The 50,803-nt window shown below is 73.7% G+C and carries 43 protein-coding genes, 4 tRNA genes and 1 pseudogene; 28 read left to right on the forward strand and 20 right to left on the reverse strand.

Features of this window, described 5'->3' with window-relative positions:
• The first annotated feature begins 287 nt into the window (after positions 1-287).
• Positions 288-1,415 (forward strand): NADH:flavin oxidoreductase, encoded by a 1,128-nt coding sequence (locus ACFWA9_RS15840; RefSeq protein ID WP_380387519.1) that lies wholly within the window; start codon positions 288-290, stop codon positions 1,413-1,415.
• Positions 1,416-1,487: 72 nt separating this feature from the next.
• On the opposite strand, the gene ACFWA9_RS15845 is transcribed toward ACFWA9_RS15840, so the two are convergent.
• Both ACFWA9_RS15845 and ACFWA9_RS15850 read right to left on the reverse strand, forming a co-directional pair.
• A complete protein-coding gene (locus tag ACFWA9_RS15845) occupies positions 1,488-2,423 on the reverse strand; it encodes an AraC family transcriptional regulator (RefSeq protein WP_380387522.1) in 936 nt (311 codons plus the stop codon).
• Between the two features lie 96 nt (positions 2,424-2,519).
• Positions 2,520-3,446 carry an NADP-dependent oxidoreductase gene (locus tag ACFWA9_RS15850; RefSeq protein ID WP_380387525.1) on the reverse strand — a complete coding sequence of 309 codons (927 nt, stop codon included), beginning with the start codon at positions 3,444-3,446 and terminating at the stop codon, positions 2,520-2,522.
• 246 nt (positions 3,447-3,692) lie between these two features.
• Here ACFWA9_RS15850 and ACFWA9_RS15855 point away from each other — a divergent pair, with 246 nt between their 5' ends.
• Complete coding sequence (locus ACFWA9_RS15855; RefSeq protein ID WP_380387528.1) at positions 3,693-4,250, forward strand: carboxymuconolactone decarboxylase family protein; 558 nt, start codon at positions 3,693-3,695, stop codon at positions 4,248-4,250.
• A 113-nt stretch (positions 4,251-4,363) separates the two neighbouring features.
• Here ACFWA9_RS15855 and ACFWA9_RS15860 read toward each other — a convergent pair whose 3' ends face one another.
• On the reverse strand, positions 4,364-5,986 hold the full coding sequence (locus tag ACFWA9_RS15860; protein WP_380387531.1) for an alpha/beta fold hydrolase: 1,623 nt from the start codon (positions 5,984-5,986) through the stop codon (positions 4,364-4,366).
• Positions 5,987-6,084: 98 nt separating this feature from the next.
• On the opposite strand from ACFWA9_RS15860, the gene ACFWA9_RS15865 reads away from it, so the two are divergent.
• On the forward strand, positions 6,085-7,104 hold the full coding sequence (locus ACFWA9_RS15865) for a MerR family transcriptional regulator (protein ID WP_380387589.1): 1,020 nt from the start codon (positions 6,085-6,087) through the stop codon (positions 7,102-7,104).
• Between the two features lie 55 nt (positions 7,105-7,159).
• Here the strand turns inward: ACFWA9_RS15865 and ACFWA9_RS15870 are convergent, their stop codons facing one another.
• The 3 genes from ACFWA9_RS15870 to ACFWA9_RS15880 all read right to left on the reverse strand — a co-directional run bounded on the left by ACFWA9_RS15870 (position 7,160) and on the right by ACFWA9_RS15880 (position 11,207).
• Positions 7,160-7,666, reverse strand: a complete 507-nt coding sequence (locus tag ACFWA9_RS15870; protein WP_329488626.1) for a DinB family protein — start codon at positions 7,664-7,666, stop codon at positions 7,160-7,162.
• A complete protein-coding gene (locus ACFWA9_RS15875; RefSeq protein WP_359804090.1) occupies positions 7,666-8,463 on the reverse strand; it encodes a VOC family protein in 798 nt (265 codons plus the stop codon). Before ACFWA9_RS15875 ends, ACFWA9_RS15870 begins: the two co-directional genes overlap by 1 nt.
• A 239-nt stretch (positions 8,464-8,702) precedes the next feature.
• Positions 8,703-11,207, reverse strand: a complete 2,505-nt coding sequence (locus ACFWA9_RS15880) for a germacradienol/geosmin synthase (protein ID WP_380387536.1) — start codon at positions 11,205-11,207, stop codon at positions 8,703-8,705.
• Positions 11,208-11,665: 458 nt separating this feature from the next.
• Here ACFWA9_RS15880 and ACFWA9_RS15885 point away from each other — a divergent pair, with 458 nt between their 5' ends.
• Complete coding sequence (locus ACFWA9_RS15885; RefSeq protein WP_329488629.1) at positions 11,666-12,259, forward strand: HhH-GPD-type base excision DNA repair protein; 594 nt, start codon at positions 11,666-11,668, stop codon at positions 12,257-12,259.
• 126 nt (positions 12,260-12,385) lie between these two features.
• Entirely contained in the window at positions 12,386-12,664 is a 279-nt protein-coding gene (locus ACFWA9_RS15890) for a DUF2087 domain-containing protein (protein ID WP_359804088.1), read from the forward strand.
• A gap of 26 nt (positions 12,665-12,690) precedes the next feature.
• On the opposite strand, the gene ACFWA9_RS15895 is transcribed toward ACFWA9_RS15890, so the two are convergent.
• Both ACFWA9_RS15895 and ACFWA9_RS15900 read right to left on the reverse strand, forming a co-directional pair.
• Entirely contained in the window at positions 12,691-12,903 is a 213-nt protein-coding gene (locus tag ACFWA9_RS15895; RefSeq protein ID WP_380387540.1) for a KTSC domain-containing protein, read from the reverse strand.
• Positions 12,904-12,964: 61 nt separating this feature from the next.
• Positions 12,965-14,494, reverse strand: a complete 1,530-nt coding sequence (locus ACFWA9_RS15900) for an MFS transporter (RefSeq protein ID WP_380387543.1) — start codon at positions 14,492-14,494, stop codon at positions 12,965-12,967.
• A 93-nt stretch (positions 14,495-14,587) separates the two neighbouring features.
• On the opposite strand from ACFWA9_RS15900, the gene ACFWA9_RS15905 reads away from it, so the two are divergent.
• Positions 14,588-15,688 (forward strand): helix-turn-helix transcriptional regulator, encoded by a 1,101-nt coding sequence (locus tag ACFWA9_RS15905; RefSeq protein WP_380387546.1) that lies wholly within the window; start codon positions 14,588-14,590, stop codon positions 15,686-15,688.
• Between the two features lie 10 nt (positions 15,689-15,698).
• On the opposite strand, the gene ACFWA9_RS15910 is transcribed toward ACFWA9_RS15905, so the two are convergent.
• On the reverse strand, positions 15,699-16,580 hold the full coding sequence (locus ACFWA9_RS15910) for a hypothetical protein (RefSeq protein ID WP_380387548.1): 882 nt from the start codon (positions 16,578-16,580) through the stop codon (positions 15,699-15,701).
• 12 nt (positions 16,581-16,592) lie between these two features.
• Positions 16,593-17,111, reverse strand: a complete 519-nt coding sequence (locus ACFWA9_RS15915) for a YbhB/YbcL family Raf kinase inhibitor-like protein (RefSeq protein WP_329488635.1) — start codon at positions 17,109-17,111, stop codon at positions 16,593-16,595.
• Between the two features lie 105 nt (positions 17,112-17,216).
• On the opposite strand from ACFWA9_RS15915, the gene ACFWA9_RS15920 reads away from it, so the two are divergent.
• Both ACFWA9_RS15920 and ACFWA9_RS15925 read left to right on the forward strand, forming a co-directional pair.
• Positions 17,217-17,876 (forward strand): rhomboid family intramembrane serine protease, encoded by a 660-nt coding sequence (locus ACFWA9_RS15920; RefSeq protein ID WP_352290505.1) that lies wholly within the window; start codon positions 17,217-17,219, stop codon positions 17,874-17,876.
• A 159-nt stretch (positions 17,877-18,035) separates the two neighbouring features.
• Positions 18,036-19,202, forward strand: a complete 1,167-nt coding sequence (locus ACFWA9_RS15925; RefSeq protein WP_352290503.1) for a hypothetical protein — start codon at positions 18,036-18,038, stop codon at positions 19,200-19,202.
• A 58-nt stretch (positions 19,203-19,260) separates the two neighbouring features.
• Here the strand turns inward: ACFWA9_RS15925 and ACFWA9_RS15930 are convergent, their stop codons facing one another.
• Positions 19,261-20,913: a helicase HerA-like domain-containing protein gene (locus tag ACFWA9_RS15930; protein WP_380387553.1), complete on the reverse strand. Its 1,653-nt coding sequence runs from the start codon at positions 20,911-20,913 to the stop codon at positions 19,261-19,263.
• Positions 20,914-21,061: 148 nt separating this feature from the next.
• On the opposite strand from ACFWA9_RS15930, the gene ACFWA9_RS15935 reads away from it, so the two are divergent.
• Both ACFWA9_RS15935 and ACFWA9_RS15940 read left to right on the forward strand, forming a co-directional pair.
• Positions 21,062-21,358, forward strand: coding sequence for a type II toxin-antitoxin system VapB family antitoxin (locus ACFWA9_RS15935; RefSeq protein WP_030061387.1), 297 nt, complete (start codon positions 21,062-21,064; stop codon positions 21,356-21,358).
• A 249-nt stretch (positions 21,359-21,607) separates the two neighbouring features.
• Entirely contained in the window at positions 21,608-22,270 is a 663-nt protein-coding gene (locus tag ACFWA9_RS15940) for a LytR C-terminal domain-containing protein (RefSeq protein ID WP_329488639.1), read from the forward strand.
• A 73-nt stretch (positions 22,271-22,343) separates the two neighbouring features.
• Here ACFWA9_RS15940 and upp read toward each other — a convergent pair whose 3' ends face one another.
• On the reverse strand, positions 22,344-22,979 hold the full coding sequence (gene upp, locus ACFWA9_RS15945; protein ID WP_329488640.1) for a uracil phosphoribosyltransferase: 636 nt from the start codon (positions 22,977-22,979) through the stop codon (positions 22,344-22,346).
• Positions 22,980-23,163: 184 nt separating this feature from the next.
• Here upp and ACFWA9_RS15950 point away from each other — a divergent pair, with 184 nt between their 5' ends.
• The 8 genes from ACFWA9_RS15950 to ACFWA9_RS15985 all read left to right on the forward strand — a co-directional run bounded on the left by ACFWA9_RS15950 (position 23,164) and on the right by ACFWA9_RS15985 (position 28,390).
• A complete protein-coding gene (locus ACFWA9_RS15950) occupies positions 23,164-23,400 on the forward strand; it encodes a hypothetical protein (RefSeq protein ID WP_329488641.1) in 237 nt (78 codons plus the stop codon).
• 232 nt (positions 23,401-23,632) lie between these two features.
• Positions 23,633-24,211 carry a tRNA adenosine deaminase-associated protein gene (locus ACFWA9_RS15955; protein ID WP_329488642.1) on the forward strand — a complete coding sequence of 193 codons (579 nt, stop codon included), beginning with the start codon at positions 23,633-23,635 and terminating at the stop codon, positions 24,209-24,211.
• 40 nt (positions 24,212-24,251) lie between these two features.
• Positions 24,252-24,767 carry a tRNA adenosine(34) deaminase TadA gene (gene tadA / locus ACFWA9_RS15960; protein ID WP_352290499.1) on the forward strand — a complete coding sequence of 172 codons (516 nt, stop codon included), beginning with the start codon at positions 24,252-24,254 and terminating at the stop codon, positions 24,765-24,767.
• Positions 24,768-24,836: 69 nt separating this feature from the next.
• Positions 24,837-24,926: transfer RNA gene (locus ACFWA9_RS15965), tRNA-Ser, on the forward strand.
• A gap of 451 nt (positions 24,927-25,377) precedes the next feature.
• On the forward strand, positions 25,378-25,542 hold the full coding sequence (locus ACFWA9_RS15970) for a hypothetical protein (RefSeq protein WP_199926184.1): 165 nt from the start codon (positions 25,378-25,380) through the stop codon (positions 25,540-25,542).
• A gap of 85 nt (positions 25,543-25,627) precedes the next feature.
• Complete coding sequence (locus ACFWA9_RS15975; RefSeq protein ID WP_329488644.1) at positions 25,628-25,921, forward strand: Dabb family protein; 294 nt, start codon at positions 25,628-25,630, stop codon at positions 25,919-25,921.
• Positions 25,922-26,193: 272 nt separating this feature from the next.
• Positions 26,194-27,270 carry an RNA polymerase sigma factor SigF gene (locus ACFWA9_RS15980; protein ID WP_380387559.1) on the forward strand — a complete coding sequence of 359 codons (1,077 nt, stop codon included), beginning with the start codon at positions 26,194-26,196 and terminating at the stop codon, positions 27,268-27,270.
• Positions 27,271-27,460: 190 nt separating this feature from the next.
• Positions 27,461-28,390 (forward strand): RNA polymerase sigma factor SigF, encoded by a 930-nt coding sequence (locus tag ACFWA9_RS15985; RefSeq protein ID WP_380387562.1) that lies wholly within the window; start codon positions 27,461-27,463, stop codon positions 28,388-28,390.
• Positions 28,391-28,418: 28 nt separating this feature from the next.
• On the opposite strand, the gene ACFWA9_RS15990 is transcribed toward ACFWA9_RS15985, so the two are convergent.
• Positions 28,419-29,417, reverse strand: a complete 999-nt coding sequence (locus tag ACFWA9_RS15990; protein ID WP_380387565.1) for a tyrosine-protein phosphatase — start codon at positions 29,415-29,417, stop codon at positions 28,419-28,421.
• Between the two features lie 413 nt (positions 29,418-29,830).
• On the opposite strand from ACFWA9_RS15990, the gene ACFWA9_RS15995 reads away from it, so the two are divergent.
• The 8 genes and pseudogenes from ACFWA9_RS15995 (at position 29,831) to ACFWA9_RS16030 (ending at position 40,041) form a co-directional block, all read left to right on the forward strand.
• A complete protein-coding gene (locus ACFWA9_RS15995) occupies positions 29,831-32,188 on the forward strand; it encodes a hypothetical protein (RefSeq protein ID WP_352290493.1) in 2,358 nt (785 codons plus the stop codon).
• A gap of 106 nt (positions 32,189-32,294) precedes the next feature.
• Positions 32,295-33,812 carry a GT4 family glycosyltransferase PelF gene (gene pelF / locus ACFWA9_RS16000; RefSeq protein WP_329488648.1) on the forward strand — a complete coding sequence of 506 codons (1,518 nt, stop codon included), beginning with the start codon at positions 32,295-32,297 and terminating at the stop codon, positions 33,810-33,812.
• Positions 33,813-33,885: 73 nt separating this feature from the next.
• Positions 33,886-35,418 (forward strand): hypothetical protein, encoded by a 1,533-nt coding sequence (locus tag ACFWA9_RS16005; protein WP_352290489.1) that lies wholly within the window; start codon positions 33,886-33,888, stop codon positions 35,416-35,418.
• Between the two features lie 75 nt (positions 35,419-35,493).
• Positions 35,494-36,486: an SDR family NAD(P)-dependent oxidoreductase gene (locus ACFWA9_RS16010; RefSeq protein WP_329488650.1), complete on the forward strand. Its 993-nt coding sequence runs from the start codon at positions 35,494-35,496 to the stop codon at positions 36,484-36,486.
• A gap of 73 nt (positions 36,487-36,559) precedes the next feature.
• Positions 36,560-37,267 (forward strand): annotated as a pseudogene (locus tag ACFWA9_RS16015) (NDP-sugar synthase); the annotation flags it as partial.
• Between the two features lie 134 nt (positions 37,268-37,401).
• Complete coding sequence (locus ACFWA9_RS16020; RefSeq protein WP_380387570.1) at positions 37,402-38,307, forward strand: NAD-dependent epimerase/dehydratase family protein; 906 nt, start codon at positions 37,402-37,404, stop codon at positions 38,305-38,307.
• On the forward strand, positions 38,304-38,999 hold the full coding sequence (locus ACFWA9_RS16025; RefSeq protein ID WP_329488652.1) for a spherulation-specific family 4 protein: 696 nt from the start codon (positions 38,304-38,306) through the stop codon (positions 38,997-38,999). Before ACFWA9_RS16020 ends, ACFWA9_RS16025 begins: the two co-directional genes overlap by 4 nt.
• A gap of 22 nt (positions 39,000-39,021) precedes the next feature.
• Positions 39,022-40,041: an endo alpha-1,4 polygalactosaminidase gene (locus ACFWA9_RS16030; RefSeq protein ID WP_380387573.1), complete on the forward strand. Its 1,020-nt coding sequence runs from the start codon at positions 39,022-39,024 to the stop codon at positions 40,039-40,041.
• A 54-nt stretch (positions 40,042-40,095) separates the two neighbouring features.
• On the opposite strand, the gene ACFWA9_RS16035 is transcribed toward ACFWA9_RS16030, so the two are convergent.
• Positions 40,096-40,296 (reverse strand): hypothetical protein, encoded by a 201-nt coding sequence (locus ACFWA9_RS16035; protein ID WP_329488653.1) that lies wholly within the window; start codon positions 40,294-40,296, stop codon positions 40,096-40,098.
• Between the two features lie 173 nt (positions 40,297-40,469).
• Between ACFWA9_RS16035 and ACFWA9_RS16040 the strand changes: the two genes are divergently transcribed.
• On the forward strand, positions 40,470-41,435 hold the full coding sequence (locus ACFWA9_RS16040; RefSeq protein WP_352290485.1) for an aldo/keto reductase: 966 nt from the start codon (positions 40,470-40,472) through the stop codon (positions 41,433-41,435).
• 64 nt (positions 41,436-41,499) lie between these two features.
• On the opposite strand, the gene ACFWA9_RS16045 is transcribed toward ACFWA9_RS16040, so the two are convergent.
• The 6 genes from ACFWA9_RS16045 to ACFWA9_RS16070 all read right to left on the reverse strand — a co-directional run bounded on the left by ACFWA9_RS16045 (position 41,500) and on the right by ACFWA9_RS16070 (position 48,356).
• Positions 41,500-42,552 carry a C40 family peptidase gene (locus ACFWA9_RS16045; RefSeq protein ID WP_380387578.1) on the reverse strand — a complete coding sequence of 351 codons (1,053 nt, stop codon included), beginning with the start codon at positions 42,550-42,552 and terminating at the stop codon, positions 41,500-41,502.
• Positions 42,549-43,814, reverse strand: a complete 1,266-nt coding sequence (locus tag ACFWA9_RS16050; protein ID WP_380387580.1) for an SPFH domain-containing protein — start codon at positions 43,812-43,814, stop codon at positions 42,549-42,551. The genes ACFWA9_RS16045 and ACFWA9_RS16050 overlap by 4 nt, the downstream gene beginning before the upstream one ends.
• A gap of 184 nt (positions 43,815-43,998) precedes the next feature.
• Positions 43,999-47,268 (reverse strand): Ig-like domain-containing protein, encoded by a 3,270-nt coding sequence (locus ACFWA9_RS16055; protein ID WP_380387583.1) that lies wholly within the window; start codon positions 47,266-47,268, stop codon positions 43,999-44,001.
• Between the two features lie 592 nt (positions 47,269-47,860).
• A tRNA-Arg gene (locus tag ACFWA9_RS16060) sits at positions 47,861-47,936 on the reverse strand.
• Between the two features lie 33 nt (positions 47,937-47,969).
• Positions 47,970-48,045 (reverse strand) — tRNA-Arg (locus ACFWA9_RS16065).
• Positions 48,046-48,262: 217 nt separating this feature from the next.
• Positions 48,263-48,356 (reverse strand) — tRNA-Ser (locus tag ACFWA9_RS16070).
• A gap of 176 nt (positions 48,357-48,532) precedes the next feature.
• On the opposite strand from ACFWA9_RS16070, the gene ACFWA9_RS16075 reads away from it, so the two are divergent.
• A complete protein-coding gene (locus tag ACFWA9_RS16075) occupies positions 48,533-50,758 on the forward strand; it encodes a PAS domain-containing protein (RefSeq protein ID WP_380387586.1) in 2,226 nt (741 codons plus the stop codon).
• Positions 50,759-50,803: the final 45 nt, after the last annotated feature.

Below are 50,803 nucleotides of genomic sequence, written 5' to 3' on the forward strand. Positions count from 1 at the left end.
ACGCCCCAAACCCGTAGTGGTGGGGGTTTGTGGGTATGGTTTATTTTTAAATCACCCCCCTTCTGCGCCCCCCCCGGTTCCGCCGCGGGGGGGTGCCGCCCTCCCGGGGCGGCACCGCGCGTTTCAGCCCTCCGGCCCGGCACGCCGGACGGGCCGGGGCACCGGTCGCACCGGGCAACGCAGTGGCCCGGATCACAGGAGCGCTTGCCGGGTGGGCGAAATGGAGGGACCCGCGCAGTGGTTGACACCTGAACATCGCACCCGCCGTCCGACCCCGAGGGAACCCCATGACCAGCACCGCGTCCTCCGCCTCCCGTGCGGCCGAGCTGCTCGCGCGGCCCGTCGAGCTGAACGGGCTGACCGTCCCCAACCGCATCGTGATGGCGCCGATGACGCGCCAGTTCTCGCCCGGCGGCGTGCCCGGCGAGGACGTCCGGGCGTACTACGCCCGGCGGGCCGCCGCCGGAGTGGGGCTGATCCTCACCGAGGGGACGTACATCGGCCACGAGTCGGCCGGGCAGAGCGACCGGGTGCCGCGGTTCCACGGGGAGGAGCAGCTGGCGGGGTGGGCCGAGGTCGCCGCGGCCGTGCACGCGGCGGGCGGCACGATCATGCCGCAGCTGTGGCACATCGGCATGGTGCGCAAGCAGGGCGACCCGCCGTTCGCCGACGCCCCCGCCATCGGCCCCTCCGGCCTGCGGATCGACGGTACCGAGGGCTCCGGCAGGGCGATGACCAGGAGCGACCTGGACGACGTCATCGGCGCTTTCGCCGAGGCCGCCGCGGCCGCCGAGCGGATCGGCTTCGACGGCATCGAGCTGCACGGCGCCCACGGCTACCTGCTCGACCAGTTCCTCTGGGCGGGGACGAACCGGCGGACGGACGCCTACGGCGGCGACCCGGTCGCCCGGACGAAGTTCGCGGCCGAGATCGTGGCCGCCGTCCGGGAAGTGGTGTCGCCAGAGTTCCCGGTGGTCTTCCGCTACTCGCAGTGGAAGCAGGAGGCCTACGAGGCCAGGCTCGCGGAGAGCCCGGAGGAGCTGGCGGACATCCTGACCCCGCTCGCCGAGGCCGGCGTCGACGTCTTCCACGCCTCCACCCGCCGCTACTGGCTGCCGGAGTTCGAGGGCTCGGACCTGAACCTGGCGGGCTGGACCAGGAAGCTCACCGGGCGGCCCGCGATCACCGTCGGCTCGGTCGGCCTCGACGGCGACGTCATTCGCAGCTTCGCGGGTGAGGGTGCCACCGTGCAGGGCATCGACAACCTCCTCGACCGGCTGGAGCGCGACGAGTTCGACCTGGTCGCCGTCGGCCGGGCGCTGCTACAGGACCCGCAGTGGGCGGCGAAGGTCCTCGCCGGCCGCTTCGACGAGCTGAAGCCGTACGACGTGTCGGCCCTGGCGACGCTGAGCTGACGCTCAGTCATGTCGCTTGCCCGCCGCCCGCGTCACAGCGGGTGGCGGGCACGGCCGTGGCGGCCGCCAGCCTCACGCGGCGCGGGCGGTGCGGCGGTAACTGCCGGGCGGCTGCCCGTACTCGCGCTTGAAGGCCTTGGCGAAGGCGTACTCGGAGCCGTAGCCGGTCCGGGCGGCGACGGTGGTCAGCGGGGCCTCGGACTCGCGCAGCAGGGTCGCCGCGGTGGTCAGGCGCCAGCGGGTCAGATAGGCCATCGGCGGTTCGCCGACGAGCGTGCTGAAGCGGCGGGCGAAGGCCGCGCGGGAGAGTCCGGCCCGGCCGGCCAGCGACTCGACGGTCCACGGCGCCGCGGGGGCCTCGTGGATGGCGGTCAGCGCCGGGGCGACGGCGGAGTCGCCGAGCGCGGCGGCCCAGCCGGCGGCCGCCGCGGGGGGCTGGTCCTCGAACCAGGCGCGCAGGATGTAGAGGAGCAGCGAGTCGATCAGGGCGGGGACGATCCCGGCCGAACCGATCCGCGGCTTCTCCAGCTCGGTGCCGAGGAGTTGGACCGCCGCGCTGAGCTCGGGGTGGCGGCCGTGCCGGGTGGGCAGGTGGATGACCGCCGGCAGTTGGCGGACCAGCGGGTGCGGACGCCCCTGGTCGAGGTGGTAGTTGCCGCACAGCAGGCTGGTGCGGGGGCCGTCGCCGCCCAGGGTGACCATGCCGATCGGTGAACCCGGCCGGTACTGGTCGGGCCGCTCGGTCTCGGCCGGGGTGGCGGGGTGGTCGGCGAGGATGTGGCCGCGGCCGTCGCGCAGGAAGACCACGTCGCCGGGGCTGAGCGCGATCGGCTCCGCGCCGGGCGCGTCCTCCAGCGGGACCAGCCAGCACGTCCCGTACAGCACCACGTGGAACCCGGCCCCGGCGACCGGGGGGAGGCGCAGGCCCCAGGGGGCGCGGCCCTCGGTGCGTACGGACGTGGGCTGTCCCGTCCGCATCGAGCTCAGCGCCTCGGTCAGGATGTCCAACGCCTTCCCCCCGCTTCCCCGTTCGTCCGACGTGTCCGGCGCATCCGGCCCATCCCGAATATCCGGCACGTCCGGCCCTCCACTGTAGGACCGCGCTCAGGCGACGGTGAGGACGACCTTGCCCTGCACCCGGCCGGACCCGACCAGCTCGTGGGCCTTGGCGGCCTCGTCGAGCGGAAAGGTCTCGCTGACGTGCGGGCGGACGCGGCCCGCGTCGACGAGTGCGGCGATGGCCTCCAGCGAGGCGTAGTCGGGCTCGACCGAGATGCCCGCGAAGTGCCGGCCGGCGGCCTCGATCCGGGCGGCGAGCTCCTGGTTCCAGTGCTCCATGATGCTGACCAGGGTGCCGCCGGGGCGCAGGACGGCCAGGGCGCGGTCGCCCTCGGAGGAGGAGTCGAAGACGACGTCGACGTCGCGGACCGCCTCGGTGTAGTCGGTGGTCCGGTAGTCGATCACCTCGTCGGCGCCCAGGCCGCGAACGAACGCGTGCTTGGCCTCGCTCGCCAGGGCGATCACATGGGCTCCCCGGGCCTTGGCGATCTGCACGGCGAAGTGGCCGACGCCGCCGGCCGCGCGGTGGATCAGGACCCGCTGGCCCTCGGTCACCCCGGCCGCGTCGACCAGGCCCTGCCAGGCGGTCAGGGCGGCGAGCGGGAGGGCGGCGGCGTGCACGTGGTCGATCGTGGCGGGCTTGCGGGCCACCTGACGCGAGGGAACGGCGATGTACTCGGCGTACCCGGTGGCGGCGCGGGGGAAGAACGGCATGCCGTACACCTCGTCGCCCGCCTTGAACCGGGCGCCCGGGCCGGCCTCCTCGACGACGCCCGAGATGTCCCAGCCGACGCCGAACGGCGGCTCGCCCAGCAGCGGGTAGGCCCCCGACCGGACGGCCACGTCGACCGGGTTGACCCCGCTCGCGTGGACCCGGACGAGGACCTCGCCGCCGAGCGGGGTGGGGCGGTCGATCTCGACGGTCTCCAGGACCTCGGGGCCGCCGAAGGACTGCTGGGTGACTGCGCGCATGGGAGGACTGCCTTCCTGGCTCGCCCGGCCCTCGTGCGGACCGGTTCTCGTTGTCCCCAACCCTAGGAAGGTCCGACGAGCCGATGAATATCCTTCAGTCTTCGGAAGATGTCCCAGCGTCTCGTGCGGCGGGCGCTCCGCTCCACGGCGACCGGACCAGCCCGCGACTGGTGAAACCAGAGCAATTGACCCGCCATCATGCTGCTGGAATGCACTGCTCCACCGGTCTTCCGAATCGCTAGATTCATGGTCATGACGAACGCCGCCGCAGCCGCGCCGACCACCACGCCCACCGCCGCCCCCGGCACCCCCCACACCCCCGGCACCCCCGGCACCCCCGCCGCCCGGCCTCCCCGGATCAACTTCGCCAAGGCCGCCCCGGCCGCCTTCAAGGCCCTGATCGGCTTCGACGCCGCCGCCCGCGAGGGCCTCGACCCGGCGCTCGTCGAGCTGGTCCAGATCCGCGCCTCGCAGCTCAACGGCTGCGCGTACTGCCTGCACCTGCACACCTCGGACGCCCGCAAGGCCGGCGAGAGCGAGGAGCGGCTGCACCTGGTCGCCGTCTGGCGGGACGCCGCGCACTTCTTCACCGCGCAGGAGCAGGCCGCCCTCGCGCTGACCGAGGCCGTCACGCTGATCGGCCAGGCCGGCCTGCCCGACGACGTCTACGCCCGGGCCGCCGCGCAGTTCACCGAGGAGGAGCTGGCCCGGCTGCTGGCCCTGGTCCTCACCATCAACACCTGGAACCGGATCGCGCTCAGCACCGCCAAGGTCCCCGGTACCGACGAGCGGGCGGCGCACTGACCGCCCCGTCGCGGCGAGCCGTCGTCGACCCGAGGGCCCGGCCCCACCCCCGTCGGGGCCGGGCCCTCGGCCGCACCCGGTCCGGTGACCGGGCGGAACGGGCGGCACCTGGCTCAGAGGTGCCCGAGGACGGAGCGGACGGCCTGCTCGACGGCCGCGCGCGACTCGTCCGTCCGGTCGACGGTGTCGAACCCGTGGTGGCCGTGCGGGACGTCGATCACCTGGAGGTCCGTGTCCCGTGCCTCGGCGGCGGCCACGAACTCCTCGACCGTCGCGGCGATCTCCGTGACCTCCAGGCCCACCCGGGTCAGGACGACGGGCAGCCGCCCGGCCCCGGCCAGCGCGTCCACCGGGCGGAACCGGCTGTCCACGCCCTGCCAGCCGGGCAGCGGCGCGAGGATCGGGTAGGTCACGGCGAGGCAGCGCAGCCAGGACGGGGGCGCGGAGAGCCAGTCCGCCGAGAGCGGGCCGCCGCCGGAGAAGAACCAGAGGGCGATGCGGTCGCCGTCGACGCGCGGGTCGGCGCGGAGCAGTTCGACGGCCTCGGCGACGTCCGCCGCGGCGAGCGGGTAGTCGGCGAGCGAGTGCAGGCGGTGGTCCAGGGTCGCGCCGATCACGCCCTGGCTCGCCGCGTACCGGCCGTAGCCGACGTAGGTCGTCCAGTCCCGTGGGGTGGGCCGCACGGTCTCGGGGACGGGGCCGCCGTGGACGAACAGCACCGCCGGACGCGGCGCGGCGGACGCGTCGCTCGCACCGGTCGCACCGGCCGCGTCGGTCGCACCGGCCGCACCGGCCGCACCGGCCGCACCGGCCGCACCGGCCAGGTTGGCGCCGGCCGCACCGGCGCCGTCCGGGTCCGCCGGCAGGTAGAGGTCGACCCGGCCGATCCGCTCACGGGTCTGCTCGGGCACGTCCAGCACGAACGGGCGCAGGTAGCCCGGCAGTTCCTGGGCGGGCGCCGCCGCCAGCCGGTGCCCCTCGCCGGCCGCGGCGCCGAGCAGGAGCTCGGCCAGCTCGTCCGGACGGGAGAGCATCGGCCAGTGGCCGGTGTCCAGGTCGAAGAAGCTCACCCGGGGGTCGGCGAGGGCCTTGAACTGCGGCATGCCCAGCGTCATCAGGCCCTCCAGCTTGGCGATGCTCATCCCGCTCTCCGTGCAGAAGATGCCGGAGGTCGGCACGGTGGCGAGGGCCCCCGAGAGCCTGAGCGGCTGGGTGAAGGTGGCACTCGGCTGCGGCGCGGCGAGACCGGTCAGCCGGGCCAGCGCCTCCTCCGAGAGCCCGGCGGTGCTGCCCCAGCGCTGCCACCCGTCGGCGGCCGGCGGGTCGATCCACCCGGTCCCGCCGTCCCGGTCCGCCGGGTCGAGCAGCCGCCGGCGGACCTCCTCGTCCGGGACCAGCTGAACGGCGGCGTCACCGTCCTGGGGCAGGCCGGCGTCCAGGTAGACGATCCGGGCGATCCGCTCCGGGCGCCGGTCGGCCGCGCCCAGCACGGGGTGGATGCCGTAGTCGTGGCCGACGATCACCAGCTCCGTCGCCTCCACCCCGTCGATCAGCCGCACCACGTCCTCGATGTGCGTCTCCAGCCCGGTGTCCGGACCGGCCTCCTCGCGGCGCTCCCCCAGCCCGGTGAGCGTCGCCGGGTACACCTCGGCCCCGGACTCCTCCAGCCTGGCGGCCACCTCCCGCCACACCTCTCCACCGGTGAAGGGCCCTGACACCAGCACGAACGCCGTCATGATCGTCTCCTTGCGCGGATCGTCCCCGCAGGCGGCCCGCCGGCCGCCCGCGTACACCGGTACGGTAGGAACTCCCCCTGAGGGAGGTTCAAGCCTTGCTGTCGTCAGACGTCATGTGGAGCATCGGCGAACTCGCGGAGCAAGCGAGCGTCACGGTGAAGACCGTCCGGTACTACTCGGACCGCGGCCTGCTGCCCGAAGCCGGCCGCAGCTCCGGCGGCCACCGCCGGTACGGCCCGGAGGCGCTCGACCGGCTCCGGCTGATCCGCTCCCTGCGCGCGCTCGACCTGCCCGTCCCGGAGGTTGGCCGGGCCCTGGAGGACGAGTCGGCACTGGAGGGCGCCGTCGCCCGGCAGTTGCGCGAGCTCGGGTCCCAGCTGGCCGCCCTGCGCTGGCGCGAGGCCGCCCTCCAGCTGCTCCAGGACTGCACCCCCGCCGAGCGCGCCGACCGGCTGCGTCTGATCGGCGCGGTGACCAGCCCGCCCGACACCACCGTGCTGGCCCGCTTCTGGCGCCGGGTGCTGCCCCCGCGGCTGCCCGCCCCGCTGCTCACGGCGGTCATCGACGGGGCCGTCCCGCAGCTCCCCGACGATCCGACCCCGGCCCAGGTGCTGACCTTCGCCCGGCTGCACGCGCTCACCGCCCCCGGGCGACTCAGCATCGACGTCTGCCGGCCCGACCTCCGCGAGCCCGACGAGGACTACCGGCCGGCGGTGCTCTACCAGGGCCTCGGCACGGCGTACGAGCTGGCGGCGGCGGAGATGGCGGGCGGGGCGGGGCGGCCCGGCGAGGCGCTGGACTGCTTCGTCGCCGCGCACGCCGACTCGCGCGGGCTGCGCGACACCCCGGAGTTCCGCCGTCGGCTCGGATACGTCCTCGACCAGACCGCCGACCCGGTGATCGGCCGCTACTGGCAGCTCGCCGCGGAGCTCGCCACCCCGGCCGGCGGCCCGCCCGCCGTCACGGCCGGCTCCGCCCACGAATGGCTCCGCGCCGGGCTGGGCGCCACCGCCCTGGGCACCACCGCGCCGGGCGCCTCCATCCCGGGCAGCACCGCGCCGGGCGCCTCCCCGCTGCGCACCACCGCCCCGGACGTCCGACGCCCCGAAGCCGCCTGAGCGCCCGCCGCCCTCGCGGCCCCCGCTTCCGGCGCAGCCCTCAGGGCGGAGACCCTCAGCCCATCGTCTTCGCCCCGTCCAGCGACTCCCGGATGATGTCCGCGTGCCCGGCGTGCTGCGCGGTCTCCGCGATGATGTGCAGCAGCACCCGGCGCACCGACCAGCCGGCGCCCGGCTCGAACCACGGCGCCTCCGGCAGCGGGTGGACGAGGTCGAGATCGGGCAGCGTCGAGACCAGCTCGTCCGTCTCGCGCGCCACCCGCTCGTACGCGGCGAGCAGGCCCGCCAGCGTCTCGCCGTCCGTCATCCGGAACTGGCCCTCCCAGTCGATCGAGCCCCGTTCCATCGCCTCCGCACCGCCGACCGCGAACCGCGACCAGCGCTCCTCGACGCCCATGACGTGCTTGATCAGACCGCCCAGGCACAGCTCGCTCGCCGTGGTGCGCCGGGCGGCCTGCTCGTCGTCGAGGTCACGCACGGTGTACCGGAGGAAGCCGCGGTGCTTGTCCAGCGTCTGGAGCAGGTCGGCACGCTCGCCGCCCGCCGGTGCGCCGGCAGCCATCAGGCGTCCGCCATGGTCGGCATGGGCCCGGAGGTCGTGCCCAGGTCGATGACGCCGAAGGCCGCGCCCTGCGGGTCACCGACGGCGGCGAACCGGCCGAACGGGCTGTCCATCGGCCCGAAGAACAGCTGTCCGCCGTGCTCGGTCACCTTGGCGATGGCGGCGTCGCAGTCGTCCACCGAGAAGTAGACGCTCACGTACGAGGGCGCCTCGGGCGGCATGTCGTCCGGTCCGACCTTCATCCGGCCGAGCGCGGGCCGGTCGGCGACCTGGAAGATCTTGTAGTCGACCTGGTCGGTGTCCATCCGCTTGGTGCTGTAGGGGAAGACCGCGGGGAAGAAGGCGTCGGCCTTGCCCGGCTCACGCGTGAGCACCTCGGCCCAGGTGTACGAACCCGGCTCGTTCTGCTTCTCGAAGCCCTCGTGGCTGCCGGCCTGCCAGACGCCGAAGGTGACGCCGCCCGGGTCCTTGGCGATCGCCATCGAACCGAAGTCGCCGACCTGCATCGGCCCCATCAGCACCTCGCCGCCCGCGGCGCGGATCTTCTCGACGGTCGCGGCGGTGTCCGGCGAGGCGAGGTACAGGCACCAGGCCGACGGCACGTCGTCCCCGGGCATCGGCGGGACGACGGCGGCCACCGCCTTGCCGTCCGAGTACGCCGTCGTGTAGTTGCCGAACTCCGACGCGCTCTCGCCGAAGGTCCAGCCCAGCACCGCCCCGTAGAAGGCCTTGGCGCCGTCCAGATCCTTGAACATGGCGTCGGCCCAACAGGGTGTGCCCTCAGGTAGCACGGTCATGATCCTGCCCTCCATGTAACGGTTTGCCCCGATTCGTCACAGTAGCCAGTCCCCCGTCGGACCGCGCCCCGAGTACCCGCACCGCCCCGCCCGTGCCCTCCGCACCCGCCCTCCCCGGCCCCTGCCCTTCGCGGCCTTCCTGCCCTTCCCGGCATCCCTGCCCTTCCCGGCATCCCCGGCCGGACACGGCGACGGCCCGCCGGAGCACCCCGGCGGGCCGTCACGAGAACCGGTCACCGCTACACGTCGGCCGCACCCGCCGGGAGGGTCACCGGAAGGGCCGCCGCGCAGGCGAACCGCGCCGCCGCCGTCCCCAGTCCGGGCGCGCCGAACGGGAGCGCGCCCCCGGCACCGACCGGAACGCCCTCCGGTACGGCCGTGGCCGGGGCGACCACGCCGTCGGCCGGCACCTCCGCCGCCGCCACCCCGTCCGCCCTCGGCACCTCATCGGCCGCCGGCCCGGCCGGGAGCTCGGCCGCCCTGCCATCCGCCCCCGACCCGCGCCCGAAGTGCCGCCGAAGGTCCGCCTCGCCGTACCGGTGGCAGTCCCGGTGCCAGACGTGGATGCCCGCGAGCCAGTTCTCCAGCTCCTTGACGTACCCGTCCAGCAGCTCCCGGGCCTCCGGCTCCAGCCCGAAGTCGTCGTACAGCACCGGGAACTCGTTCCGCGCCACGTGCTCGAACTGCCGCAACCGCGAGTGCATCAGGTCGTCGACGATGCCGACGGCCGAGGAGTAGTCGCAGTCGAAGAAGTTCTGCACCACCAGGACGGCGTTGTGCACCTCGCCCTCGTACTCGACCTCCTTCTGGTACGAGAAGAGGTCGTTCATCATGCACGCGTAGTCGGCGGCCGCGCTCTCCAGCGAGCGCATCGGCCCGCTCTCGTAGATCTCCGGCGGGACGGCCTGGCCGTGGGCCAGCCGGCACAGGCTCATGGTGAGGTCGGAGCCGAAGGTCTTCCGGCGCATCTCGATGTAGTCCACCGGGTCGGGGATCCGGTGCTGCGCCTGGTTGTTGAGCTCCCAGACCCAGCTCAGGGTCATGTCCTCGATCGCGGCGCGGAACTTCCGCCGGGCGTCCGGCGTCATCGGGGCGCTGGTCCGCTCCCAGAGGTCGGCCAGGCCCCGCTCCAGGGCGTTGACCGGCACCGGCGCCGGGGTGTCGTCGACGGGCATGAACGTCGAGAAGCGCTCGGTGAGCAACTTGGCGCCGACCAGGTCGCGGGTCCGCCCGTAGACCACCGGGTAGTAGTCGTCGCCGTAGGTCCCCCACGCCAACCAGGCCGAGGTGAGGTCGAGTTGCTCGGGGGTGGCGTCCGGGTGGATGCCGGCCGAGCAGAGCGGGAGGTCGTAGTCGGCGAGCTTCTCGGCCGTCCAGATGCCCGAGCCCGGTACGCCCGGCTGCGCCTCCAGCATGCCCATCCGGGCGGCCCACGCCACGGTGTTGAGCCGAGAGGCGTCCAAGTGCGGGCTGAGTTCGACGGTGTACGGGAGCCTGAACTCCGGCAGCCTGGAGGCCCCGACCCGCTGGAACGGCACATGGCCGTGCGAGCGCGCCCGCCGCACCGCCGGGTCGACGCCACCGGGCGAGCCGGGCGTCCCGTCCAGCGTGTTCACCCCGCTCAGCGAGCCCAACTCACCCATGCCGCCAGGCAGTCCGCGCCCCGGGCCGGCCCGCAGCACGTCCAGCGCCGACGTCCCGACCCCGCCGATCGCGTACTGGTCCCACCAACGGGCCGGCGCGGCGGCCGCGCCGCCGCCGTTCATGTACCGGCTGGACCGCATGTGCCACTCGTGGCCGCCCGACTGCCAGTCCTGCAGGCCCTTGACGTACGCCATCACCCGCGCGACGCCCGCCGGGTCCAGCCCGGTCTCGGTGAACAGCCAGGGCAGCTCGGTGAACACGGTGTTCTCGAACTGCTGGAGCCGCGAGGTGAGCAGGTCGTTGACGGCGTCCGCGGCTTCCTGCGTCGTGCAGCCCAGGAAGGTCTCCAGCACGAGGATGCCGTTGCTCAGCTCGCCCTCGTCCTCGACCTCCCGCTGGTAGGAGAAGATGTCGTTGCGCAGGTGGACGCCGTCCGAGAAGGCGTCCATCAGCACCCGCAGCGGCCGCGAACCCGAAACCTCCTTCGGCACCTCGGCGTTGGCGGCGTACTCGATCAGACCGGCCGACCAGGGCGCGCCGCCGACCTTGCGGCGCATCTCGATGTACTCGACCGGGTTGGCGATCCGGCCGGCGTTGATGTTGGCGAGTTCCCAGAGCGACTCGTTGAGCAGGTTCCGGGTGCTCTCGGCGAACCGGATCCGCCAGTCCTCCCCCATCGAGGGCACCGTGCGCCGCCACAGATCGGCCAGGCCCGCCTCGACCGGGTTGGTGGGCTCGGGCACCGGGGTCGACGGGTCGGCCGGCATGAACAGCGGCAGCCGGTCCAGATAGGCCTTGCCGCCCTCGCGGTCGTTGCTGCGCTTGAAGATCTCCAGGAAGTGGTCGTCGAAGAAGAAGACCCACACGTACCAGTCGGTGACCAGCGACAACGCCTCGTCGGAGGCGTCCGGGTGGGTGTACGCGCAGAGCAGGCCGTAGTCGTGCGCCTCCAGATCGGCCTGGTCCCAGATGCCCGACCCCTCCAGCATCCCCATCTCCCGGGCCCACGCGGTGGAGTGGGCCCGGGCGCCGTCGAGATGGGGGTTCAGGCGCGCCGGGTGCGGCACGTAGAAGGAGGGCAGTTCGAACGGCTGAGTCACCGGGCGAGCCTTTCTGGACGCGTCGAGGAGGCCGACCGGCCCGGCGGAGCGGAGCCGGTCGGTCCGCTGCCCCACGACCCGGTCGGCTCAGCATTACCCCTCGCCGACGATCTCCACCGGACAACCGCAACAGTCGTATGAGATAACCCACTTCCCCCGAACACCCGCCCGATAGAACGCACGCCTCTCGGTCACCTGTACGGACGGAACAACCCGGCATCCACCCTCGGGGGCGATCCATCCTGCGGGAAAGAAGAGTTGGCGATGGGTCACCGATCCGGACGGATTACCCGGCCCATTCCGACCGCGCGACGATACGCCAACGAACTACCCAGGCGGGCCAAGGGCGGCCAACTCAAGCAATCCGTTCCGACGGGCGTGTTGACCCGCTCCCCTCATCCCCCGTCCACCAGACTGGGCGACGATCCGAGTCTCCACGATCCGAGGAGGGCCTGCCCATGAACGTCACCGTCCGGCTCGCGCAGCAGCCCGAGGCCGACGACCTGCTCGGGCGCAGCGCGCTCGCCGCGCTCGTCGGGATGCTTCTCGACCAGCAGGTGCCCATGGAGTGGGCGTTCACCGGCCCGCTCACCATCGCGCAGCGTCTGGGCCGGGACGACCTGGACGCGCACGAGATCGCCGTCCACAACCCCGAGGCGTTCGTCGCCCTGCTCTCCGAGAAGCCGGCCGTGCACCGCTACCCGGCCGCGATGGCCAAGCGGGTGCAGCAGCTCTGCCAGTTCGTGGTGGCGCAGTACGACGGCGACGCGGCGGCGCTCTGGCGCGACGTCGCGACCGGCCGGGAGCTGCTCAGCCGCCTCAACGCCCTTCCCGGCTTCGGGAAGCAGAAGTCGCAGATCTTCCTCGCGCTGCTCGGCAAGCAGTACGGCGTGCGGCCCGAGGGCTGGCGCGAGGCGGCGGGCCTGTACGGCGAGGAGGGAGCGTACCGGTCGGTCGCGGACATCACCGGCCCGGAGTCGCTGGAGAAGGTGCGCGCCCACAAGCAGGAGGTGAAGCGCGCCGCCAAGGAGGCCAAGACCGCCAAGGTCTGATGACCGATAACTCCTGCTGCCCGGCACTCCCGAGGAGTGCCGGGCAGCGGCGCGCGGCGCCCGCCCCGGCGCCCGCCCCGAAAAAACGGGTTGCCCGCCCACGCCCCGCCGGGTGAGGCTCGACGGATGACCGACACCGACAGCCAGGACAGTCCCGGCGTGCGTTCCCTCTTCTCCGGCGACGGCCGGCTGACCACGATCCCCCGCAAGGCGGCCCGCCGCGAGCAGCTGCTCGCCCACCTCGCCGGCACCCTCTTCGAACCGGGCCGCTCCTACAGCGAGCGCGAGGTCAACGAGACGCTGCGGGCGGTGCACGACGACTACCCGGCCCTGCGCCGCTTCCTGGTCGAGGCCGGCCACCTGGCGCGTCCCCAGGACGGCAGCAGCTACCGCCGCGCCGCCTGAACCCCGCCCCCGGGGTGGCGAGGGCCTCAGCGCACCCGCCGGTAGGCGTACCGCCCGCGGATCCTCCGGGCGAAGTACCGTCCGTGACTGTCCGCCGCCATCAGCTCCCGGTGCACCCGCCCGGGGACCGCGTCGTACCGGTAGACGCTCCCGCCGGTGAACTCCAGCTCCAGTACCCGCCGCGCCGCGTCGTACCCGACCGAGCGCAGCGCCGAGGAGTCCACCGCCAGCCGCTCCATGCTCCCAGTGTGCGCGCGAGGGCCCCGGCCGCGCATCGCGGCCGGGGCCCTCCACCCACCGTCAGACGAGCACGGGCTCCTGCTCCCGCTCGGCCTCGTCGGAAGAGGACGCGGAGGAGGTACCGGCGACGACCGCGGCCTTCCGCCTCGGCAGCGCGAACATCAGCAGGAACACCGCCGCCAGCACCGCGACGACCCACCACATCGCGTGGACGAAGGCCCCGCCGAACGCCGTCCCGACCGCCTCGGGGGCGACCACGTCGTCCATCGCCCCGAAGAACGCCACCGACACCAGCCCGAGCCCCAGCGCCGTCCCGAGCTGGTTCACCGTGTTGATCAGGCCCGACGCCGAACCGGCGTGCTCACGCGGCACCTCGGCCAGCACCGCGTCGGTGATCGGCGCCACGATCAGGCCCATCCCCAGGCCCATCACCACCAGCGGCAGCGCCATCTGCCAGGACGTGATCGCCGTGCCGTACCGGTCGGCCTCCCAGATGTAGGTCAGCGCGCCGACCGCCATCACCAGCGCGCCGGCCTGGAGCACCTTGCGTCCGAAGCGCGGCACCAGCTGCTGGACCGAGAGTCCGGCTGCCACCGAGACCGCGATCGAGAACGGGATGCCCGTGGTCCCGGCCTTGAGCGGGCTCCAGCCGAGCCCGATCTGCATGTAGAGCGTCCAGACCAGGAAGAAGATCCCGGTGACCACGCCGAAGGTCAGCTGGACGCCGATGCCGGCCGCGAAGCTCTTCACCCGGAACAGCGACAGCTCGACCAGCGGCGAACCGTCCCGCCGCGTCTTCACCTTCTCGTACGCGACGAACAGGGCGAACACCGGCAGGCTGCCGGCCATCGAGAGGTGGCCCCAGAGCGGCCAGCCGGCCTCCCGGCCGTGGGTGAGCGGGTAGAGCAGCATCAGCAGGCCGACGCTGGCCAGCAGCACGCCCACGAGGTCCAGCTTGAGCGCCTTCTCCGCCCGCGACTCGCCGATGAACGCCCGGCCGAGCAGCAGCCCGGCGATGCCGACCGGCAGGTTGATCAGGAAGATCGGCCGCCAGGCCAGCCCGAAGAGGTCCCACTCCGTCAGCAGCGCTCCGATCAGCGGTCCGGAGACGGCGCCCAGACCGACCACCGCGCCGAACAGGCCGAACACCTTGCCGCGCTCCTCCGCCGGGAAGGAGGCGTGGATGATCGACAGCACCTGCGGCACCATCAGCGCCGCCGTCCCGCCCTGGAGGATCCGGGTCGCGACCAGCATCTCGGCGCCGGTCGCCAGACCGCAGAGCGCCGAGGCGACGGTGAAGCCGCCGATTCCGATCAGGAACAGTCGCTTCCGGCCGTAGATGTCGCCCAGTCGACCGCCGGTGATCAGCCCGATCGCGAAGGCCAGGGCGTAGCCGCCGGTCACCCACTGGACGGCACTGAACGAGGCGCCGGTGTCCTCCTGGATGCTGGGGATGGCGATGTTCACGATGGTGACGTCCACCAGGTCCATGAACGAGGCCGTCATCACGATCGCCAGCGCGATCCACCTCCGCCGGTCGGACACCACACCGGAGCCCGCTCCGGAGCCCTCCCCGGAATCCGCTGTCATCGTCTTCTCCTCTACCTCGCTCTTCGGCACGTCTGCGACAGTAGAGGGGATGTAGGTCAGCTCCTGTCCTCGTTGTCCGGCATCCTGGATGCCATGACGGACACTCCGGCGCGGCTGCTGAACCTGCTCTCCCTCCTCCAGACCCCGCGCGAGTGGCCGGGCAGCGAACTGGCCGAACGCCTCCAGGTCAGCTCCCGGACGATCCGCCGCGACATCGACCGGCTGCGCGCCCTGGGGTACCCGGTCGAGGCGACGATGGGCGCGATCGGCGGCTACCGGCTGGTGGCCGGGACGGCGATGCCGCCACTGCTGCTGGACGACGAGGAGGCGGTGGCCATCGCGGTCGGCCTGCGGGCGGCCGCCGGGCACGCCGTGGTCGGCATCGAGGAGGCGTCCGTCCGGGCGCTCGGCAAACTGCTCCAGGTGCTGCCGGGGCGCCTGCGCCACCGGGTCGGCGCGCTGAACACGGCCACCGTGCCGCTGCTCACCGGCGACGGACCGACCGTCGACCCCGAGGACCTCACCGTGCTCGCGGGCGCCGTCACCAACCGGGAGCGGCTGCGCTTCCACTACCGGGCGGGCGACGGCGCCGAGACCCGGCGCCAGGTCGAGCCCAACCGCCTGGTCTCGACCGGTCGGCGCTGGTACCTGGTCGGCTACGACCTCGACCGCGACGACTGGCGGCTCTTCCGGGTGGACCGGATCAGCGAGCCCTTCCCGACCGGCGCCCGCTTCACCCCGCGCGAGCTCCCCGCCGAGGACGCGGCCGCGTACGTGGCGAGCAAGCTCCGCCGGCCGGCGGCCACCCACACCCTGGTGGCGACCCTGCACATGCCCGCCTCCGAGGTGGAGAGCTGGATCAGCCGCGCCGCCGACACCACGGTCGAGCCGGTCGACGAGCGGAGCTGCCGGCTCCGCTCGCGGTCCGACTCGCTGGGGTACCTGGCGATGCGGCTCCTCATGCTGGGCTGCGAGTTCGAGGTCCACGAGCCCCCGGAGATGAACGCCCACCTGCGCGCCCTCGCCGCCCGCGCCGGCCGGGCCGCCGACAGCGGGGGTCCGGTCCACCCCGCCGCCGACAGCGGGGGTCCGGTCCACCCCGCCGCCGACAGCGGGGGACCGGTCCACCCCGCCGCCGACAGCGGGGGACCGGTCCACCCCGCCGCCGCCAGCGGGGGTCCGGTCCGACCCTGAGCCGCCCGCGCTACGCCGCCACCCGGTACCAGGCGTCCCCCGAGCGGAACCGGAGCACGCCGTCCCGCCCGTAGGCCCGCTCCCGGTCCAGCTCCCCGGGCAGCCGGAGCCGGCGCCGCCCGGTCTCCTTCCACTCCTTGCCGACCAGCAGGCACCGGACCAGCTCACCCGCGTGCGTCAGGAAGATCCCCTGCCGGCCGCCGACGGCGAAGCCGAGCGGCAGCCGGACCGGGGACCGCCGACTCACGGACCCTCCGGCCGGGTCGATCCGGGTCAGGTAGCTCGCGGTACTGCCCGGGTACCAGGCCAGCCAGACGGCGCGGCCCTCGGTCGCCCCGGCCAGGCCCTCCAGCGGGTAGCCGGGCAGTTCGTCCGGCCCCGGTCGCCAGACCATCCGCCCGGCCGGGTCCGCCCCGACCAGACCGGGGTGGGCCATCGGGTGGTCCCCGTAGATGCCCTCGTCCCCGAAGGCCATCCAGATCCGGCCGTCCCGGTCGGCGACCAGCGTCCGGATGTCGTCGCCGAGCACCAGCTCGTGGGCGGGCTCGCCGTCGGGCCCGAACACGACCGCGTTGGGCGCCCATCCGCCCGGCTCCTCGTCGGCCCGGTAGCTCGCCACCAGCAGCCGGCCGCCGGGCAGCAGCGCCAGGTGGTCCGGGTCGACGGCGAGCCCGCGCAGCGCCGTCCGCCGCTCCCCCTCCGGTGTCACCGTCACCAGCTCGGCGTCCGGGGGCGGGTCGGGGCACGTCCGGCCGCAGGCGCCGGACGGCTTCTCCCCGGGCACCAGCAGCACGACCAGTTCGCCGTCCGGTCCGACCGTCCAGCCGCAGGCCCGGCGGCCCGCGCCGGCATCGTGCTCGGGCAGCCGCCAGACCTCCACCGGTTCGTTCATCCGACGAGGATGTCAGACCCCGTACTCGGCGGTGATCACCGCACGGGCCAGCGTGTGGAAGGTGATGTGGAAGCCGATCTGGGCCGCCGGCGTCTCCGGGGTGACGTCCAGCGCGTCCACGTCCAGGGCGTGCACGGCGAAGGCGTACCGGTGCGGGGCGCCGGGCGGCGGGGCCGCGCCGTCGTACTTGTTGCCGGGGAAGTCGTTGCGGCCGTGGAACGAGGCCGCCCCGGGCAGGTCCGCGTCGGACGAACCCGCGCCGCGCGCCAGGCCGGCGGTGTCACCGGGCAGGTTGAGGGCGAGCCAGTGCCACCAGCCGGAGCCGGTCGGGGCGTCCGGGTCGTAGCAGGTGACGGCGACGGACCGGGTGCCCTCCGGCAGGCCCGACCAGGCCAGCTGCGGCGACAGGTTGCCGCCCGCGTGGACGAACTCCTCGGCCAGCTTGCCGCCTTCGGCGAGGTCATCACTGGTCAGCTCGAAGGACGGCACCTGCGGCAGGAACTCGTAGGGCAGCGGCGGACGAACGCTCATGAAACGGTCACCTCTCAACAAGCCAGGACAGCCCGGACCAGGCTGAATGACGCGATTCACTGTAGTGGGGTGCCACCGTTCACGGGCCCCCTCTACAGTCGGGTCATGGCTTCCACACCCGCCCGCCTGCTGGCCGACTCCCGACGAGCCCTCCTCACCATGGTCGGCCTGCTCGCCGTCATCTGGCTGGTGCAGCTGGTGAACTGGATGGACGACTACGGCCTCACCTACGAACACGGCCTGATGCCGCGCCGGCTCGACGAGCTGCCGGACGTGTTCGCCATGCCGCTGCTGCACTTCAGTTGGGAGCACATCGAGGCCAACTCCTGGCCGCTGTTCGCCTTCGGCTTCCTCTCCGCCTACCGGGGCATGAAGAGGTTCCTCTGGGCGACCCTGATGATCGTCGTGGTCGGCGGCCTCACCGTCTGGCTGTGCGAGCGCCCCGAGACGGTCACCGCCGGGGCCAGCGGCCTGGTCTACGGCTACTTCGGCTACCTGGTGCTGCGCGGGGTGCTCGACCGCAACCTGCTGGACGCGGTGATCGCCGTCGTCGTCGCGGCGGTGTACTCCTACCTCCTGATCGGCGTCCTGCCGGTGACCCAGGGGGTCAGCTGGCTGGGCCACCTCGGCGGTCTGATCGGCGGGCTCGCCGCCGCCTGGCTGCTCCGCAACCGCGGACCGAAGACGGCCGCCGCCCCGGCGTCCGAGCCCGCCGCCGGCCCCCGGTCCGCCCTGCACAAGGAGCTGGACGACCTCGGCCTCTGAGCGCCGGAGCAGCGCGCCAGGAGCGCGGCGAGGGGCCCCGCGAGCGCGCCGCCGGCCAGGTATAGACCAATCCCGGACCTGCGACTAGCGTGGGAGAGCCCTGCCTTCTGCCCTCTGCCTTCTGCCCTCTCCCCCTGTCCCCTGCTCCGGAGCCGCACCGTGGAGTCGTCCGTCCTCGCCTTCGCCACCGACCTGCTGGACGAGGGCACCGACACCTTCTTCGGCAACCTCGCCGACCGGGCCGGGGTCGGCGGCGTCACCCTCGCCTCGGTCTACCACGAGGCCCGGGACGTCTTCCCGCACAACCCGCGCCGGGTGATCCGCTACCTGGAGCCGGGCGCCGCCTACTTCCGCCCCGACCCGGCGCGCTGGGCCGGGCGACGGCTGCGGCCCACCCCCTCCACCGCGATCGGTGACCGCGACCCCTTCGCCGAGGCCGCCGCCGAGGCGCGGCGCCGCGGGATGAAGCTGCACGCCTGGACGGTGTTCTGCCACAACGACCGGCTCGGCTTCGAACACCCCGACTGCGCCCCCGCCAACGCCTTCGGCGACCGCCACCTCACCGAACTCTGCCCCGCCGCCCCGGAGGTCCGCGAGTACGCGGTGACGCTGGTCGCCGAGCTGGCCCGGTACGGCGTGGACGCGATCCGCGCCGAGTCGCTGCACTTCCACGGGCTGCGCCACGGCTACCACCACGAGCGCTACTTCGAGGAGCTGGGCCCGGTCGCCGAGGCGCTGCTCGGAATCTGCTTCTGCGACCACTGCCGCGCCGCCGCCGTCCGGGCGGGCGTCCCGGCCGACGAGGTGGCGGCGACCGTCCGCGCCGAGCTGCGCCGCCGGCTGGCCGACGACACGGCCGCCGCCGAGCCCGCCGCCCTCGACGAGCTGGCCGGCGGCGCCCTGGCGGCCTACGTCGACGCCTCCGCCGCGACCGTGACCTCACTCGCCGCCGAGGTGGCCGAGGAGGCGCGACGGCACGGCATGCGGCTGAGCTTCATGGACGGCGGCGGCCCGGGCCGGGGCTGGCTCGCCGGCATCGACCTGCCCGCGCTCGCCGGGGTCGCCGACCAGATCGAGACGCTCGGCTACGCGCGGACCCCGGAGGCCGTCCGGGAGAAGATCGCCGCGTTCGCCCTGCACGGGGTCCGCCCGCGCGACATGGCGGTGATCCTGCGCCCGATGGCCTCGGACTGCGACGGCCCGGCCAACCTCGCCGCCAAGATCGCCGCACTCCGTGAGCTCGGCGTGCCGGAGGTCGAGTTCTACCACTACGGCCTGATGCGGCTCTCCTCGCTGGACCGGATCGGCACCGCGCTCGCCGGCTGAGCGGAGCCGGGCCGAGCCCACCGCTCGGCCCCGCCGCACCTCGGCACCACGGCCCGGCTCAGCGCCGCCGCCGGGACGTCCCGAACAGGCTGCGCGAGATCTCCCGCCCGAGCTGCGTCCCGGCCGAGCGGGCGAAGGACTTGAGCGTCGGGTTGCTCAGCAGCGACCCGAGCAGCCCACCACCGTCCCCGGCCCCCTCCCCCGACCCCGCCTCGGACCTCCGACGCGGTTCGGGCGCCGGCCGCGGCGCGGCGGGCTCCCCGGCCGGCACCGACTCCGGGACCGGCTCGGGCACCGGTGCCGGCTCCGGCCGCGCCGCCCGGGCGGCCAGCTTCTCGTAGGCCGACTCCCGGTCGATCGCGTCCCGGTAGCGGGCCGCCAGCGGCGACGCGTCCACCGCCGCCCGCAGCGCGGCCGGTTCGACCGGACCCATCAGCGACCGCGGCGCCCGCAGCCTGGTCGCCGCCACCGGCGTCGGCGCGCCCCGCTCGGAGAGCACCGTGACCACCGCCTCGCCGGTGCCGAGCGAGGTCAGCACCTCGCTCAGGTCGTACGAGGACCGGGGGAAGGTCGAGACCGTCGCCTTGAGCGCCTTGGCGTCGTCCGGGGTGAAGGCGCGCAGCGCGTGCTGCACCCGGTTGCCCAGCTGGGCGAGCACCTCGGCCGGGACGTCCTTCGGCGTCTGGGTGACGAAGAAGATCCCGACGCCCTTGGAGCGGATCAGCCGGACGGTCTGGGTGATCGCCTCCCGGAACGCCTTGGAGGCGCCGCTGAAGAGCAGGTGCGCCTCGTCGAAGAAGAACACCAGCTTGGGCTTGTCGAGGTCCCCCACCTCGGGCAGCTCCTGGTAGAGGTCGGCCAGCAGCCACATCAGGAAGGTGGAGAAGAGCCGCGGCCGGTCCTGCACCGCGGGCAGTTCCAGCGCCGAGACGAGGCCCCGCCCGTCCGGGGCGGTCCGCAGCAGCTCGGCGGTGTCGAACTCCGGCTCTCCGAAGAACGCCCCGGCGCCCTCGTTCTCCAGCATGGTGAGCGAGCGCAGGATCACTCCTGCGGTGGCCGCCGAGAGCCCGCCGATGCCCTTCAGCTCCTCCTTGCCCTCGGGCGAGGTGAGGAAGGTGATGACGGCGGTGAGGTCCTTGAGGTCGTACAGCTCCAGGCCGTTGCGGTCGGCGTAGTGGAAGACCAGCCCGAGCGAGGACTCCTGGGTCTCGTTCAGGTCGAGCACCTTGGCGAGCAGCAGCGGGCCGAAGCTGGTGACGGTGGCTCGGATCGGGATGCCCGTGCCCAGGCCGCCCAGGGCGTAGAACTCGGTCGGGCAGCCCTGCGCCGACCAGTCCTGGCCGACCTCGGCGGCCCGGGCGGCGGTCCGCTCGCCCGGCGCGCCGGGCGCGGAGATCCCGGAGACGTCGCCCTTGATGTCGGCCAGGAACACCGGCACCCCCTGGGCGGAGAGCTGTTCGGCGATCAGCTGGAGGGTCTTGGTCTTGCCGGTGCCGGTGGCGCCCGCGACCAGCCCGTGCCGGTTGAGCACCCCGAGCGGGATGCGCACCTGGGCGTCCCGGTAGGCGGTGCCGTCCAGCAGCACCGCCCCGAGGTCGAGGGCGGGCCCGGCGAAGGCGTACCCCTCGGCGATCTCCCGCACCGCGGGCGGGACGACTTCCGGGACGACCTCGGTGCCGGAGCGGGCGGACGGCGGCTCGGCGGTGGACATCGGTGCACACTCCAGGGCACGACTGAGGGGCGACGTTCACGACATTTCTCATGAAACAGCCGCAATCGTCCGCCCGCAGCTCGCGCCGGTGCGCGTGGCGCGGTCGCGGCTGCTGCGCCATCCGCCGCCCAAACGGTAGGCTTTCCGTGTGATCTTCAAGCGCATCGGCAATGGGCGGCCGTACCCGGATCACGGCCGGACCAGCACCCGCCAGTGGGCGGACGTCGCCCCGCGTCCGGTGCGGCTGGACCAGCTGGTGACCACCAAGGGCCAACTCGACCTGGAGACCCTCCTCGCGGAGGACTCCACCTTCTACGGCGATCTCTTCGCCCACGTCGTGAAGTGGCACGGCGACCTCTACCTGGAGGACGGGCTGCACCGCGCCGTACGCGCCGCGCTCCAGCAGCGCCAGGTGCTGCACGCCCGCGTCCTCGAAATGGAGTGACGGGCTCGTCCCGCACCCCGCGACCCGTGTGGACACCGCCCTCCGGCCACCTCCGGAGGGCGGTCCGCGCATGCACCGGTACCCCCGTTCGGGTGCCGGCGTACTCCAGATGATGATCATTTAGTACCTTCGCAGCCGTCCGGCACTAATCTGCTGACTACGGCCGCAGTCCGTGGCGTACGCCGCCCACCCAGGCCGTTTCCGTCACCCGATCCCCGCCCTGGCACGAGGGGGAGACAAACCGTGAGCATGTTGACTCCCCAAGGCCTGAAGGGGAAGCAGTACCGCGTCACCGGCAACAGCTATCCACGGCTGGGCCGGCCGCCGAAGAAGAGCCGCAAGGTCCTCGCCCTGATCGGCTCACTGCTCGCCCTGGCCCTGATCGGCCTCGGCGGCGTGCAGCTCTGGGACATCTTCACCGGCAAGGGCAAGAACGCCTCCGCCCAGGCCTGCGCGTCGCCCTCGGGCAAACCGCTGGCCGCCCCCACCCCGGACGGCTCGGCCCCGCCCTCCGGCGCCCCCACCGATCCGAACGCCATCCCGCAGCCGGCCTCGATCACGGTGAACGTCTACAACGCCACCGCCAAGTCCGGGCTGGCCGCGCGGACCGCCGAGGAGCTGAAGAAGCGCGGCTTCACCATCGGCAAGGTCGGCAACGCGCCCGCCGAGCTGGACAAGAAGGTGCCCGGCACCGCCCAGGTGGTCGCCGGCCCGGCCGGCGCCGGGGCGTCCACCCTGCTCGGCTCCCAGATCGCCGGGGCCCTCACCACGGCGGACGCCCGGACCGACACCACCGTCGACTTCGTGATCGGCGACAGCTACAACGCCCTGCTGGACGAGACCCAGGCCGCCGCCGCGCTGGCCCTGGCGACCAAACCCACCCCGACCCCGAGCACCACCGGCAGCTGCTGAGCCGGCCCCCGGGCACAACGGAGCCCCCCGGCACCGCCGGGGGGCTCCGTTCGTCCGTTCGTGGCGCGCGGGCTCAGCCCGCGGTGCCGTACAGGCGGTCGCCCGCGTCGCCGAGGCCCGGGACGATGTAGCCGTTCTCGTTCAGCCGCTCGTCGACGGCGGCGGTCACCACGGTGACGGGCAGCCCGGCCAGTTCCTTCTCCATCACCGCGACGCCCTCGGGCGCGGCCAGCAGCACCACGGCGGTGACGTCGGTGGCGCCCCGCTCGATCAGCATCCTGATCGCGGCGACCAGCGTGCCGCCGGTGGCCAGCATCGGGTCGAGCACGTAGACCTGGCGGCCGGAGAGGTCGTCCGGCATCCGGGTGGCGTAGGTGGAGGCCTCCAGGGTCTCCTCGTTGCGCACCATGCCGAGGAAGCCCACCTCGGCGGTCGGCAGCAGCCGGGTCATCCCGTCCAGCATGCCCAGGCCGGCCCGCAGGATCGGGACGACCAGCGGCCGGGGGTAGCTCAGCCGGGTGCCGGTGGTGACCGCCACGGGGGTGGTGATCTCCACCTCCTCGGTGCGGACGTCCCTCGTCGCCTCGTACGCGAGGAGGGTCACCAGCTCGTCGGTCAGGCGACGGAAGGTCGGCGAGTCGGTGCGCTCGTCGCGCAGGGTGGAGAGCTTGTGGGCGACCAGGGGGTGGTCGACGACGTGGATCCGCATACGTCGAGGTTAGCCCGGCCCCGGACGCCCGTACGCCACCCGGTGGCCCACGGGGCCGGCGCCGCGTCCCGGCGCGGCGCCGACCGGGGTCACCCAGCGGTGACGCGCCGTGACGCACCGCGAATGTCGGGGCGGAACGTCCTCCTGTGGTATCAATCCGGCCGATCTGGGAAAGTCAGGTCCTATGACGAGCAACCCGAAGAACGGGGACGGCTCGGCGGACGGGTCCACGGGCCCGTCGGGCGGGCGCTCGGGCCTGCCCCCGGACCACCCGGAGACCGAGGCGGAGCGCCGCAAACGGCGGACGGTGTTCCTGCGCGAACTCGCCGAGGCGCGCGAACTGCGGGAGCGGGTCCAGCCCCGGCGCACCAAGGAGCGCCGGATGCGCGAAGCGATGCGGATGCGAACCTTCCGGTTCTGACGGGCCCGCGGCGCGCCCACGGGGATCCGACGGCGCGCACCCGGCGCACCCGGCGCCCGTTCACCGGCTCCGGGCCGGCCCTTCCGACACGACCTGCAAAGACGCGCTGCCGAACACTCCCCGCAAAGCCGGGCTTTCTGTCACGATTCCGAGGGGACGGTCCGAACAGCGGGCCGCCTCTGGCGCGGGGGCGGCCAGATTCCGCGTTGCCCGGAGCGCCGAGCCGAGACCGATGATCTTGGGAGTGTCCCTGGTGGCGTACTTCGCTGCAGTGCTTGCTCGCACCGAGGACGGGTGGGATGTGAGCGAGACGGAACTCGACGACGTCGAAACCCTGGCGGACCTGGCCGATCTGGCCCGCGAAGCCGCCCAGGACGACGACAGCGTCCTGGTCTTCATCGAACAGGAGGACGTCTGGTTCGCCATCGTCCGGGTCGACGGTGAGGAGGACCCGCGGATCTTCGTGTCGGACGGCGCCGCCGCCGCCCGCAGCAGCTACGGCTCCGTCCTCACCGACGAGCTGGTCGACCAGGCCGGCGAGAGCGAGTTCGGCGACCTCGACAACCTGGTCGCCGAGCTGGAGGACGAGGAGGCGCAGGCCTCGGCCGGGCAGGAGGACGAGGACGGCGACGCGGACGCCCGCGGCGGCGTCCCGGTCGGCCCGCTCGGCGACGCCCACCTGCTCACCGAGTTCGGCCTGCCGTCCGAGGAGCTGCTCGCCCTCAGCGGCGAGGGTGCGGTGCCGGGCGACGCCCTGGAGGAGATCGCCGAGGCCCTCGGCTGCGGCGAGGTCCTGGAGGCCGTCCGGTAACGGGCCGGTGCCCCTCGCCGGATGCCGGACACTGGATGCCATGCAGTCCGCGTCCACCCGCCAGATAGCCCCGCTCCCCGCCCCCGTCCGCCCCGACCCGGTCCGCGACCGCTGGGCGGCGCCGATGCGCCTCGCCATCGCCGAGGCCGCCCTGGCGCCGGCCACCGGGGACGTCCCGGTCGGGGCGCTCGTCCTGGGCCCGGACGGCGAGGTGATCGGACGCGGCCACAACGCGCGCGAGGCGGTCGGCGACCCGACCGCCCACGCCGAGGTGGTCGCCGTCCGGGAGGCCGCCGCCGCGCTCGGGGAGTGGCGGCTCGTCGGCTGCACCCTCGTCGTCACCCTGGAGCCCTGCACCATGTGCGCGGGCGCCCTCGTGCTCTCCCGGATCGACCGGGTGGTCTACGGCGCCCTCGACGAGAAGGCCGGCGCCGCCGGCTCGCTCTTCGACGTGATGCGCGACCGCCGGCTCAACCACCGCCCCGAGGTGATCCCAGGCGTCCTCGCCGACGAGTGCGGCGAGCAGCTCCGCGCGTTCTTCGAGAACCACCGCTGAACGCGGCCGCCGGCCGCCGTCCCGATACGGATTTCGTGACCTCGCCACCCGTCCGGTAGAGTTCCCCTCGGTAGCGTGTCCGAGCGGCCAAAGGAGCACGCCTCGAAAGCGTGTGTGGGGGCAACTTCACCGTGGGTTCGAATCCCACCGCTACCGCCAGCAGCACGAGGGCCCCGACCGGAGACGGTCGGGGCCCTCGTCGTTCCCGCGCACCCTCGGGCGCGGAAGGGCTCCGCACCCGGGGCCGATGACCACCAACGCCCGGCGAGTACGGAGCCTGGAGGGGGAGCGGCTCGGGGGACCAACCGCTCCCCCGGCGGAGTCCCACAACCGGCGCCGCGTCGGGGGGAAGTCGCGGCGACCGGTCCCACAGCGGGGAGCTCCGGATCCACGTGCCGGGGGATTCCTGCCAGATCCGCGGCACACCACCCATCCTGCGCGACGGGCCGCGCCCGGGCACCCGGAGAAAGGCCCCACTCCCGGGGACCTTCGTCCCGCCGGGTGAACGCGTCGCACACTTGATGGGCCGTCCGGTGGATAAGCTGCGCTCTGCAGAGGGCCGCTCGGGGACCGAATGGCGGCGGCCCACAGCAGGGAGGAAGGTCACCGGATGGCGCAGGCGAAGAAGATCGGCATGGTCCTCCTGCTCATCTTCGTGCTCTACACGATCATCACCTCGCCCGCCCGCGCGGCCGAGCTGGTCCAGCTGGGGTTCGAGGGCATCTCGAACGCCGCCAAAGCGGTCGGCACCTTCATGACCGGGCTGGTGAAGTAGCGGACCAGGGGGCGGTCCTCCGGCCCCGGCGGCTCCGGCTACGGTGTGCGGGACCCTCAGTCCCCCGTCCGCGAGGAGCGGCATCGTGATCCGGCACCTGGTCCTGTTCAAGCTCAACGAAGGCGTCAGCAAGGACGACGAGCGGGCGCTCGCCGGCGCCGAGGCCTTCGAGGCGCTCGGCCCGGTCATCCCCGAGCTGCGCGAGTGGGAGTGCGGCTGGAATACCACCGAGCGCGACATCGCCCACGACTACGCGATCAACAGCCTGGTCGAGGACCGTGCGGCGCTGCAGGCCTACCTCACCCACCCGGCCCACCAGGCCGCGGCCGGTCAGTGGCGGGAGTTCGCCACCTGGGTGATCGCCGACATCGAGGTCTGACCCCGGACCGTCCCCCGGACGGCCGCAGGCGCCCCGCCCGGGTCCCGGGCGGGGCGCCTTGCGCTGTCCGGAAACCGCCCCCGGCGCCGCGCCACCCCGGGGGGCCGGGTGGCGCACCGGCGCAGCACCAACACACCTCCCCTCGGTACTTGCCCGACCTGCGCCCGGCTTGTGATGCTATGACCGGTTTTGCCGGACACGGCGAGGTGGTGAATCGAGCCGCGACACCCGATCCGCAAGTCCCACCGTTTGTCGACTTTGGGAGGGGTGACGTGTCCGTGCGGACACCAGGGAGTGCGCCGGACACCGGCACCGGCCAAGCCGCCGGGCAGATCACCGCGGAGACCGTCGTCCAGGCCGTCGTCCAGACCGCCGGACCGACCACCGCCCAGGCGCAGGCTCCGGCCCAGGCCCCGGCGCAGGCTCCGGCCCAGGCCCAGGCTCCGACCCCGGCCCAGGCCCCGGCGCAGGCCGCCGCACCGGACGCCGGTCGCCCGGCGCCCCCGCCCGGGGACGAGGTCCTGGCCACCGTCATCGGCCCGGCCGGCGAGCTCCGCCCGGACGGCCTGCGCGGCCCCGGCGGCCGCCCGGTGGTGGACGTCCGGACGCTCACCCGGGTGCTGTTCGAGCGGCTCGCCGAACTGCCCCCGGACGCCCCCGAGCGGGAGCGGGTCCGGGCGGCGCTGATCGAGGTCAACATCCCGCTGGTGCGCTACGCGGCCACCCGCTTCCGCAGCCGCAGCGAGCCGATGGAGGACGTCGTCCAGGTCGGCACGATCGGCCTGATCAACGCGATCGACCGGTTCGACCCGAACCGCGGCGTGCAGTTCCCGACCTACGCGCTGCCGACCATCCTGGGCGAGATCAAGCGCTACTTCCGCGACAACGTCCGCACCATGCACGTCCCGCGCCGGCTCCAGGAGCTCTGGGTCCAGGTCAGCGGCGCGATGGAGGAGCTGACGGTGGTGCACGGACGGGCCCCCAAGGTGCCCGAGATCGCCGCCAGCCTGCGCATCCCGGAGGAGGACGTCCGGGCCTGCCTGGACGCCGGCCGGGCCTACAACGCGGCCTCCCTGGAGGCGGCCCAGGAACACGAGGGCGGGCTCGCCCTGCTGGACCGGCTCGGCTACGAGGACTCGGCACTGGCCGAGGTCGAGCACCGGGACATGGTCCGCCACCTGCTGGTCCAGCTGCCCGAGCGGGAGCGGCGGATCGTCATGCTGCGGTTCTTCGCCAACCTGACGCAGTCCCAGATCAGCACCGAGCTGGGGATGTCGCAGATGCACGTCTCGCGCCTGCTCTCGCGGATCCTGACCAGGCTTCGGACCGGCAATTCCTGGGAAGACTGACCGTCACAATCCCGGACAGAACACCGCGAACCACTGGGCCCACCCGGGATTGCTGCGCGTTACCACCGCGTGACGTCTTGCGACCTTCGGGTTTGCCGGGGACTGTGTTCCGGTATGCAGGGGGAGGGCGTCCTCGGGAACCACCGCGCGACGGAATCCGTTCAACTGTCAGTCACAAGGGGGTGGGTGCATGTCCGGAGACCTGGGCACTGCGGAGATCCACGCTGGTCAGGCCCATGGCACCGCGGTCGCCGTCGACCGGATCCCGCTCCAGCGGGGCCCGGACGCACCGTCCGTCGCCGAGATCGACCCCGCGGCGGCGGCCGCCGCCGCCGCGCCGCAGGCGCCGCCGGGCCCCGGGCTGGACACCCGGACGCTCTCGCGCTCGCTCTTCCAGCGGCTCGCCGCCCTGGAGGCCGACAGCGCGGAGCACACCTACGTCCGTGACACCCTGATCGAGCTCAACCTGCCGCTGGTCCGGTACGCCTCCGCGCGCTTCCGCAGCCGCAACGAGCCGATGGAGGACATCGTCCAGGTCGGCACGATCGGCCTGATCAAGGCGATCGACCGGTTCGACCCGAACCGCGGGGTGGAGTTCCCCACCTTCGCGATGCCGACCGTGGTCGGCGAGATCAAGCGCTTCTTCCGGGACACCAGCTGGTCGGTCCGGGTGCCCCGGCGACTGCAGGAGCTGCGGCTGGCGCTCACCAAGGCCGGTGACGACCTGGCCCAGAAGCTGGACCGCTCCCCCACCGTCGCCGAGCTGGCCGTCTGCCTCGGCGTCAGCGAGGAGGACGTGGTCGAGGGGCTCGCGGTGGGCAACGCCTACACCGCCAGCTCCCTGGACTCCAGCCCCGGCGAGGAGGACGGCGACGGCCCGCTGGCCGAGCGGCTCGGCTACGAGGACCTCGCGCTGGAGGGCGTGGAGTACCGCGAGTCGCTGAAGCCGCTGCTGGCCAAGCTCCCGCCGCGCGAGCGCCGGATCATCATGCTGCGGTTCTTCGGCAACCTCACCCAGTCGCAGATCGGCGAGGAGATCGGCATCTCCCAGATGCACGTCTCCCGGCTGCTGACCAGGACCCTCACACAGCTGCGCGAGGGCCTGATCAGCGAGGGGTGAGCCGGGGCCCGGACCGGGCCGGGGCGGCTCAGGGTACGAGCAGGTTGGCCCGCAGGCCCGCCAGCACGGCGTCGTCCAGGCCCAGGCCGTCCCGCCAGAACGACGCGAAGTCGGGCCAGCCGGCCTCGACCTCCTCGAAGGCCGCCTCCAGGTAGTCGCGCTCCGCCCGGAACACCGGGAGCAGCAGCTCCGGCTCCTGCATCAGGCCGCGGGTGCCGAAGCTGTCCACGATGGTCTCGACGATCGCGGCGGAACGCTCGTTGGTGAGCAGGTAGTCGGCGAAGACCGTCTCGCGGTCCACCCCGAGGGCGGTGAGCAGGACGGCCGCCGTCCACCCGGTGCGGTCCTTGCCGGCCGAACAGTGGAATAGCAGCGGCGCGCCGTCCGGCGCGGCCAGCAGGCGCAGCACGGTGGCGAACCGCTCGCGGGCCACCGGGTCGGTCACGAACCACCGGTAGAGGCCGGTCATCATCGCGGCGGCCCGGCCGTCACCGAGCAGGGCGCGCTGCTTCTCCGGGCTGCGGTCGGCCAGGGCGTCGCGCAGCGCGACGTAGATGTCGAAATCCGCGGCGAAGACCGGCAGGTGGTGCAGGGTCACGCCGTCCGGGGCGGTGCGCTCGACGGTGATGGGCGCGGCGGACAGCTCGGCGGCCGCGATCACGGCCACCGGCAGGCCGCGGACCCGGTCGGGGCCGGCCTCGCGGACCTCGTCGAGGCTGCGCAGGTCGACGACCTGGCGCAGGCCGAGCGCCGCGAGCAGGTCGAGGTCCTCGTCGGTGAGGCGGTTGAGGCCGTCGCTGCGCAGCACGGCGCCGTGCTTCAGCACCCGTCCGTCGGCCGTCCGGTAGCCACCGAGATCGCGGGCGTTGACGGCGCCCCGCAGGCCGAGGCTCCGGGCCTGCTGGGCGGCTTCCGGAGCGGACTCCAGGACCTCTTCCCGGGCACCGTCCCGGTCGCCCTCCACCGACGTCCCCACGGCATTCCGCAGGGCCTCGATTGCGGCGGTCTCGGTCTGCTGCTCGGTCACGCGGCGGCCTCCATTGGATATTCGAGCGGTGCCGTGGCACAACCCGACGCGATATTGCATGAACCTGCCCGACGGAACAGGGGGATGTGCAAGAGTGTCATGCGCAACGCCGCCAGTGTAGGGCGCGGCATACATGTCATCACCGCACGGTCGGTGACCAGCGGTAACGCTCCGGCGCCGTTTTTAATTCTCAATTCATTATTTGCGCAACAGGCGCTCTTCCGGTCACAATCAGCGCCTTCATGGCATCGCCATGAACGTTGGTAACAGATTCGCTGCACTCCTGCCCATTTGGTCCCAATCGGTGCGGAGTCTCCACCAGGATGGGCGCCGGGCAGCCTGCTGCCCGCGAACAGCGACCGGGCAGGCGAGCGTCGAGCAGCGAAAGCGCCCTGCCCAGGGGAGGAACACACATGGGTCGAGCGACCCGAAGAGTTGCCGCCTGCGCGGCAGCAGTCCTGCTGGCCGGCGGCCTGCAGTCATCCCTCGCACACGGTGCCACCGCAGCACCCAGGATCGACCTCACGGTCCTGGTGATCAGCGACGGCGGCCCCGCCTCGGCAGCCATCGCGGCCGAGCTGAAGAGCCAGGGCACCCCGTACAAGTTGGTCGACCTCAACGACGCCGGACGCCCGGTGATCAATGCGGCCTTCCTCAGCGACAGCCTCAACGGCCAGCCGCGCGGCAAGTTCCAGGGCATCGTGCTGCCCAACGACAACCCGTTCGCGGCCGGCTCCGCCGAGATGGCCGCGATCGCCGCCTACGAGGCGGCGTTCGGCGTGCGCCAGGTCGACGCGTACACCTACGCCAGGCCGGAGGTCGGCCTGAACTACGCCGCCGACCCGGGTTACATGGGCAGCCTCGACGGCTTCCAGGGCCAGGTCTCCACGGCCGGTCTCGCGGGTCCGTTCGGCTACCTCAAGGGCAGCGTCCCGTTCGAGGACAACGACCCGGCGGTCGGCGAGAGCTACGGCTTCCTCGCCACCCCGCTGACCACCCTGCCGGCCGGTGCGAGCTTCACCCCGCTGGTCGAGACGACCATCCCGGGCACCACCACCAAGGGCTCGCTGGTCGGCGAGTACAGCCACGACGGCCGCAAGGAGCTGGTCGTCACCTTCGTCTACAACCAGTACCAGCAGCAGTACCGCCTGCTGGCGCGCGGCATAGTCGACTGGATAACCCAGGGCGTCCACCTCGGCTACGACCGCAACTACTTCGCGGCCCACGTGGACGACGTCTTCCTGGCGGACGACCGCTGGGACACCGTGCTGAAGTGCACCCCCGGTGACGTCACCTGCCCGCCCGGCACCCCGGAGACGGCCGACCCGATCCGGATGACGGTCGCCGACGCGCAGTACGCCAAGCAGTGGCAGAGCGCCAACAACTTCACCATGGACATGGTGTTCAACGGCGGCGGCAGCGAGGACTGGAAGGCCGACCACTCCGTCACCACCGACCCGGTGGTGGACCAGATGGTCGCCGACCAGACCAGCTACCGGTGGGTCAACCACACCTACACCCACCCGTACCTGGGCTGCCTCCAGGACGTCTCGGTGGTGCCGTGGAAGTGCACCAAGGACACCGCCGGCAATACCGTCTGGGTCGACCAGGCCACCATCACGTCCCAGATCAAGAACAACATCGACTGGGCCGCGGCGCGCAACCTGCACATCGACAAGACCGAGCTGGTCACCGGTGAGCACTCGGGCCTGCTGACCGCTCCGCAGGAGACCAGCGACAACCCGTACCTGGCCCCCTCGCTGGTCGCCAACGGCGTGAAGTGGACGGCCAGCGACGCCTCCCGCGAGACCGGCCAGCGGGCCGTCGGCTCGTCGGTGCTGACCGTGCCGCGGTACCCGATGAACGTCTTCTACAACGCCGCCACGGCGAAGGAGGAGACGGACGAGTACAACTGGATCTACACCAGCGTGGCCAACGGCGGCAGCGGGGTCTGCGAGAACAACGCCAACTCCACCTGCCTGCCGACGCCGCTGGACGTGAACACCGGCTACCAGTCGTACATCGTGCCGCTGGAGGCCCGGATCGACCTCGGCCACGTGCTGAGCAACGACCCGCGACCGCACTTCATCCACCAGTCGAACCTGTCCGAGGACCGGATCGTCTACCCGGTGCTGGAGAAGGTCCTCTCCACCTACCGCGCGCTGCACGCCGACAACGCGCCGATCGTGAACCTGGCGCAGAAGGACCTCGGCGCCGAGTTCCAGCGCCGCGCGGCCTGGAACGCGGCGCTCACCGCCGGCCAGGTCACCGCCTACCGGGTCGGCGACACCGTCACGGTGAGCGCTCCGGCCGGCGTCCAGGTGCAGGCCACCATGCCGACCGGCACCACCCAGAAGCTCGCGATCGGCTCGGGTGCGTTCGGCACCGCCTACGCCGGTACGCTGTCCGGCTGGGTGAAGCCCGGAGCGCTCCAGAGCAGCGTCCAGCTCAAGCTGGCCGCGGCGGTCACCCCGGCGGCTCCGGCCGCCGCGCCGAACACCGCCAAGACGCTGACCGCTCCGGCGCCGGCCGACAAGAAGGTCGTGCCCCAGGGCACCGCCGACGCCGTCCCGGCCGGCCCGGGCGACACCGCCCGGACCGACGCCCCGACGCTGGTCCCCGGTAGCGGGGTCCCGGTGCCGGGCAAGGGCGTCACGGCCGGCAAGAGCAGCACCAAGGGCAACGCCAAGGGCGGCGCCCAGACCGGCAAGGCCTCCGGGGGGAAGGCCGACCCGACCAAGAAGACCGCCGGCCAGTCCGGCACCCGCTAACAGGTGACACCGGTGGTGGGACGGGCGACGGCCCGCCCCACCACCGGCCACCGGGCCCGGCCGTCCAGGCCGGCCGCTTGACGCAAGGACAGGAGGGGGGACAGGAATGCGCGTCACCCTGCTCACCGAGGGGACGTACCCGCACCAGCACGGCGGCGTGAGCGTCTGGTGCGACCAGCTCGTCCAGGGCATGCCGGACGTCGACTTCGACGTCATCGCCGTCACCGGGACCGGCCACGAACCGCTGGCCTGGGAGCTGCCCGCCAACGTGCGGTCCGTCACGACCGCACCGCTCTGGGGCCCTGCCGCCGACGGCAGAGCACCCCGCGGCCGCGAGATGCGCCGCTTCCTCAACGCGTACGAGCGCTTCCTGCACTCCATCCTGGACCCCGTCTACACCACCCACTTCGGCACCGAGCTGTACGGCTTCGCCGACCTCGCCCGGCGCGGGCTGCTCAGCCCGGCGCTGCGCAGCGAGCGCGCCCTGCGCACCCTCCAGCACGTCTGGACCCGCGACTACCTCTCCACCGGCGTCTCCCGGCCCACCCTGCACGACGCGCTCAACGCCACCGACCTGCTGGAGCACGCGCTGCGGCCGCTGTCGGTCGAGCCGCCCCAGGACGGCGTCGCGCACGCGGCGAGCGGCGGCCTCGCCACCCTGCCCGGGCTGATCGCCTCGCAGCAGTACGGCGTACCGTTTCTCCTCACCGAGCACGGCATCTACCTGCGCGAGCGCTACCTCGGCTACCGCACCGGCCCCTACCGCTGGCCGGTCAAGGCGCTGCTGCTGGGCTTCTACCGGATGCTCGCCGAGGAGAGCTACCGGCGGGCCGCGCTGGTCACCCCCGGCAACCGGTACAACCGGCGCTGGGAGGAGCGCGGCGGCACGCCGTCCGCGCACATCCGGACCGTCTACAACGGCGTGGACCCGGCGGCCTTCCCGCCCGCCGGGCCGGAGCCCGAGACGCCCACCCTCAGCTGGGCCGGCCGGGTCGACCCGATCAAGGACCTGGAGACGCTGATCCGCGCCTTCGCCATCGTCCGCGACGAGATACCCGACGCGCGGCTGCGGCTGTTCGGCGGCACGCCCAAGGGCGGCGAGGCCTACCGCGACCGCTGCATAGCCCTGGCCGCCGAGCTCGGCGTCGCCGACTCGGTGGCCTTCGAAGGCCGCGTCGCGGACATCACCGACGCGTACGCGGCGGGGAACGTGGTGATGCTCTCCAGCATCAGCGAGGGCTTCCCGTTCACCCTGATCGAAGCGATGTCCTGCGGCCGCTCCACGGTCTCGACCGACGTGGGCGGCGTGCGCGAGGCCGTCGGCGACACCGGTCTGGTCGTCCCGCCGCGCGAACCCGAACCGATGGCGGCCGCCGCCGTCGAGCTGCTGCGCGACCCGGAGCGCCGGGCCCGGCTCGGCGAGCAGGCCCGGCTGCGGGTGATCGAGCAGTTCACGCTCCGCCAGAACATCGACGGCTTCCGCGGCATCTACACCGAGCTGCTGGGCACCTCCCGCTGGCTCCCGAACGGCGTCGTCGCCGTCACCGACGGCGCGTCCGACGCGGACTGGGACGACCCGGTGCCCCTCGAAGCGGCTGCCGAGCGAAGCGAGGTGGGCGCGTGAACGACCGCAGGGAGCGAACCATCACAAGCCGCGCGTCCCGCGAAGCGGCCGCCGAGCGAAGCGAGGGGGGCGCATGAGCGGCCCGCTCCGCCTGGTGCCCGACGAGGCCGGCCCCGACTGGGCCGAGCAGACCGTACAGCTGCGCACCCTCCCGAGGGGGCGCCGCCGGCCCGTGCTGCCCGCGCAGCGACCCGTCCCCGAGCCCGAGGAGCAGCTGGAGCTCTCCCCGGACCCGCTGGACGAGCTCGCCGAGCGGCTCGCCGACGTCTGCGCCGACGCCGTCCACCCCTACGAGATCGCGGCCTTCCTGGAGTCCGACGGCCTCTCCGACGAGCAGGCCGGGCTGCTGTACGGCCGCCCCGACGCGTTCACCGTCGCCGAGGAGCTGTTCGAGAAGGTCGAGCGCCGCTACCCGGGCCCGAGCTCCGAGTTCGCCAACCCCTGGCGGGCCGACCCCTGGCGGTGCGTCGTGCGCGGCCTGGTGTTCGCCCTGCCCGGCCTCGGCTACCTGCTCGGCGCCAACCTGTTCGCGGCCACCCGGATGCGCTTCGGCCTCCCCTCGGGGATGCTCGCGCTCTCCGTCGCCACCCTGGTCAGCTGGTCGTGGAACCAGGCGCTGGCGCACCGCTCGTACGCCTGGCTGGGCCGCGGCCGGCGGCGTGCGGCCGGCGTCTGCCTGGCGGTCGGCGCACCGCTGGGCGCACTGGTCGCCGCCGTCGCCGGGTACGTGATCGGCGGTCCGCTCGGTGCGCTCTGCTTCGCCGCCGGGCAGTCCGGCTACCTGGCGGCGGCCACCGTCCTGCTGGTGCTCGGGCGGGAGAAGTTCCTGCTGGTGGCACTGGCGCCGTCGGCGATCGGGGCCGGCGTGGTGCTGGCCGTGGACGTGCCGCAACTCGTCCGGACGGTCGTGCTGCTGGCCTCGCTCGCGCTCGCGGTGGGCCTGGCCGGCCGGGAGATCGTCCGCTGTCTGCGCAGCGAGCAGGACACCACGGTGCTCCGGCTCCCGCTCCGCAAGGAGGTGCCGCACCTGCTGTTCGGCCTGGCCGTCGGCACCCTCACCATGATCGCCGGCCTCGGCACGACCGTCCACCAGGCGGTCCGCACCGGGGCCGCGGAAGGCGCGTCCGCCAGCCCGACGGGGCCGGCCATGATCGCGCTGACGCTCAGCCTCGGGCTCGCCGAGTGGCTGCTGTTCCGCTACCGGGCGATGGCCGTGGCCGGGCTGCGGACCAGCCACACCCCGGCCGCGTTCGCCCGCCGCACCGCCGGCGTGCTGCTCGGCTGCCTGTTCATCTACCTCACCACCGTGGCCGCGCTGGACGCCGCCGCCACCGTGCTCTGGCCCGGCGCCCCGGCGCTCGGGGTCCCGGAGCTCGGTGCGCTGCTGCTGCTCGGCGGCTCCCTCTGGCTGGCGCTGCTGCTGAACGCCTTCGGGTTCAGCTGGAGCACCGCCCTGATCTGTCTGGCAGCCGCGGGCGCCGAGTGCGCCGGACTGCTGACCGGTGTCGACCCGACCGTCCTGCAGCTGATCGGCTGCGGGGCCGCGGCCGCGGTCCTCACCGCCATCGCCGGGCCCGTGCTCGGCCGCACCACCAGGCACCGCTGAACCACCAGTGCTGGGTCACCACCGTTCCGCGCCCAGCCGTCCCCACCCGTACCAGAGCAGAAAGCGATCTACCGGATGAGCAACGTCGCCGTTACCGGAGCCGAGGGCTTCATCGGCTCCCACCTCGTCGAGACCCTGGTCGCGGACGGCCATCAGGTCCGCGCCATGGTGCAGTACAACTCCTTCTCCTCCTTCGGATGGCTGGAGACCCTCCCCAAGGAGGTGCTGGACTCCGTCGAGATCGTCCTCGGCGACGTCCGGGACCCGGGCTCCGTCACCGGCCTGGTCAAGGGCACCGAGGCGGTCTACCACCTGGCCGCCCTGATCGCGATCCCGTACTCCTACCGGGCTCCGCACTCCTACGTCGACACCAACGTCACCGGCACCCTCAACGTGCTGGAGGCGGTGCGCCACCTCGACGTGCCGCGCCTGGTGCACACCTCCACCAGCGAGACCTACGGGACCGCGCAGACCGTGCCGATCACCGAGGACCACCCGATCAACACCCAGTCCCCGTACGCCGCCTCCAAGGCCGGCGGGGACCGGCTCGCCGACAGCTACTACGCGAGCTTCGAGACCCCGGTCGTCACGCTGCGCCCGTTCAACACCTTCGGCCCGCGCCAGTCGATGCGCGCCGTCATCCCCACCGTGATCGCCCAGGTGGCCGCCGGCGAGCGCGAGATCACCCTGGGCGACCTGCGCCCGACCCGTGACTTCACCTTCGTGAAGGACACCGCCAACGCCTTCCGCACGGTCGGCACCGCCCCGGCCGAGACCGTGGTCGGCAGGACCTTCAACGCCGGCACCGGCGGCGAGATCTCGGTCGGCGACCTGGTCGTCCTGATCGGCAAGCTGATGGGCGCCGACCTCACGGTGAAGGAGGACGAGCAGCGCATCCGTCCGGCCAACTCCGAGGTGATGCGCCTGGTCGCGGACGCGACCCGGCTGCGCACGGCCACCGGCTGGGCCCCGGAGTTCTCCCTGGAGCAGGGCCTTGAGCAGACCATCGAGTTCTTCCGCGACCCCGCCAACCTGGCGCGCTACAAGACCGACATCTACAACGTCTGACCTGCCGCACCTCACTGGCAGCACCGGCAACCACAAGGCTCCTGTCGCACCATACTTCCGTGGGGGAAACACCATGCACGCAGTGATCCTGGCCGGTGGCAAGGGCGTTCGCCTTCGTCCCTACACCACCGCCCTCCCCAAGCCGCTCGTCCCGATCGGCGACCAGCACGCGATCCTGGAGATCGTGATGCGCCAGCTCGCCGCGGCGGGCTTCACCTCCGTCACCCTGGCCATCGGCCACCTCGGCCACATCATCCGCGCCTACGTCGGCAACGGCTCCCAGTGGGGGCTCCGGGTCGGCTACGCCGTCGAGGACAGCCCGCTCGGCACCATGGGCCCGCTGCTCACCATGCAGGACCGGCTGCCCGAGCACTTCCTGGTGATGAACGGCGACATCCTCACCGACCTGGACTTCGCCGGGGTGCTCAAGCACCACGAGTCCTCCGGGGCGCCGCTCACCATCGCCACCTACGCCCGCCAGGTCAAGATCGACTTCGGTGTGCTGACCACCGAGTCCGGCTCGATCACCGGCTTCCAGGAGAAGCCGACCATCGACTACCGGGTCTCGATGGGTGTCTACGGCGTGTCGCGCTCGGCGCTCGCCGCCTACACCCCGGGCCTGCCGCTGGGCTTCGACGAGCTGGTCCTCGACCTGCTCGCCGCGCAGACCCCGCCGGCCGCCTACGAGTTCGGCGGCTACTGGCTCGACATCGGCCGCCCGGACGACTACGACCGGGCCAACGCCGAGTTCGCGCTCAACCGCTCGGTGCTGCTCCCCGGCGAGCCCGAGGGCCTGTACGCCGTGCCGAACAGCCTGGGAGCGGCGGTCCCGGCCGCCCGCACCGCGGCGGACGCCGCCGACGGGCAGCCGACGGCCTCCGCCGCGACGGGCCCCGAGAACGACGGACGGGCCGCGTGAGAATCCTGCTGCTCGGCGTGGACGGCTTCCTCGGCCGGCACGCCGCCACCGTCCTGCGGTCACTTTCCGGAGCCACCGTGCTGACCGCCGGGCGGCGGCCCGACCACGACCTGCGCCTGGACCTCGCCACCGCGCAGGCCGGTCCGCTCGGCGAGGAGCTGGCCGCGCTCACCCCGGACGCGGTGGTGAACTTCGCCGGCGCGGTGTCCGGCAGCGCGGTCACGCTCGCCGAGGTCAACGCGCGCGGCCCGGCCGTGCTCTGCGAGGCCCTGGCCCAGGGCGCGCCGAAGGCCCGGCTGGTGCACATCGGCTCGGCCGGCGAGTACGGCGTCTGCGAGCCCGGCAGCTCCCTCGCCGAGGACGCCGACGCCCGCCCGGTCGGCGTCTACGGCGCGACCAAGCTGGCCGGCTCCCTCGCGGTGGCCGGCTCGCCGCTGGACGCCGTGGTGCTGCGGGTGTTCAACCCGGTCGGACCGGGCGCACCGGCCGGCTCGCTGCCCGGCCGGCTCGCCGCCGAGCTGCGCCGGGCCGCGCCGCAGGGCGCCGACGGCGTGGTGGAGGTCGGGGACCTCTCGGCCCACCGCGACTTCGTCGACGCCCGGGACGTCGCCCGCGCGGTCGGCCTGGCCGTCGCCGCCGAGCACCCGCTGCCCCGGGTGCTCAACCTCGCCTCCGGGCGGGCGAAGCCGGTCCGGGCGATCGCGGACGGCCTGGCCGCCGCGGCCGGGTTCACCGGCCGGATCGACGAGAGCGGTGCCGGCTCCGAGCGCTCGGCCGCCGTCTCCTGGCAGCAGGCCGAGGTCTCGGCCGCCGCCCGGGAACTCGGCTGGCACCCGGAGACGGACCTCGCCGACACCCTGCGCGACCTCTGGCTCAGCACCGATCCCCTGGTCACCGGATGACCGGCGCGAGCCCTGTCGACGGCCGCCTGCTGGTGCCGCTGTACGTCCACCCCGCGGTGGACCCGGCGGCCTGGCAGGCGGTCGCCGCCGCCGACCCGGGCCGGATCGCCGCCGTCGTGCTGAACCTGGCCGACGGCCCCGGCGCCGTCCCCGACAACGTCTTCGCCGAGGCCGCCGACGAGCTGCGCAAGGCGGGCCTCCCGCTGCTCGGCTACGCCGACACCGACTACGGCCGACGACCCCACGCCGCCGTGGTCGACGACATCCTGACGTACCGTCAGCGACACGGCATCACCGGCGTCTACCTCGACCAGGTCGCCACCCACCCGGGTGCGCTGGCGCACTACCGGCGGCTCGCCACCGCGGCCCGCGCCGCCGGTTGCGCGACCGTGGTGTTCGGCCACGGCGACCACCCCGATCCCGGCTACGCCGAGGTCGGGCTCGCCGACCTGCTCGTCACCTTCGAGGGGGACTGGGAGGCGTACCGCGCGATGACCCTGCCGGTCTGGACCGGCCGGCACGCCGCCGCCCGGTTCTGCCACCTGGTGTACGACGTCCCCGCCGAGGAGGCCGGGGAGGCCGCCGCGCTGATCACCGCCCGCCGGGCCGGCGTCGGCTGCGCGGTCCCGGGCGCCGGGGAGAACCCCTGGAGCACCCTGCCGCACGCCCTGGCCGTCACCGAACCGACCTGACCCCACCCGGAGTTCGAGTACCGTGACCCGTCCCACCCGGCCCCTGCTGGCCGCCCTCGCCCTGACCACCGCCCTGGTGCTGACCTCGTGCAGCAGCTCGGGCCAGGAGGACGAGGACGACACCTCGGCCGACGCCACCGGCTCCCAGCCGCCCGCGGCCACCGCCGCACCCGTCCCGGGCACCCCGTCCGCACCCGCGACGACCGACCCCGGGACACCGAGCGCCCCCGGCACCCCGGCGCCCGCGACCACCCCGGGCACGCCGAGCGACCCGGGAACACCGGGCACGCCGCCGGCCCCGGGCACCCCCTCGGTGCCCGGCACCCCGGCGCAGCCCGCCGGCGCCCGCTGGCAGCCCACCCCCGGCCTCGCCTGGCAGTGGCAACTCGGCGGCGGGGTCGACCAGTCGGTGGACGTGCCGGTCTACGACGTGGACGGCTTCGAGACCGACGCCGCCGTGGTCGCCGCCCTGCACGCCAAGGGCCGGAAGGTGATCTGCTACATCAACGCCGGCTCCTGGGAGGACTTCCGCCCCGACGCCGCCGCCTTCACCAAGGCCCTCCAGGGCTCCGGCAACGGCTGGAAGGGCGAGAAGTGGTTCGACATCCGCAAGCTGGACCAGCTGAAGCCGCTGATGGCGGCCCGATTCGACATGTGCCGGAGCAAGGGCTTCGACGCCGTCGAACCGGACACCATCGAGGCCTACAACCAGAACAGCGGCTTCCCGCTGACCGCCGAGGACCAGCTGCGGTACAACCGCATGCTGGCCTCGCTCGCCCATGAGCGCGGCATGGCGATCGGCCTGAAGAACGACCTGGACCAGATCCCCGCCCTGCTGCCCGACTTCGACTTCGCCGTGAACGAGGAGTGCGCGCAGTTCGACGAGTGCGCCCGGCTCTCGCCCTTCATCCAGGCGGGGAAAGCGGTCTTCCACGTCGAGTACAAGCTCGGCACGGAGAAGTTCTGTGCCCGGACCAAGTCGCTGGGCCTCAGCTCCATGCAGAAGAAGTTGGAGCTGGACGCCTGGCGGAAGCCCTGCTGAGGCCCCGTCGGGGCAGCAGGGCGGACCGGCCCGCCAGGCACTCCGTCGGACGGATTACTTGACAGCCAGCCAGATGACGGCGCCCACCACGACCAGCGCGACGACGGCGATCACGGCGATCAGGCCGGTCCGGTTGCCGCCGCTGCTGCTGCCATAGGTGGAGACGGAGCCCGGAGCCTGGGGTGCCGGGGTCTCGTCGACGAACGCCCGGAACATCTGGGTGTTGCCGGCGGGGTCGTAGTCGTTGTCAGCCATGGCACGGACTCTAACGAATCCGCCGACCCCGCCGACACCCCGGACCCTCCTCCGGCGCCCCGCCCCACCCGCCGGCCCGGGCGGGGCGGGGCGGGGCGGGGCGAGTACGACAGGCACGTGAACTCTGCCGCGACCACGGAATGCCGGTCCGGGCGATCCGGTTGACTCGGGTCATGACCGGAATCCACAGTGACGCCCCCGGCCGGGTCCGGCTCGGCACCTCCGACCTCGCCGTCCACCCCCTCTCCCTGGGCGGCAACGTCTTCGGCTGGACGGCCGACGAACAGCAGTCGTTCGCCGTCCTGGACGCCTACACCGCCGCCGGCGGCAACTTCGTCGACACCGCCGACACCTACTCCTCCTGGGTGCCCGGCAACACCGGCGGCGAGTCCGAGAGCATCATCGGCGACTGGCTGCGCAGCCGCGGCAACCGCGACGACCTGGTGATCGCCACCAAGGTCGGCCTCCACCCCGAGGCGCGCGGCCTGGGCGCGGCCACCATCAAGTCCTCGGTCGAGGGCTCACTGCGCCGGCTCGGCATCGAGCACATCGACCTCTACTACACCCACCAGGACGACGACACCCCGGTGGAGGAGTTCATCACCGCGCTGGACGACCTGGTGAAGGAGGGCAAGGTCCGCGAGATCGCCGCCTCCAACATCGGCGCCGAGCGGCTCGCCGAGGCGCTGGCCTTCTCCGAGCGCGAGGGCCTGGCCGCGTACGTCGCCGTCCAGCCGCACTACAACCTGGTCTCCCGCGCCACCTTCGAGGGCCCGCTCGCCGACGTGGTCGCCGCGCACGGCCTGGCCACGGTGCCCTACTACGCCCTCGCCTCCGGCTTCCTGACCGGCAAGTACCGGCTCGGCGGCGGCGAGGTGGCCAGCGCCCGCTCCGAGGGCGCCTCCCGCTACCTGGCCGACCCGCGCGGCCCCAAGGTGCTGGAGGCGCTGGACACCGTCGCCGCCGAGCACGAGGCGGAAATCGCCACGGTGGCCCTGGCCTGGCTGACCACCCGCCCGACGGTCGCCGCGCCGATCGCCAGCGCCCGCCGGGTCGAGCAGCTGCCGCCGCTGCTGGCCGCCGCCTCGCTGCGCCTCACCCCGGAGCAGCTCGCCCTGCTGGACGCCGCCTCCGCCTGACCCCGGCGCGCGGCGGCCCCCGGCGGAATCGATCCGCTCGGGGGCCGCCGCGCCGGACCCGCCGTTACGGCCGCCCGAAATGGGTCGGGTAGAAGCCGCTGCTGAGGGTGGAGACCCGCACCGTCTTCCCCGGGCGGGGTGCCTCGACGAACTTTCCGCCGCCGAGGTAGATCCCCACGTGGTGGATCCCGGAGGCCCGGCCGCTGTCCGACCAGAACAGCAGGTCACCGCGGTGCAGCTGTCCGGCGGTGATCGGGGTGGTGGCCGCGTACTGGTCGTCCGCCACCCGCGGCAGGCTGATGCCGCTGCGCCGGTAGGCCTGCTGGACCAGCCCCGAGCAGTCGAAGCCCGACGGGCCGTCACCGCCCCAGACGTAGGGCTTGCCGAGCTGGGCGAGCGCGTAGTCGATCGCCGACTGCGTGCCGCGGGAGGACGGCCCGCTGCCGGCGGCCGGCCGGTCGGGCGCCGGGTCCGACCCGCCGCCGGTCCCGCCGGTGCGGCTGAGGTAGATGTCGTAGTGGCTGGTGTACCGCCACTCGCCGCTGCCGTTCTTGAACCAGTACTTCGAGCCGTCCCAGCCCTGCCGCAGACCTGAGGACGACCCGCTCGACGACCCGCTCGACGAGGTGGGCGCCGGCGTGGACGCGGCGCCGTTGGAAACGGCCGCCTTGCCGGACGCGCCGGTCGCGCCGGTCGCGCCGGTACGGGCGGCGTAGACGTCGTAGTGGCCGGTCCAGCGCCAGGTGCCGTTCGCGGCCTTGAACCAGTACTTCGAGCCGTCCCAGCCCTGCTTGCCGGGCGCGGCGTGCGCGGACCCGGCACCGGCCGTCAGACCGACCACGCCGGCTCCCGCCAGCACGGTGGTGGCCAGGCAGGTGGTCCGCACGACGCGGTGTATTCGCGCGCCACCGGACGTCCCGGCCGCCGGGCGGGCGGTGCGCGGCCGGGCCGCGCAGTTCGGGCAGCCGCAGCCCGCCACGGCGGGGATGCTGCCGAGGGTCTCCTCGAAACCGATCAGCGCGGCGCCGGCACCGGCGAACTCCGCCTCGAAGTCGGCTTCGAACTCGGCCTCGACGTCGGTCTCGAAACCGGTCTCCGTGCCGATGGCTATCCTCATGCCGGTCGTCCTTCCTTCCGCCCGGCCCGAGCGGCCGGGGACGGTACCGAAGCGGCCACTCCGGCCGGGGCGACGAAGGCGACCAGCAACTGCTCCATCAGAGCGCTGCGGGCGGCCTCGTCGAGCTCGTGCGCGGTCGCGCGCTCCAGCCGGCGGACGGCGAGCGCCGCCGCCTCGACCGCGTCGTCCACCAGCACCGTGCGCAGGCCCGCGTCCAGGTCGGCCAGCCGGCGCCGGCGCATCGACTCGGCGACCTCGGGCGCGTAGTCCAGCCCGAGCGGCTGCGCCGAGTAGACCTCCAGCCCGGCCGGGGCGACCTCGGCAGCCAGCGCCCTGGTCAGCTCGTCGGCGAACCACTGGCCGTCGCGCAGCGCCGGGCCGGGGGCCGCGTTGCTGTCGCACGGCAGCATGGACGCCGTCCGGGTCAGCACCGCCTGCACCTGCTCGCGCAGGTAGTGCTCGTGGTCCTCGATCGCCAGCAGCGCCCGGGCGGTGTCCTTGACCCGCCAGACGATCAGCAGCCGCACGACGATCGGCGTACCGGTCCGGTCGACCACCTTGACCGGCTCGCTGCGCCAGTGCCGCAGCCGCACGTCCACCCGGCGCCGGCGCAGCAGCGGGTTGACCCAGACCAGACCGGTGCGCCGGACGGTGCCGCGGTAGCGGCCCCAGCGGCTGAGCACCCGGGTCTCACCGCCCGCGTTGGCCAGCAGCCCGGCCAGCGCGAGGACGATCAGCAGACCGGCCGCGCTGACCGCGACGCCGGACCGCACCGTCACCTCCGCCCCGCCGCTGGCCCGGGCGGCGGCACCGCGCAGATCGGGCAGCGCCTCCCAGGACGGGATGACGCCGTCGTTCAGCAGGACGAGCACGACGGCGGTCACCCCCGCCAGCAGCGCCAGCAGCGCGATCCAGCCGGGCAGCACCGCGGCTCCGTGCTCGCGCAGCGCCTGGTCGGCGCGCGGGGGCCGGCGGGAGGTGGTCGCGGTGACCGCGTCGGCCGGGGCGGCCGGGGCGGCCTCCGGCAGCTCCACCGCCTCCAGGACCGCCGTCTCCAGCGGGTCGCGCAGGTCGACCGGCGTGACCGCCGGACCGGGGACGACCGCCAGCGGCGTGGTCGCCGGCCCGTTGTCGACGGGTTTGCCCGTCTTGGGCGCCCTCGCCATCGGGCTGGAGCCGGAGGCGGAACGTTCCCGCAGGGTCGGCGGCAACGCCTTGGGCAGATTGTCGGGTCGCTGCGAAGAATCGCGGGTGACGTCCATGCACGGATCCTCGGGTTCGGTGTGTCGCGCAACGGGCGGCCCGGATCTGACGGGCAGTGCCAGAGTCAGGCTAAGTTCATACGTCATCAAATGCGACATTTGCGATAGAGCGTGTCGACATTTACTGACGAATCATCCGTAGCCGATCTGACGCGCAGGCACATGAGCGGATGGTCGGAGCGGTTCAGCGTCGTCGGGCGCCGGGGCCTCGGGCGAAGACCCGGCGGGTGATCAGGCCGACCCCGGTGAGCAGCAGCAAGAGACCTGCGAGCCCAGCGCGCCAGCCCTCCGACCGGGAGTGGTCGGACGCGGGCTGCGCCTGCGTCGCCCCGCTCTCCGGGGAGGGCTCCGCGGACTGCTCGGCCGGGGGTGCGGCCAGGGCCCGGGAGGTCTCGGGCGAGACCTGCCCGGCGGGCACCGCCGGCGCGGCCCCGGCGGTCGGGGTGGCGGTGGCGGCGGCTGTGGGGACGGCCGCGGTGGGGGCGGTTGACGGGGCGGCCGAAGTGGCTGGAGTTGTCGAAGCGGCCGGTGAGGTCGGCGCCGCCGGGGCCGCCGGGGTGGCCGTGCCGGTCGCACCGGAGGCGGACGCCCCGGCACTCGGGCTCGGGGCCGGTCCGGCGCTCGGGCTCGCACTCGCACTCGCACCGGCCGGGGGCACCGTCCCGGTGGCGGGCGGGACGACGATCGGCAGCAGCCCGGGCAGGACAGCCTCCAGGACGGGCTCGGCGCCGGGGGGAGTCGGAGCGGCGGGGGCGGTGGGGGCAGTGGGGACGGACGGGCTCGGCGGGGCGGGCACCGACGGCGAGACCGTCGGCACGGGCACGGCGGGGGCCGTCGCCGTAGGCCGGTCGGCCGACGGCGAGACGGCCGACCCGGGCGGCGTGGGAGCCGCCGGAGCCAGAGCCGCCGCAGACGCGGACGGCACCACCACGGCGGGCGCGGAGGGCGGCACCGCGACCGCCGGCCCCGACGCCAAGGGAACGGCCGGCGCGGGAACAGATGGCGCGGGAACAGACGGTGCCGGAACGGACGGTGAGGGAGCGGACGGTGACGGCGCGCCGGGCACCGGAACCGCCGGGACGGTCGACGCCGCCGCAGGAGTGGACGCCGGTGCCGAGGGCGACGGCGAGGCCACCGAAGGGGACGGCGCAGGGGACGGCGTCCCCGGCGCGGGCGGGACGGCCGCCGCGACCCGGACGGTGACCGCGTCCGCCGCCGTCCCGTTGCCCGCCAGGTCGGTCGCCGTGACGACCAGCCACTGCTCGCCGTCCGTCAGGTCACGGTTGGCCGCGCAGGTCCAGCTGCCGTCGACGGCGGCGGTGGCACCGCAGGCCACGATCCGCTCCGCCGAGGCCGAGCTGCCGGCCCGGGCGGTGACGATCACGCGGGCCCCTGGCTCGGCCCGGCCGCCCAGCTTCGGGCGCGCCACCCGGACCGTCTCGCCCGCCGCCGGCGTGGTCAGCACCGGCCGGTCCGGCGGCACCGTGTCGACGACCAGCGTGAAGACCTGGCCCGGCGTCCGGTTCCCGGCGGCATCGACGGCGTTCGGCGTCAGCTGGTGGCGCCCGTCCGGCAGGTTCTCCACCGGCAGGCAGGACCACCCGCCGTCGGACCGCACCGCCGTGCTGCACAGCTCGCCGCCCGCACCACCGCCGGCGCCGCCTCGTGCCCCGGCCGGCCGGTCGGTGACCGAGACGGTGCTGCCCGGCTCCCCCGTGCCGGTCAGCTGGAGGCCGGGGTCGTTGGTGTATTCGGGGAGGGTGAGCACGGGAGCCGTGGGCGGGGCGGTCTTCACGGTGACCCGGACCGGATCGCCGCGCAGCACCAGCCCGCCACTGGTGGTCTCGACCGGGGTGAGGGTGTGCGCGCCCGCGGTCAGCGGCCCGCTCGGCCGGCAGGACCAGTCACCGCCCTTCTCGACCCGGGTCTTGCAGACCACCGCGTCCCCGTCGCGCACCTCGACCGTCGCTCCGGCCACCGCCCCCTCACCGCGCACCTGCGGGCGGGCGTCGGCGACGACGGTGCCGTCGACCGGGGTGGCGATCTCCGGCCGGGCGGCACCGACCGTCAACCTGATCCGCTGGTCCGAGACCTGCCCGGAGTCGGCGAAGCCGCCGGCCGACACCAACTGGGCCGCGTCGCGGCCGATCCGCAGCCGGGCCCAGGTCTCCCCCGACGACGCGTTGGCGGGGACGGTCCACTCCAGGGTCGCGCTGTCCGCCGTGGCCGGGACCTCGGTCTGCACCCGCTCGGCGGGGTCGAACCGGCCGTTGCGGTCGAAGTCGACCCAGCCGGCCAGGGTGGCGGGGGCGCCGCCCACCGCGACCGGGACGGTGACCCGGTAGTACCGGCCGATCGCGGCCTCGGCCGGGTAGCCGACGGCCGGATCGCCGCCCTGGTACTCGCCGCGCCCGGGCTGGAGCCGAGGCGGTGCCGGGCTGGAGAAGACGCTGCGCCGGCCGGCGCCGTGGTCGAGCTGGACCAGCGGCTCGCCGGCCGCGTCCGTACCCCCGGCCGGGGTGGCGGGCGGCACCAGCGGGGTCGTGCCGGTGGTGGCGGCCCGCCGGCCGAGCCGGGCGGCGCCGCCGGCGTCCGCTCCGAGGAAGAGGTCGGAGAGCAGGTGGGAGGCGTTGTCGTAGCCCTGCGGGGCGGTGCCGACGCCCTCGTCCAGGGTGACGGTGTAGGCCTGGAGGAGCGGCGCCGGCGCGGGCGCGGCGGTGGAGCCGGCCCGGGCGGTGGAGCGCTGCTCGACCCGGAAGACGGCCGTGCGGAAGGTCCCGGCCAGCTCCAGGCTGCCCTCGGCGGCGGATCCGGCGTCGGCGGCGGCGCCCGCTCCGGCCGGGGCCAGGCTGTTGCCGTCGACCGTCCAGCCCGGCCAGTCGGTCCGGTTGACCAGGGCGGGTGCGCCCGGTGAGCCGCCGGTGAGCGACAGACGCGAGACGGTGCTGGTGGCCCCGCCCTTTCCGGTGGCGACGGCGGAGAGTCCACTGACATGCAGGCGGGGATTGCGGACCGGCCGGGAAAAGGCGATGCCGAGTGTTCCGACCGTGCGCCAGGAACCGTCCGTCTGCGGATGGTTGTCGGTGATCCGGAAGGTCTGCGCGGGATCTCCGGGCCGCAGTCCGTCCGTATAGAGGGCGGCCGCCCGACCGCCGCCGAACCGCTCGGCCAATTCCCCCGGCTCGGCCGCGACGTCGAATCCCGGGGCGGCGGAGAAATCGATGTGGACGGTGAGGCCGGAGGGAAGGACGGCACTCCGGTCCCCCGACCAGGTGTCGGGGGACTGCTGGGCGGCGGAGGTGGGCGGGTTCCAGCCGATCAGCAGCGCGGCCGCCAGAGCCGCCGAGGCACCGGCCGCCACCAGACGCGGCCGCCGCATTCCTCCCGCCCGGTGCGCGGGCCGGGCCGGGGCCGGGGCGGACAGGGCGGCATCGCGGGGGAACTGTCGGCTCATCCGGCTCTCCTTCGGTATCGGCTGCCGGGGTGGCCGGGCAGTCTGGGCACAAGATCTGACAAAACGGAATCACGATCCTGGGCCGGTCATACTGCGACACCTGCGCTATCGGCCGGGTCCCACCCGTTCGGCGGTCATCCGACCGGCAGGAAAGGATGTACCCGAAGGGAATGGATTTCATCCATTAGCGGCGTATCGCGGGGAATCCGGGGGATTCCGATCGGGCCCCGCGGACCGGTACCTGACCGTGCGTCGAGCGCTCCGTTGCGCACGACCGTTGCGCACCACCGGTGCGGACGACCGGTGCGAACGATCGGTGCGCTCGGCGGAGCCGGCGCCCGCACCTATCCACGCCGGGAGCGACTTCGCGACCGTTCGCCCACAGGGCCGGCTTCGCCGAGGGGCTCCACCGGCAGCCGTCCGAGCCCGGCCGCGGCGCCCGCGGCCCGGCCGCCCGGAGCCCTCAGTCCGGCCGCGGCGGACGGCCGGGCGGTCCGGAGCTGGGCCGAGCGCCCGGGCCGAGCGGGGGCCGACGGCCGACACGCGCCCGGAAAACGGAGAAGCCCCCGGCCGGTGGCCGGGGGCTTCTCGCTGGTGCGCTCAGCAGGATTCGAACCTGCAACCTCTTGATCCGTAGTCAAGTGCTCTATCCGTTGAGCTATGAGCGCAAGTGCCGGGCGGAACCCGGCCTTGCGAAGGTTTGGTGCGCTCAGCAGGATTCGAACCTGCAACCTCTTGATCCGTAGTCAAGTGCTCTATCCGTTGAGCTATGAGCGCTCGCCCTGGTGAACGTGCCAGCGGGGCGTTGCGGGGACAACATTACATGACCTGCGACGCGGGGCGAAATCGATTGATCCGGGCCCCGGAACGACCGGGCGGCGGCCCGATCCCCCGGCCCTCCGCGACCGGGCGCGCTCGGCGTCCGGCCCGGCCCCGACCGGGCCCCGGACATGCGAGAAGCCCCGCCGACGTGATCGTCGACGGGGCTCCCGGCTGGCGGAGGCTGAGGGATTTGAACCCTCGATGGGCTTTAAGACCCAAACCGCATTAGCAGTGCGGCGCCATAGACCGGACTAGGCGAAGCCTCCCCACATGGATCGCGCCCGCGTGGCGGACTCGCTCCGTGTGCCAGTGATGATGCCACAACCCGAGGGCCCGGCACCAACCACCGCCAACGTTACTAGGCGGGTCGTCCCCGCCGCAAAGAAGAATGAGATACTGCCTTCTCCGGAGGAGCTGCCCTGAGCCGAGGAGACCTGTCGACGTGAGCAGCAGGCCGATCCGAGGCGCTGCTCGCCTCGCCGCCATACTCGACGCCCTGCCCGACGCGTTGTTGCTGGTGAACAGCAACGGCACGGTCGTCGATGCCAACAGCGCAGCGGTCCAGGCGCTCCAGACACCCGGCACCTCACTGGTCGGCATGGGCGTACTGGACCTGCTGCCGGAGTTCGACCCGAGCCGGATCCCCGGCTCGATGCGGCCGAAACCGCGCGAGGACGACGCCCTCGACCGCCCGGTCCGGATGACCGCCCGCCGTACCGACGGCAGCACGTTCCCGGTCGAGGTCTCGGGCAACGACTTCGCCGACGACGGCGCGAGCGAGGGGCGGGGCTACGCGCTCTCCCCGCTCGTCCCCTACGACCCGTACCGCGAGGGCTCCCGGCCCTCCGGCAGCGACCTGCTCCTGCTGCTGGTCCGCGACCTCTCCAGCCGGCTCGGCGTCGAGGCGGAGCTGCGCCGTCAGCACAAGCAGACCGAGATGATCCTGCGGGCCGCCGCCGAGGGCGTGCTGGGCGTGGACCTCGAAGGCCGCTGCGTGCTGGTCAACCCGGCCGCCGCGCACATCCTGGAGTACCGGGCGAGCGAGCTGGGCGGGCGTGAGCTGCACCCGCTGATCCAGCACTCCCGGGCCGACGGCACCCCGCTGGCGCTGGAGGAGTCCGCGCTGCTGGACACCCTGACCTCCGGGCGCAAGCACCGGGTGCGCGGCACCGTGCTCTGGCGCAAGGACGGCCGTCCGGTCACCGTCGACCTCACCACCGCCCCGGTGCGCGACGGCGACCAGCTCGTCGGCGCGGTGATGACCTTCACCGACCGCAGCCGCGAGCTGGCCCTCGTCGCCCGCAACGAACACCTCACCGCCGTCCTGGAGAGCGAGCTGGGCGGCGCCCTGACCGCGCTGCACCGGCGGATCGACGCGCTCGCCGCCGACCCGGCCGGCCAGCTCTGGCCGGAGGCCAACTGGACGCTGCGACGGCTGGCCGACGAGTGCCGGCGGTTCGGCAAGCTGATCGACGGCGTCCTGGCCCACCAGCGCTCCGAGGCCGAGAACGCGGCCGGCGGCCCGGCCGACGACAAGGACGGCGCGAAGCCCGCCGCCGACCGGGTGCCGGTCGGCCTGGACAAGGTGATCCGCAAGGCCGTCGAGCACGCGGGCGAGCTGGTCGGCGCGGGTCGGGTGCGGTTCTCCGTGCACGCCGCCGCCGTCGAGGTGATCGCCGACCGGGAGCGGCTCGCCCAGGCGCTGGCCCACCTGGTCGCCGACGTCAGCGGGGTGGCGCTCTCGCTCGACGCCCCGCCCGCCGTCGGCTCCCCCGGACTGAACCCCGCCGGGACGGCCGCGCCGGCCCCGGCCGAGGGCGACGCCCCGATGGTGGTGCTCGCGGCTGCCCAACGCGGCGACGTCGCCCGGGTGGAGATCCGCGGCCCCGGACGCGGCGGCAGCCCCGTCCACCTGCCGATAGCCCGCACGGTGGTCGAGCGCCACGGCGGCGTGCTCCAGCCGCACGAGCTGCCCGGCAAGGCCGGCACCACGTACGTCGTCGAACTGCCGCTGGACCCGGTCGCGGCGAAGGCCGCCGCCGAACGCGCCTCGGCCGAGGGCCGGTCGGACCGGCCCAAGGAGAGCGACAGCGCGGTGCTGCCCGACCTGCCGGGCATCCCGCAGCTGCCCGCGGCCCGGCGCCCCGAGGACGACACCGAGAAGGCACCGGCCGACGGCCCGGCGCCCGCCGGGGCGTCCGACCCGGCGGGCGGACCGGAGCAGGCCGTGAACGAGGAGCCGGCGCAGCCGCCGGTGGCCGAGCGGCGCGGGCGCCGGGGCCGGCCGGCGGCCGAACCCGAGGCCGTGCCCGAGGCCGTGCCCGAGGCCGACGCGGCGGCCGCCGCCGACCGTTGGCCGAACGCCCCGGCACGGGTCGAGCGGGCCGTCCCCGAGCAGTGGAACGGCACCGGCAACGACCCCGCCTACGGGCGCCAGGGCGCGAGCGCCACCACCGCCCAGCCGAGCGACCCGTGGGGCAAGGACGACGGCCGGTCCGGCACCGCGTACGCGGTGCCGGTCGACGGCCTCCCGGAGGAACCCGCCGCGGCCGCTCCGGCGGCGCCGCGCGGCCCGTTCGCGCTCGGACCCGGCACCCCACCCGCCGACCCCGCCCCACCGGCTCCGGCTGGGTCCGCATGGAGTTCATCGTCCCGTCGCGCGGCCTGATCGGCTTCCGGACCCAGTTCCTGACCGACACCCGCGGCACCGGCA

The sequence above is a fragment of the Kitasatospora sp. NPDC059973 genome, assembly GCF_042737525.1.
Lineage (GTDB): Bacteria > Actinomycetota > Actinomycetes > Streptomycetales > Streptomycetaceae > Kitasatospora.

Excerpts from the sequence above, each read along its gene's own strand:
- ACFWA9_RS15985 (WP_380387562.1), top strand. The coding sequence starts at position 27,461 with ATGTCCGGAGACCTGGGCACTGCGGAGATCCACGCTGGTCAGGCCCAT.
- pelF (WP_329488648.1), top strand. The coding sequence starts at position 32,295 with ATGCGCGTCACCCTGCTCACCGAGGGGACGTACCCGCACCAGCACGGC.
- tadA (WP_352290499.1), top strand. The coding sequence starts at position 24,252 with ATGCAGTCCGCGTCCACCCGCCAGATAGCCCCGCTCCCCGCCCCCGTC.
- ACFWA9_RS15890 (WP_359804088.1), top strand. The coding sequence starts at position 12,386 with ATGACCGACACCGACAGCCAGGACAGTCCCGGCGTGCGTTCCCTCTTC.
- ACFWA9_RS16055 (WP_380387583.1), bottom strand. The coding sequence starts at position 47,268 with ATGAGCCGACAGTTCCCCCGCGATGCCGCCCTGTCCGCCCCGGCCCCG.
- ACFWA9_RS15870 (WP_329488626.1), bottom strand. The coding sequence starts at position 7,666 with ATGGCTGCCGGCGCACCGGCGGGCGGCGAGCGTGCCGACCTGCTCCAG.
- ACFWA9_RS15895 (WP_380387540.1), bottom strand. The coding sequence starts at position 12,903 with ATGGAGCGGCTGGCGGTGGACTCCTCGGCGCTGCGCTCGGTCGGGTAC.
- ACFWA9_RS15915 (WP_329488635.1), bottom strand. The coding sequence starts at position 17,111 with ATGAGCGTTCGTCCGCCGCTGCCCTACGAGTTCCTGCCGCAGGTGCCG.
- ACFWA9_RS15940 (WP_329488639.1), top strand. The coding sequence starts at position 21,608 with ATGTTGACTCCCCAAGGCCTGAAGGGGAAGCAGTACCGCGTCACCGGC.
- ACFWA9_RS16025 (WP_329488652.1), top strand. The coding sequence starts at position 38,304 with ATGACCGGCGCGAGCCCTGTCGACGGCCGCCTGCTGGTGCCGCTGTAC.
- ACFWA9_RS15850 (WP_380387525.1), bottom strand. The coding sequence starts at position 3,446 with ATGCGCGCAGTCACCCAGCAGTCCTTCGGCGGCCCCGAGGTCCTGGAG.
- upp (WP_329488640.1), bottom strand. The coding sequence starts at position 22,979 with ATGCGGATCCACGTCGTCGACCACCCCCTGGTCGCCCACAAGCTCTCC.
- ACFWA9_RS16005 (WP_352290489.1), top strand. The coding sequence starts at position 33,886 with ATGAGCGGCCCGCTCCGCCTGGTGCCCGACGAGGCCGGCCCCGACTGG.
- ACFWA9_RS16045 (WP_380387578.1), bottom strand. The coding sequence starts at position 42,552 with ATGAGGATAGCCATCGGCACGGAGACCGGTTTCGAGACCGACGTCGAG.
- ACFWA9_RS15900 (WP_380387543.1), bottom strand. The coding sequence starts at position 14,494 with ATGACAGCGGATTCCGGGGAGGGCTCCGGAGCGGGCTCCGGTGTGGTG.
- ACFWA9_RS16010 (WP_329488650.1), top strand. The coding sequence starts at position 35,494 with ATGAGCAACGTCGCCGTTACCGGAGCCGAGGGCTTCATCGGCTCCCAC.
- ACFWA9_RS16040 (WP_352290485.1), top strand. The coding sequence starts at position 40,470 with ATGACCGGAATCCACAGTGACGCCCCCGGCCGGGTCCGGCTCGGCACC.
- ACFWA9_RS15930 (WP_380387553.1), bottom strand. The coding sequence starts at position 20,913 with ATGTCCACCGCCGAGCCGCCGTCCGCCCGCTCCGGCACCGAGGTCGTC.
- ACFWA9_RS15840 (WP_380387519.1), top strand. The coding sequence starts at position 288 with ATGACCAGCACCGCGTCCTCCGCCTCCCGTGCGGCCGAGCTGCTCGCG.
- ACFWA9_RS15920 (WP_352290505.1), top strand. The coding sequence starts at position 17,217 with ATGGCTTCCACACCCGCCCGCCTGCTGGCCGACTCCCGACGAGCCCTC.
- ACFWA9_RS15875 (WP_359804090.1), bottom strand. The coding sequence starts at position 8,463 with ATGACCGTGCTACCTGAGGGCACACCCTGTTGGGCCGACGCCATGTTC.
- ACFWA9_RS15950 (WP_329488641.1), top strand. The coding sequence starts at position 23,164 with ATGACGAGCAACCCGAAGAACGGGGACGGCTCGGCGGACGGGTCCACG.
- ACFWA9_RS15955 (WP_329488642.1), top strand. The coding sequence starts at position 23,633 with ATGATCTTGGGAGTGTCCCTGGTGGCGTACTTCGCTGCAGTGCTTGCT.
- ACFWA9_RS15970 (WP_199926184.1), top strand. The coding sequence starts at position 25,378 with ATGGCGCAGGCGAAGAAGATCGGCATGGTCCTCCTGCTCATCTTCGTG.
- ACFWA9_RS16050 (WP_380387580.1), bottom strand. The coding sequence starts at position 43,814 with ATGGACGTCACCCGCGATTCTTCGCAGCGACCCGACAATCTGCCCAAG.
- ACFWA9_RS16035 (WP_329488653.1), bottom strand. The coding sequence starts at position 40,296 with ATGGCTGACAACGACTACGACCCCGCCGGCAACACCCAGATGTTCCGG.
- ACFWA9_RS15910 (WP_380387548.1), bottom strand. The coding sequence starts at position 16,580 with ATGAACGAACCGGTGGAGGTCTGGCGGCTGCCCGAGCACGATGCCGGC.
- ACFWA9_RS15860 (WP_380387531.1), bottom strand. The coding sequence starts at position 5,986 with ATGACGGCGTTCGTGCTGGTGTCAGGGCCCTTCACCGGTGGAGAGGTG.
- ACFWA9_RS15995 (WP_352290493.1), top strand. The coding sequence starts at position 29,831 with ATGGGTCGAGCGACCCGAAGAGTTGCCGCCTGCGCGGCAGCAGTCCTG.
- ACFWA9_RS15885 (WP_329488629.1), top strand. The coding sequence starts at position 11,666 with ATGAACGTCACCGTCCGGCTCGCGCAGCAGCCCGAGGCCGACGACCTG.
- ACFWA9_RS15905 (WP_380387546.1), top strand. The coding sequence starts at position 14,588 with ATGACGGACACTCCGGCGCGGCTGCTGAACCTGCTCTCCCTCCTCCAG.
- ACFWA9_RS15855 (WP_380387528.1), top strand. The coding sequence starts at position 3,693 with ATGGTCATGACGAACGCCGCCGCAGCCGCGCCGACCACCACGCCCACC.